Genomic DNA, 57,671 nt, shown 5'->3' on the forward strand with positions numbered 1-57,671 from the left:
CCCAATATCTGCACGCTTAGCATCCGCAATAATGAAACATGTACTTGGTATAATTTTAAATATTTTTTCTAATTGCAACCAACCTTTTGGTCCTTGTGCTTCAAAAAATGCAATATTGATTTTATAGGCTATTGCTAAATCATGAGTACATTCTATAATGTCCTTACAAAAATCAAAAAATGAGTTCTCCTGATCGAGATAAGATTTTGGAATTTTATGTCTATCTGGATCAAGTCCTACACATAACAATGATTTTTTTTTGTAAATCTGTTCAGATATAAATTCTTTGGACTTCATCATAATGGTGCCTTAATTTGCTGAAACTGCTTTTGTAGGAGAATAAATTAAATGCCGCAACTCCACTTTATTTTGAAGTTGTGTTATAATGTTCTCAAAAATTTCAGAATACTCTGGAGATATTGAGCTGCCCTGCCCGATGTCAAAAGCTTTGCGCATATTTACTCTTATAGGTAATTGACCCAACAAACAGGAATTTGTTTTATCAGCTAATCGCTTACCTGCACCTTCTCCGAAAATATAGTATTTCTTATTTGGTTGATCATCAGGTTCAAACCAGGACATATTTTCTATAACCCCTAAAATTGGAACTTTAATTTGATCCATTTCAAACATATTCGCCGCTTTAACAGCATCAATGTAGGCAACTTCTTGTGGCGTAGTTACCATAACCACTCCAGTTAACGGAATAGTTTGAACCAATGTAAGTTGTACATCTCCGGTACCAGGTGGCAAATCAATTATCAAATAATCCAATTCGGGCCATTCTGTATCATAAAAAAACTGCTTAATAATTGCCGCTAATCTCGGGCCCCGTAAAACAACTGCCTGATCTCCTTCAATGATATTCCCTAGAGAGACTACTGAAATACCACCAACACTTATAGGTATCATCTTGTGTTTTCCTCCAATCTCAACAACTTTAGGTTTCAAATCCTTTATTCCTAACATGGTTGGTATAGAAGGACCATACAAATCTGCATCCATCAATCCTACTTTAAAACCTGCTTGGTGCAATGAAACTGCCAAACAAACAGAAATCGTAGATTTTCCTACCCCCCCTTTACCGGAAGCTACTGCAATAAAATTACCGATTTGAGGAAGTGAAGTATTTGGTGTGTCTGAAATTGGGGCTTGATTAACAAAATGAGCATGAATTTGAATGTCATTTATACTTTCGGAAAGTCTCTGGTGAATATTGGAATACAATTCATCTTTATGTGCATATTGCGCTGATGGCAAGTAGATTTTGCAATGAAATTGATTTCCTTCCAATTTAATATCTCGGATCATACGCAACTGAATAATGTTCTTTCCTGAGATCGGCTCAATAATTAGCTGCAGTATATTAACAATTTGTTGTATTGATTCATTCATAATCTTGCAAAAATAAACCTAATTTAGTCGTTAGTAGCTTATTAAAAATTGATATTTTTGCGAATCCTTTCTATATGAGAATTATATATTATGGGCAAGACCCTTTACCAACTTTTATAAATCCAGTAATAACGGTTGGTACATTTGATGGACTACATACAGCTCATCTAAAAATTATTTCTAAACTAATTGAATCTGCTACATCAATACATGGGGAAAGTATATTAATTTCATTTCATCCTCATCCAAGATCCATCGTTGATGGAAAAGACCATAATATTCAACTGTTAACAACCCTTGAAGAACGTATTAAACTTTTAGAAGAAACTGACCTTGACTACTTTGTAATTGTACCCTTTGATTATAGCTTTTCAATGTTAATGCCTCAAGAATACATTGAACTATTTTTAATACGCAATTTTAAACCTAGTAAAATAATTGCGGGTTATGATCATCGATTTGGAAAAGATGGACGGGGAGATTGTGCATTATTAAAAGAATATGCAGACCAAGGGTATTTTCAATATGAAGAAATTGAAGCTCAAACTTCGAATATCTCTTTAATTAATTCTACGCAAATTAGAAACTCTCTTTTTGAATGCAAGATTGTAGAAGCAAATGAATTATTAGGATATCCATATATGTTTTCTGGCAATGTCGTTCCTGGAAATCAAATGGGACGTAAACTAGGCTTTCCTACAGCGAATATAGAAATTTTAAATAACTCAAAACTCATACCGCCAGATGGAATTTATGCTGCCTTATGTCTTGTAAGAGGATTGCATTATGAAGGAATGTTGTATATCGGTAAAAGCGAAACTACAAATACCCATTTTAAACGCACTATTGAAATTCATCTTTTTGATTTTGTTCAAGAGATATACGGTGAACAAATTACTGTTTATATATTGGAATATATTCGAAATGACAAAAAATATGAATCCATTGAAAAATTGAAACTACAGATACAAAAAGATGAAATTAAAATTAAAAATGCAATACTAAAATATAAAATCCATAACAGGCCTTTATCAAAAGCTACCACTGCCATTGCAATTTTAAATTATAATGGTGTTCGTTTTTTGCAAGAGTATCTACCTTCAATTGTTCAATTTTGTCCAAAAGGAATGCTCATTTATATAATTGATAACAACTCCACGGATTCAAGTTGTATTTTTGTTGAACAACATTTTCCTGAAATACAATTAGTTCGATTAAGAAGAAATTATGGTTTTGCTTCCGGCTATAATAAAGGACTTGCACAAATTAATGCAGACTATTTTGTTTTATTAAATTCTGATGTCTTAGTAAAGCAGGATTGGATTTCAGCAATCATTGAAAAAATGCAAACAAATCCAGCTATTTTAGTAATGCAACCAAAAATATTATCCTTGAAAGAACCCCATAAATTTGAGTATGCAGGTGCTGCAGGAGGCTATCTGGATGTTCTTGGGTATCCATTTTGTAAAGGTCGGATTATTGACTATATAGAAGAAGATTTAAACCAATATGATGAAGAAGATGAAATCTTTTGGGCAAGTGGTGCTGCAATGGTAATTAAAGCTGCAGCTTTTAAGGCAATGGGAGGATTTGATCCAGATTATTTTGCCCATCAAGAAGAGATAGATCTATGTTGGCGTTTAAAGCGAATTGGAGGCAGTATACGCTATTTCCCAAATTCCGTTGTTTATCATTTAGGGGGCGGCACTTTAGATTATGACAACCCAAGGAAAACGTATTTAAATTTTAGAAACAATTTGTTTACGATATTTAAAAATAGTTCATGGTTGCAATTATTAACCATTTTGCCAGTGCGACTTGTGCTTGATTTTTTAATTTCAATAAGTTATTTATTTAAAGGAAAATTTATTGTTTTTTTTAGAATTATTCAAGCTTACATTATTTCAATTATTAATACGATTTATTTAGTGCATAAAAAACGACATACGGATCAATTAATTATGGCCTTACAGTATAAGCCATTTAAGAAAAAAGGTATCTTAAAAGCATCCATTTTTTTACAATACTACTTTTCTGGAAATAAATTATTTTCATCTATTCCGAAGCAATATTTTAAGAAATAAGTATGGTTCAAAAATTAAATATTGTTTTTGAAGATTCTAATATTATTGCGCTTAATAAACCTTCTGGACTATTAAGTATTCCCGATCGATTTGATCCAGAAAAACCAAATGCATATACGATCCTAAAATCTTTATATCCTGAGGTTTGGATAGTGCATCGTATCGATAAAGAGACTAGTGGCCTTCTTCTATTTGCAAAAAACGAGGTAGCTCACCATGATTTAAATATTCTTTTTGAAAGTCATACCATTGATAAAAACTACATCTGCTTTACAGAATCCGCTCCGTTAGAGGAGGAAGGCATTATAGACGCTCCGATTGCACATTCTCCGGCGCATACTAGCAAGATGATGATTCATCCAAAAGGGAAGTCTAGCCAAACCAAGTTTAAATTACTGGAACGATACCATGGACATAGCTGCGTTTTGGCAAAGCCATTAAGTGGACGAACGCATCAAATTCGAATCCATTTTGCTTATATGGGTTGCCCACTTATCTGTGATCCTTTATATGGAATTAGAACCGAAATAAGTATTGCAGATATAAAGAAAAGACCTGGATTATCAAAAGACCAAGAAATCAGACCCTTATTACAGCGCACTGCTTTGCATTCCTGGAAGCTTAACTTTATATTAAATGCGGTTTCTTATGAATTAGAGGCTGAATTGCCAAAAGACTTGAAAGCCCTCCAAAACCAATTAAGAAAATGGACTAAGAACTAATTTTCTTAATTCTGATTAAATCTTTATATTTGCTGACCAGATTGGAATTCCATTTTCATTCATTCCTATTTTCCTAATCAATTAATAAGTATATGCTAAGAATTGCTATTGCTGACGACCACGCTATGTTCGTAGATGGAATAGAATCTATTTTAAGAGATGAAAAGACTATAAAAGTCGTTGATAAGTGCTTCGATGGTAAATCTGTATTTGGTATGCTTCAAAAGCAACCCATAGACGTTTTACTATTGGATATAAATTTACCCGATATGAGTGGTATTGAAGTTGCAAAAAAGTTGAATGTTGAATTTCCTGATGTAAAAATCATAGCAGTGTCTATGTATAATGAAGAAAGCATCGTTTCAGAAATGCTAAATAATGGGGCTCAAGGGTATATTTTAAAAAATACAGGAAGAGCCGAACTTGTCCAAGCCATTGAAAATGTAGCTGCCGGGCAAACCTATTTTAGTAAAGATGTTACTGAAACTATTATGGGAGCTCTGCTAAAAAAACCAAGTCAAAAAAAATCATCCTCCTTTAATATTCCAGAAATTTCAAAACGAGAACTGGAAGTGTTGGCTTTGATAGTGAAAGAATTTACAACTCCAGAAATTGCTGAAAAATTATTTATTAGTCAAAAAACAGTAGAATCCCATAGAAGTAGTTTAAGCTCAAAATTGAATGTTAGAAATTCAGCTGGTTTGGTAAGGGCAGCATTAGAATTAAAATTAGTTAAAAAATAATAATTAAAAAAATGAAATCCATTAGGATCTTTCTATTTTTTTTTATTGTGACACATACTGTCTTCAATGTGCAAGCATTTAGTTTGGATACTGTTCCTCCCCCATCGGATTCATTTGAAGTTTCACTATTAGATCCAATGAGTCTAGAAGTTGAAATAGAATCTCATATTTCAAAACACGATTACCAGTCTGCTATAAGTTCAATTTTGACAGCAATTGAATATTTTAAGCATGAAAATGATCTTACAAAAGTTTATTATTATCGCTTTGCATTATCAAGATTGTATTTATATATTGGTTTAATTCAAAAGTCTATCAATACGCTTGAATTTTGTCATGTTTATTTCAAACAAGAGGAACGTGATTTGGATGTTGTCAGAAGCCAACATGCATTGGCTTATGCTTATAAGAAACTAGGAAACACGGATATGGCATTTTATTATTTAGGCCAATGTGAAAATAATAAAGCCGATAATTTTAATGAATTTTGTAAAAATGAGCACATCTTAGTGGATGCATCTTTATTCCTTAGCAGAATAGCTTCTCCTTCAAAAATAAATAATGTTTTTAAATATGCGAAGTCCATTAGTAATATGGACCTTCAAATTAAGGCGCTGGAGGTATTAGGCGATTACTACTTTCACTTTTCAAATTACAAACAAGCTGAAAAAGTATTTAAAAAAGCATTAGAAATTTCTGAACCTTTAAATTACTTTGATTATTGCAAGCAGTTTTCATTTAGGCTTTATGAATGCAACCATAATGTTGGCGATTATAAACAGTCATCTGAATATTTATTAAAATTTGTTCATTATAATGATACTTTGAATCAAATTAAAAATTCAGAGTGGCTCCTTAAATTAATTGGTAAATATGATCAGAAAGAATTTCAAACAGAAAAAATTGATTTAGAAAAAAACAAACGCTTATTTGAATTAAAATCTAGAAGATCAAATTTTACATTATATAGTTTATTATTTAGTATTGGGGCAATTTTATTGGCTGGCTATTTTGTAATTTTATTTTACCAGCAAAAATTGGAAACCAATAACATCATTCATGATCAAAGTGCCCAAATCAATAGCCAAAAAATCAAAGAGCTTGAAAACAATATTCAACTTCAGTCTATGCAATCTATGATAGATGGTCAAGAATCTGAAAGAGAACGTATTGCACAAGATCTCCACGATAGTCTGGGAGGTTTGTTATCTACTATCAAACTGCGTTTTGATAAATTGGTCCATGAACAAAAAATTACAGAACGTGAAGATTTCAATAAGTTGTATTATCTAATAGATATTGCATGCGATGAAGTTCGAAGTATTTCTAACGACCTAAAACCAGGTTCCCTTGAAAAACTCGGTTTGATTGAAGCTATAAGAGATTTATTAAACCGATATAAACTGGACCACGGTCCTAATATCATATTTCAATACTTCGGATTTGAAAAACCAGGTACTATTGAATCAAATACTGCTTTAAATATTTATAGAGTGATTCAAGAATTAGTAAATAACTCAATTAAACATGCAAATTGCAAAGAAATCTTTGTTCAAATACGGAAGTCTGCTTATGAAATGACTATTTCTGTGGAAGATGATGGAAATGGTTTTGACCCCGAAACTGTAAAAAAAGGAATGGGTCTTGAAAACATAAGAAGCCGCATTAATTATTTAAAAGGTGAATTCAATATAGAATCGTCTGATAATCAAGGAACTCTATTTTTAGTTCAAATTCCAGTCCGATAAGCTTCAAAAATTTAATCAGGGTTTACCCTGACCTTAATCAGGGTAAACCCTGATTTTTAAAATTCAGGGTTTACCCTGATGTGCAGCATTTCAAATCATCTGATCTTTGTATCGAAGGAAACATTAAAACGTTAATGATTCTATAAGCTTGATTTGAATATTGAAAATGGAATCCAGAAAGAAAGACTATCGATCTTACAATTCTTAGGTTTGGTTATATTTTAAAACATGGGACTTACAGGGTTGGTTTAACGAAACCCTTTCTTCGCGCTTCGAGGTAATTCTTCACAGTTTGCTTTGATTTTATAAAAAATTGTGACGATAGTCTTTTCTGGATTGTATTAATTTACGCTATGTATTGTTAAATTATAAAGTTTTGATTTAGAATTTTCGGACTTGTACACCAAAGGCTTTTGAACGTTTGTTCCAAAGCCTTTTTTTATAATTTAGCTACAGCAATTTCCCATTCTTTAGTACATACTTCTAATCTGAGTTTATTTTCGTTGTATTTTTTTATTAAGGATTCATGCTCAGGCTTAAGAAAAAAATCAGAATTACTCATCATTTCCTCAGTTTTTAAAATATTTTCCTCCAATTTCAAAATTTCCTTCTCCAGATTTTGGCTTAAACGTTGTAATTTTTTACGTTCATTATAATCTAATTCAACAATAGCGTCGTGACTTTGCGATTTCTGAGTATTTTTCAAATCATAAATAGTAGCTGATTCCGTTTTCTCGAGATAATATTCAATATCACCTTCAAATATTTTTATACCATGATCTTCAAATAAGATAGTCTTATCGGCAAGTCCTTTTAAAAAATCCCGGTCATGTGATACCAATAAAATAGTACCACTATAATGTAATAAAGCTTCTTTCAAGCGTTCTTTAGAAGGTAAATCCAAATGATGCGTTGGCTCATCTAAAATTAATAAATTATGCTCATTTACAATTAAGTTCGCTAAACGAATGCGCGCTTTCTCACCACCAGATAATACGGATATTTTCTTTTCAACATCTTCACCAGAAAAACCGAGTCCTCCTAGTACTTTCCGCACCATACTTCGCATTTCAGCAATAGAAGCAGATTCAACAGCTTCTAATGCCGTTTGATTTTCCAAAAATACTTCTCCATGTTCTTGCGCATAATATCCTATTTTAATCTGATGTCCTAATTCTATGGTGCCTTCACTAGGTGCTAATTGACCACAGATCATTTTAACCAAGGTGCTTTTACCATTTCCGTTAGCTCCTATAAAACTTATCTTAGAACCTCGTTCTACAAAAAGATTCACATCTTTTAGCACTCTTTTATGACCAAAACTCTTACCGGCATGTTGTATTTCCAATACTTTATTTCCACCTTGGTGAGATGGTTTAAATCGAAGTTTAATAGTAGATTGTTCCTCTTCTGGTAAATCCTTTACATCCATTCTACCAAGTTCTGTTATTAGAGATTGTGCAAAGGATGCTTTACTTGCTTTATAACGAAATTTTTCAATTAAATTTTCCTTGTGTTGGATGATTCTTTGTTGAGCATTATATTCATTTAACTCAATGGCCTTTCGCTCCGCTCGATATATTTTGTAGGTGCTATAATTTCCTTTAAAATCATATATTTTGCCACGATCAATTTCAATAATTCGTTTTGCTATATTATCCAGAAACATTAAGTCATGCGATATCAATATCACAGTTCCTTCGTATTCTTTCAAATATTTTTCAAGCCATCTTAGGGAAACAATATCCAAGTGATTATTAGGCTCATCCAGTAATAAAGTATCTGGCTTCGAAATCAAGAGCTTAGCAAGCTCTACTCTCATTCTCCAACCACCACTAAATTCAGATAATCGTCTATTAAAGTCTTCTTCTTTAAATCCAAGTCCAATTAAAATTTTCTCAATCTTACCATCTAATTTATCTATTTCCAAAAACTCTAAACGGATTCTTATTTCTTCCATTTGATGAACTATATCTAAAATTTCATCATCACTTCCTTCACCAAGAATCAGTCGTTGTTCTAATTCATCATAATTTTCTTGCATTTTTTGAGCTTCTTCCAAAGATTTCCGAACCTCCTCAAAAACGGAGTTGCCTTGATCAGGTGGCAATTCTTGTTTTAATAAACCTAAAGTGTTTTGACCTTGAATATCAATGATACCCTGATCAGGTTTTAGTTCTTTTTGTATTAACTTAAATAAGGTAGATTTACCAGAACCATTTCGACCCGCAATTGCCAATTTCTCGCCATCTGAAATGGTAAATGAAATTTGATCGAATAAAACACGCTCGCCAAAAAATAAACTTACATTTTGAAATCTAATCACAATACCTTATTTAATTCAATAATTCATCTCCTCCAAGCTCTCCAATGGCACTGTAATGATATCCTTTTTGGTCAAGAATTTCTTTCCACAAAGATTCTGAATTTGATTTAAAAATAAAATTTGGGTCCATATCACCAATGATCCAAGAAGGATCCTTCATTTCTTCCTCCAATTGTCCAGTACTCCATCCACTATATCCAATATAAAATCGAATATTATGAGGTTGAATTAATTTACAATCAATTAATATTCTTAGTTTTTCATAATTGCCACTCCAAAAAACACCATCACTAATTTTAATTGAATCTTCTAATAATTCTCCGGTGTTATGAATAAAATACATTGATTCCATATCTACAGGACCACCATAATGAACATTCCCTTCAAAATCCCCAAAGTCTGTTGTGATTTCTGATAATTTTAAATTGGTTTTCCGATTTAGTATAAAACCAACAGTTCCTTCATTAATATGATGATCTGCCAATAAAACCACAGCTCTTTTAAAATGAGGATCTGTCATAAATGGCTCCGCTATTAATACTTTTCCAGTCTCAATCTTTAAAACATCCATCGCTCTAATTAATTTATAAACTGGAAACCGGTATTTCGCGGTTAATTCGCTTTAGAAAGCCACTTAAAACCGTTCCATTTCCACCTACTTCATAAAAGTTATGAAAGCCATCTAATATCATATGTTGAATGGTTTGAGTCCATTTTACGGGCGCTGTCAATTGTTTTATTAAATTTTCCTTTATAATCCGAGAATCTGTTTGACATTGAGCATCCACATTTTGATAAATAGGACACTTCGCTTCACTAAAATTAGTTTTTTCAATTGCCCTTTCTAATTCTTGTCGAGCTGGCTCCATTAAATTTGAATGAAAGGCACCACCTACAGATAATACAATAAACCGCTTTGCCCCAGCTTCTATCATTTTCGTTTCTGCCAATTCAATTCCTTTTAAACTTCCTGAAATTACTAACTGACCTGGACAATTGTAGTTCGCAGGGACAACCACTTCTTTGGTAATTTGCATGCAGATTTCTTCAATTTTAGTATCATCCAAACCCACAATTGCAGCCATTGTACCTGGATTTTGTTCACAGGCATGTTGCATCGCATGTGCTCTGATATTTACCAATTCTAAAGCGGATTCAAAAGACAATACGTTAGAAGCTACCAACGCTGAAAATTCTCCCAAAGAATGTCCTGCCACAGCACCAAATTGAATTGCCGAACCTAATACCTTCGCTTTAATCACAGAATGCAAAAAAACGGAAGGCTGTGTAATTTTAGTAGCTTTTAAATCTTCATCACTTCCTTCAAACATGATTTCAGTAATATTAAAGCCTAATATTGAATTTGCTTGATCAAACAAGCTCCGGGCTTGTGTATTTGTTTCATATAAGTCTTTCCCCATTCCTTTAAATTGACTAGCCTGTCCGGGAAATATAAATGCGGTTGTTTGCATAAACGCTATATTGAATCTGATTGAATTAAATTTAAAAACTCAGTTCGTGTTTCTACTTTTCTAAAAATACCAGTAAACGCTGAAGTTTTTGTTATGGAGTTTTGTTTTTGAACCCCTCTCATCATCATACACATGTGTCTCGCTTCAATAACAATTGCAGCTCCTAAAGGATTTAGAGTTTCTTGGATACAATCTAAAATCTCATGGGTTAATCGTTCTTGGACTTGTAATCTTCTTGAAAAAATATCGACTACCCTTGGAATTTTACTTAAACCGACGATATAGCCATTCGGAATGTATGCAATATGTGCTTTTCCAAAAAACGGCAATAAATGATGTTCACATAAACTATAAAGCTCAATGTCCTTAACGATAACCATTTCACTATAATCTTCCTTAAAAATCGCCGATTTTAAAGTTTCCTGTGCATTTTGGTGATAGCCTTGGGTGAAAAACTCAAACGCTTTCGCTGCCCGTTCAGGCGTTTTAGACAGACCTTCTCGGTTTGGTTCTTTCTCAACACTTTCTAAAAGGCTTCTATAATAATCTATTAATTTGGTGTTTTTAAGTTCTTGCACAATTTGTCTTTTATGATTACGTAAACGGTCAAAAATCAGATAAGTTCTGTCAAATCTAAATTCCTTTTCATTTTGTCCATGGAAAAGCACATCAAATCGAAAAATATAAAAAATCAAGCTATACAAAGCTATTTTTGATGAATATTTAATGAGTTTTAATCATACTTTAATCGAAAGAGGTAAAACGACCCAATATTGGACACAATCTGTCTTTTGGTTTGTATTTATATGTTTGGGGATATATATTTACCCTCCACATCTTAATTTTTGGAATTCGATTCTATGCTCTGCTGGAAATGCTCTATTCTATTTTATTTCCATAAATATCAATTTATACGTCTTATTGCCTAAATTCATGTTAAGGCAATCCATTTTAAGCTATCTCGCTTTATTAATAGCATTGGCACTTCTTTTAACGCCATTCATGACAATGTTCAATATTTGGATGTTATCCTATGAGCTAAAACCAAATCCTAATTCCTTAAGTTCTCCATATCATAACTTTATTAATCTAATAATACTAACGGCCCTTTCATCCTTAATACGAATACCGCTTGATTGGCTAAAAATGCAAGCAGAGAAAAACGAATTAGTCACCCGAAATATTGAAACGGAGTTGCAATCTTTAAAAAATCAAATCAATCCACATTTTTTATTTAATACACTCAATAATCTATATGCACTGACTTTGAAAAAATCTGATTTAGCTCCAGAAGTGGTTTTGAAATTATCAGACATGATGCGTTATATGCTATACGAATGTAATGAGAAGGAAGTTTCAATGGAAAAAGAATTTCGATATATACAAAATTATATTGAATTAGAAAAACTGAGACATGCTACAAATTCAGGTATCAAACTTAATATAGATGAAGCTTTATATTCAAAATATATAGCTCCACTTTTATTAATTCCATTTATTGAAAATAGTTACAAACATGGATTTCATAACCGACTTGACAAAGCATATATTCATATAAATGCGAGCTTAGAAAATGAATATCTGGTATTTTCAGTAGTCAATTCAAAAGCAACTGTTTTGCCAAGTCAATTAAATCAGAAAAAGCAAGGAGGTGTTGGGCTTTCGAATGTAAGAAAAAGACTTGATTTAATTTATCCTTCGAATCATACACTTATAATTGATGATATGCCTGATTCGTATTCAGTACTTTTAAAACTTAAACTTAATAAATTAGAAAAATGATCAAGACTTTAATTATTGATGATGAACCCTTAGCCGTAGAAATTTTAGAAACTTATGTAAAGCAAATTAGCGGTTTAGAGTTAATTGGAACGTGCCACAATGCAATGGACGCAAACGCAATATTAAATACGCAAGAAGTTGATTTAATATTAATAGATATTCAAATGCCCCAAATGTCAGGAATTGAGCTAATCAAGAGTCTACGGCATCCACCAAAAGTAATTTTTACAACAGCCTATCCAGAATTTGCAATTCAAGGTTTCGAATTAGATGCTATTGATTATCTCTTAAAACCAATTGACTTCAATCGCTTCTTAAAAGCTGTAAATAAAGTATTCCAAGGAGCATTCAATACAGATAAATCAAAAGAGACTTTTAATTCAACACAGGATTTTATATTTGTAAAGGCTGACAAAAAATTAATTAAATTAAATTACGAAGATATTTTATTCATTGAGGGTTTAAAAGACTATGTAATCATATATACAGATCAAACCAGGATTGTTACACTTCAGACTATGAAATCGCTTGAGGACAAATTACCGGAGCACTTTTTCGTGCGGGTACACCGGTCCTATATAGTCAATGTGCATAAAATTAATTCAATTCATTCGGATGATATAGAAATCATTTTGAAAAATCAAAGTAAACTAATACCAATTGGAAATAACTATTCTGAAAATATTAATAAGATAATAAGTGCAAAACGTATTTAGATTTTAGGATTAATATTTAGTATCTCTTAGATTCCATTCATGATCTAATCAAATAGGTAGCTTGCGGCTACTTAATAAAGACACAAATATTTCAATTCATCACTCGCTTAAATTACAGTTGTGACTCAATTATTTGTATTTTGAATAGTACCTGTATACAATAACCAGAGCATATATAGATTTAAATTATTAAAAGCTTTCTCTACTAATTTGAATGTACTTCTATAAAATAAACAAGCCCCTTGTGGGGGCTTATTTATTCTAACAATTTTAGATTAAAACTGGTTATATAAAAAACAGGGATTATCTTAAAATTTCTACTTTTTTAGTGATTGGACCTAAACTTGTTTCTGCACGAAGCAAATATAAACCATTTACCAGATTTTGTAAATTTAATATTTCATGTTTTTGATCAGAACTCTCAATTTCTTTTACCAAAGAGCCGTCAAGTGTAAATAAACGAATTGAAAGTAGTTGGCTCCTACCATTTAAATGAATATTTAACAAATCACTGGTTGGATTCGGATAAACCAATAATGAACTCGGATCGAAAACTGCAGGATCTGTTGATTTTTTACGTATATTGATATAGGCTACTTGATCTGGCAACTGAACATATTTTCCATTTTCATCCAGTACCAATATATTTTGAAAATAAAATGGAACTTTAAGATACTGATCCCCTTTTCTAAAGCCTCCTAGGTCATCTTCAACGATAAAGGACAAAACTTCTGTACCACCTTTTCCGCTTACTTTTTTTCCATTAGAGCGAATAAATCCGGATTCAATGCGTCCATCCCAAGGCTTTTGATACATGTGCATCAAAGCTGAATTTCGTGTAACCCAACCTTGCTCGTAAAAATTAATACCTAAACTTTGTTCGTCGACTACATCCGTGTTATAGTCCAGTTCGTAAGCATAACCAGAAAGGTTAATTGCAGGATTTGCTGCATCTCCTAACTGAATTTCAATTAAAGCTACATCTCCTGAATCAGCATTAGGTGTTAATATATTTAATAAAAAAGGAAAATCGCCTCGATCGTACACTTGTTTTGGTACTAAAGAGTGTTGTTTTCTATAGAAATTACTAATATAACTGGTATCAGCGCAATCAACCTTACCATTACCATCTGCGTCTGCATGCTTTAAATTAGTTAAGCTTCCAGGTAATGATCCATTCCAATCAGTTGCTTTTAATGATCTGAAGATTCCACTTGACTGATACATTCTAGCATCCCCTTTAGAGCCTAAATTGTAGCCAATTTGAAGTAAATCTTGCATAGTAACTTCTCCATCCAAATTTACATCTCCAGGCCAGACACAATCACCAACACATTGTTTATTACAATTTTTACTTTCGTCATAAATAGTAACATCACATTGTGCGTCTATACATTGACCAGTAGATGGGATACAATAGGTGACTGTAAAACTTTTAACCCCTGCAAAATTTAAGGGCGGATAATATACTAATTGATTATAACCTACTATAGTTGATGGACAATTTCTTGAATCTTTAACAATAATAGTATCATATCCAGGATAGAACTTTACACTATCTTCAGTAGAACTAAAATTATAAGCATCTATTGGAATATGATAACTAAATACTAGAGGAACATTCTTTGGTGTTGAAAACTTATATCGATCTCTTACATCTGGCTGCCAATTTCCTATGAATATTTTAACTTCACCATATTCGCATAATCCTTGTGGACATACCTTATAGGTAAAGCTTTGCACGCCTTCATACCCAGCTTCTGGAATATATTTGAAATCCCCAGCATTATTAATTTTTAAAAGTGTTCCTCTACTTGGATTTTGATCTAGAAGGAAGGAATACTTTTGGACTATATCATTATCTCCAACATTAAATTCTACTACAGAATCTTTAGGTGTAAAGACAATATCATCAACAGTAATTTTACTAGGTTCTTTTACATTATAAACTTCAACAAATACATACTTGAAAATACTGTTTCGAACAACTGCAAAAGTATCAAAACCGGTAAATGTGGAAACTGGTTTGTACAATACAGAATAATCCGTATTATATTCTAAAGTACCTTTTTTGGGGTTAATCGATGTCGAATATCCAGTCAGCGGTAAAGCAATAGATAAAGAAACAGCCTTAGGCGTCCCGATATATACGCTATCACTTACTAAATTTAAGGTATCTACAACATTAACAACAACATTGCCGTCTTCACACGTATTAAAAGTATCACAAACCTTATAGCTAATGTATGCTAATCCTGTAAAATTAGGGGATGGTTTAAATCGGAGCGTCGTATCGTTTGGACTGGTAACTTGCAAATTATTAGCTGCAGTTACCGCATTAATTTTCAAATAAGTATAAGATCCAATGGAAGAACTATCATTCAATAAAGGATAAAAATTCTGAAAATCTGAATTTTTATTAACAGAATAAACATCTGCAACTAAACCAACATAGGAATTAGATGCTTCAAAAACAAAACTGATATACTTGATTTTTCCTTTAAAATCCTTATATTCATAAGTAGCTGTATCATTGCCTACAAAACCCGGACTTGGTATATAATCTACCTTAGGATCATATTTTGTTCCAAAAAGTACTAACTCACCGTTTTCTGTGCTATCAATAATCAGCTTATTAGTCTGATAATTATTGGCAAATGTTAAATTTAAGGAAGTATTTTTTAGTAACTTAAAGACAAGATAAGGACCTTGAACTTCTTGTGCTTTTAGGGTAAAAGCAAAAAGCAGAAAAACCAGAATTGTGTAAGTCCTGTTTTTAATCATAATTGTTACCAGCAACACAAAAGTATAAAAGAATCTGATATTTCAATGCATTATATACAAAAATAATTAATTCATATCAGAAAGAAATTTAATATATTAGATAATTCTTTATAATATAATACTATACATATTATATATATTAATAATATATTAAAATAAATTGAATGTTTTTAATGAATTATCACCCAGAATACTTTCTATAGACATAAATTGACTTAAAAGTTTCTCCAGAAACATCATCTCCATAGTACATATTAAATAAACCCCTTTAGTTCACTTAAACCAGTAATAGTCAATTTTCAAGCATAAAATTCTAAACAAATCTTAATAATTTGCAACAATGTTTAAAAACAGTAACTTTAAGCCACTATGACAGAATCCAAATTTTATCATTTTTTAAAGGCTCTTAGTCTAAAAGAACTCCGTCGATTTCGAAAATACCTGGAATCCCCTTATTTTAACTCTCATGAAAAAATACTGGAGCTTTTTGAATATTTTGAAACTCATTTATTAGCATCAAATAATGATGAAATTGTGAAGGAAAAGGTATGGGAAACACTTTATCCTCATTTAGATTTTGATTATGATAAACTGAGAAAACTTCAACATCAGTTAATGGAACTAGGTGAAGATTTTCTGGCACAACAAATTTATGATGAAAGTCCTGTGCATAGAGTAAATTATCTATTGCAAATGTTACATCGAAAGGAATTAGATATTTTTATAAATAGTGCAATTAATTCAGGAATGACCTTATTGAAAAGGGAACCTAACAGGCCAGGAACTTATTATTATGATTTATATTCAATAGAAAAATACCGCTATATTCTAGAAAATATGGAGTCGGCTAGAGTTCAAAAAGTAAATATTCAAAAGTTAAACATTGTAGATATTGACGCCCATTTAAATCACTTCTATTTCGCTGAAAAATTAAAATATTATTGCTTACTTTTAAGCTGGAGTAGAATGACACACGTAAATAAAGACGTCATTTTAATTCCTGAAATCATTGGCGAAATATCTAAAAATAGCTATCTTGAAATACCTGCCATCACTATTTATTACCAGATCTATTTAACTTTTGTAGAGCCGGATATTGAAAGTCATTTTACAAACTTAAAAGAATTAATAAAAAAATATATTCATTTGTTTCCAGCTGAAGATGCCCGGGATATTATTAACTCAGCCATAAATTATACGATCCAAAAACAAAATCAGGGAAATCTAAAATTTAGTAAAGATAATTTTGAACTATGGAAAGATGCGCTTTCGAAAGAAATTGTATTGACCAATGGAGAATTATCACCCTGGGCGTTTAAAAATATTGTAACCCTTGCTTTGAGACTCAATGAATTTGATTGGACAGAAAGTTTTATATTTAATTATGGATCCAAAATAAGTAAAGAATATCGAGAAAATGCTATCCATTATAACAAAGCTTCATTGCATTTTTATAGAAAAGAATACCATTTGGCAATTCCTTTATTGCAAAAAGTACAGTTTGATGAGGTAAATTACGGCCTTGGAGCAAAATCATTGTTGTTGGCCACGTATTATGAATTAGATGAATTTGATGCACTACAATCTTTTTATGATAGTTTTAAAATATTTATTCAAAGAAATAAAAGCATTACAGACGAACGCAAGAATAGCTACTTGCAATTAATTCGCTTTACAAAAAGATTAACCGAAACAAGTAATGATAAGTCTAAATTCAAAAAAATAAAAGAAGAAATTCAAAACTCTCAAGCCATGAGTAAAAAGTGGTTGCTGGAAAAGGCAGATGAATTATTAGGTTAAAATAGATACCTGATTTAATTTCTGAATTTATTGGATTTTGAATAATTTTTGTTGTTTATTTTTGGACTTTGCAGCATACAAATCTTTAATATAGTTTTAAGTTTTACTCTTATTTAATAGAAAGAATAGTGGCTAGCTTGATCTCTATTTTTCCTCCAATGCTTTCTTAAAGGTCTTCAGACAACGCTCCCTTGCCCATTTATGGTCAACTATAGGTTTCTGATAGCTTTCGGATAAATACTCCGGAACCCATTTTTTAATATATACCCAATTCGAATCAAAACGTTCTTGTTGAGTTTGCGGATTAAATATTCTAAAGTATGGTGCGGCATCGGTGCCGCATCCTGCTGCCCATTGCCAGCCTCCGTTATTACTAGCTAAATCAAAATCCAATAATTTTTCTGCAAAATAGGCTTCACCCCAACGCCAATCTATCAATAAATGCTTGACAAGAAAACTAGCGGTAACCATGCGCAGGCGATTATGCATAAATCCGGTTGTATTGAGTTCACGCATACCAGCATCCACTAATGGATAACCAGTTTTTCCTTCACACCAATCGCTATAATTGGCTTCATTATTAACCCATTCAATTTTATTATATGCAGGTCTAAAACTAGAAAATTCAACATATGGAAAAGCTTGCAATATCATAGAATAAAAATCCCTCCACATCAACTCTGTAAAATAGGTTTCATTGAGTTGTGATGCAGCCCTTGCTTTTTCTCGAATGCTAATAGTACCAAATCGAAAATGAATACCTAGTTTTGAAGTACCTGCTAAATATGGGTAGTCTCTATTTAAAGTATAGTTTTGAATAATCGATTTTGCAACTATTTTGGATGGAATTGCGATTTCACTTTTATCAAAACCTAAGAAATCTAAAGAGACTAATGGAGAAGATTTAGACTTCCAAAAATTTGTAAAATCAGAGGTATTAAACGAAGTTAAATATGGAGAAAATTGAATGGAATTGTTGTCTGTCATTAACGTTGTTATTAATTTTCGTTTATATGCAGTGAATACTGAATAATAAGTTCCATCTTCCTTACAAACTTCCTCTTTTTCAAACAATACATGGTCTTTGAAACTACTAAATTGAATCTGCTCTTTGAGGCATAAATTTCTGATGGCAGCGTCTCGCTTAATGGCATAGGACTCATAATCAGTATTTACAAATACTTGTCTAATTTTATATGCTTGAAATAATTTAATCCATACATTCTCAACGGTATCGTAAAACACTAAAAGGTCAGATCCATATTGTTGAATTTCGGATTTAAGGTGGCCTACATGGTTATGTATAAATTCAACTCTGGCATCTTTTTTATTACTAAGTTTAGTTAAAATTTCAGGATCAAATATAAAAATAGGGATCACTGGAAGTCCACATTTCAACGCTTCATGCAATCCCTTATTATCTTCTAAGCGGAGATCTCTACGAAACCAAAAAACTGCATATTCCATTTGGCTTCAACAAGATTTTACATAAAACGTTCAAAATATATGTTAATCTATTCCAGATGCCATAAATAGCTACTATTCATTTCTTACATTTGTCTAAATTCTATTAAGTATGAAGACTGGTGGTTATATACTCATTTTTTGCCTGTTCGGTATGATTGCATGTAAATCAGATAAAAAATTTAACAACGAACAAATAAGCAAATTAGAATCAAATTTTAATTCAAATCCTGTTGATTCAACCTATGATTTATTGATTTCTGCTTATTTGGAAATCATGCAAGAACATAAAGATGATGCGGGAGTCATTGAAGACATACTTGCAAAATGTGCCGCTGCCAGTACAAAAATGAATAATTGTAGGCAAACCGTAATTTTCTTAAATAATTTAATTAAAGATCATTACAAAAGAAAAGATACTCCAGATAATCTAGTGAATATGATCAGTTGTCTTAGAAACATTGGCAAAACGCAAGCTGCGGATATTCTTTCCCTTTGTTTTGGTCAAGCCTTTCCTAATGATGCTAGAAAAGTTGACTTATTATCGAAACTTCAAAAACAGGAAAGTCCAGAAGACTACCTGGTTAATCTAGCTAAATCCATTTTTCCTGATACTATGAATTCATATGACAAGCAAAGTGCATTTAATTATGTGGATGCATGCGAGGCATATGCTTTGGTTTTACCAGATAACCCACGTTCTCCAGAATTTTTATTTAGTGCTGCACAAACTTCTAAATTACTGCAGACATACGATAAGTGTATCAGTTTATTTGATTGGATAATCGAGAAATATCCAAGCCATCCAAAAGCAGAAAATTCAAGTTTTATGAAAGGATTTCTGTTTGATAATGACTTAAAGGACACCGCTACTGCAAGAAAATTTTATACCGAATTTGTGGAAAAGTATCCGAAATCTGAGTTTGTTGATGATGCTCAAATGTTGATGAGTAATCTTGGCAAATCTGAAGCAGAGATATTGGAAGAATTGCAGAAAAAAAATAAGTAAATCTTGGTTTTGATATTAATCTGATGTAACAAATTCATTTAGAATTCATCATTCTTAAGACTACATTGCCTTCTTTAAATTAGTTTTGAATGCCAAGATCGTTTAAATGGTTTCAACCAGCTCTTTTGAAAATCGATTTTAGATTGAACCAAGGTATCGAAAAACAGGGTATCCTCATTTATAATTCCACCCTTTATATGATCCAATAATTGGTCCTTAGAAACGGTTTTAACTACTTCATTTTCAAGATAGTAAAATAAGTTTCTATTAAAAAAATCAAGATTAAGAGTAGTTCCCATTGATTTTACAAAATGCACCGATTTATCAATGCTACATCCTCCGGGATTATTAATACCATCATCCACTATAAAAACTATAAATCGGTTATGTAATAATCCACCAGTTGCACGTAAGGCAATATTGTGGCTTGACCAAGTTTTGGCAAAATCCAAAATTTTTGAATATGTTTCCAATATATCTGCATCTTGAATTTTATCACTAGCTGCATATATCCATACTTTTGAATAATCTGGATATGAAATTAAATCCATCATACTTTGTTTTGATTTTGCAATATTAGCTCAGCTAAATCATACACCATAACATGATCTTGTTGATTTTTCTCCTTTATTCCATCTTGTAACATAGTAATACAAAACGGACAATTTGCAACCATGGTATTTGCACCTGTTTGAAGCGCTTCTTCTACCCTTTCCGCATTTACTCTTTTTACACCGGATTCTTCCTCCTTAAACATTTGGGCTCCTCCCGCACCGCAACATAAGCCATTTTCTTTGGACCGTTTCATTTCCAATATTTCAAATTCCAATGCATTTAGAATACTGCGAGGAGCTTCATAAACTCCATTAATTCGACCTAAGTAGCAGGAATCATGATATGTTATTGCCTTCTTATCATCAGGCTTAATAACAATTTTTTGAGTTGATATTAAATACTCTAAAAATTGCGAATAATGAATCACTTCATAATTCCCTCCAAGTTCAGGGTATTCATTTTTTAAGGTATTAAAACAATGTGGACAGGTACAAACAATTTTTTTAACTTGATACTGATTTAGGGTCTCTATATTTTGAATTGCCAACATTTGAAACAAAAATTCGTTTCCTGCTCGTCTTGCAGGATCCCCAGTACATTTTTCTTCATCGCCTAAAACTGCATAAGAGTAACCGATGTTATTCAATATTTCACAAAATGCTCGCGTAATTTTCTGAGCTCTTGCATCATAATTGCCTGCGCAACCAATCCAAAATAGTATTTCAGGATAAGTTCCGTTTGCTATAAGTTCATTGAGTATTGGTATTTTCATCCACTATTAATTTTGAATCCATTGCGTACGAGGTTCTGACATCGCCCAAACGGATTGATTATTTTCCAAACTATTAAACATAGGCAACCAAGCTTGTGGACCTCCACTATTCATTAATATATCGTAACGTCTTAATTCTAAAATAGGTTGCAATGGATTAATTAAAACAGGACATGCTTCTACACAAGCGTTACAAGAAGTACAGGCGTACAATTCTTCAGCACTAATTTGATCAAATAATGAAAAACCGTCAGTGACTTCCGTTGCTTGTGTTGAACTGTCAAATTTAAAAGCATTTGTCCTTACTATTAACTCTGCCCGGTCTCGAATATCCATAACAATTTTTCTCGGACTTAATTTTTTACCCGTAATATTTGCCGGACAAACGGAAGTACAACGACCACATTCTGTGCAAGAAAAAGATTGAAGTATTGTCGTCCATGGAAGATCATTAATATCTTTTGCTCCGAAACTTTCCAGCGTTTCTACGTTTTCCTTTAATGGTAATTCCAGCATACTTCGCACTTCATTTTCAATTGCAGGAATGTTAGACATTTGACCTCTTGGAGAAAGATCCGAATAGAAACTCGTAGGAAATGCAAGGAAAATGTGCAAGTGCTTAGAATATGGTAGATAGACTAAAAATCCTAAAACGACTAAATAATGACTCCACCAAAATAAACGCTCCATAAACTGTAACCAATCAAAAGGCAAGTTTCTAAGCCAAATCATAGTAGAATTGGCCGACAAATAAAAGGTACCCGTTGGATGATATGTTTCAGGTTTGATTAATTGAAGTACTTGCTCTGCCCCATTCATCATAAAAATACTAGTTACCAAAATGATCTCCCCAAGAAGAATCAAATTCGCATCCAGCGCTGGCCAACCATTTAAGTCAGAATTCTGAAATCGTTTAATTTTAATAACATTTCTTCTTATTAAAAAGACTAAAGTGGCTATTAAAGCCAAGACCGACAAGGCCTCAATAAAATTTATAATGAAAGCATAGAAGACTCCAATTTTGCCAGCAAACAAACGATGATAGCCCAAAAAACCATCTGCAAATATTTCAATAGCTTCTAATTGGGTAATAATAAAAGCAACATATATAAATAAATGAAAAACTCCAGCAACCGGGCGTGTAAACATTTTTCGCTGACCAAGAGCGAAAAGCAACATATTTTTAAGTCGCAAGCTAAATTGACCAATTTGACTTTGTCTTTTACCTAAAGTAATCGCTTGATAGATCGCTTTATACTTTTTATAAGCGAAGGAAAAAGCTAAAAAACTGATTATAATAAATGCTATTGTCTGAACCATATTAAAATAGTCAAAATCAATCCAATAAAATTAAAGACTTTTGTACTCAAATTAAGCTTAAAAGTATGATAATTCTAAATCAGGAGCAAATTAAACAAAAAATCAAAAGAATGGCTATGGAAATTTATGAGCGCCATGCTGATGAAAAAGTGATTTATTTGGCCGGTATCAACAACAAAGGATTTGAAATTGCAGAATTACTGGAGCGTGAAATAAGCTTATTAAGCCCATTAAGCTGCAATAAATTTAATATTAAATTAAATCCTGCAGCACCTACAGAAAATCCCATTGAATTAAATATAGACCCAAGTAAGTTGAAAGATAAAGTAATTATAATAACAGACGATGTTTCAAATACTGGAAGAACTATATTTTATTCATTTAAAGTTTTAATGGAAATTCAAGCTAAAAAGATAGAAGTAGCGGTTTTAATTGAAAGGACACATAAATGCTTTCCTATCCAGGTAGATTTGGTTGGAATGCGTTTAGCAACAACTATTAAAGAAAATATTGAAGTTGACTTGAATCAAAATGCACCCTGGGAAGTGCGCTTAAACTAATTTATAAGGACTTTCGTTAAGTTTTCTAATTGAATCATGCCACATTCATAACCAAGTTCGAAAAGTTGGTTAGCACCTTTGAGGTCATATTTAGAAAATTCGCAAATTTTATCAGTTTCTATAAGTAAATCGCATAGTTCCATTTGCAATTTTGAATTATTTTGAACAGCTAATTCCAAAACACGGGTTAAAACTTTTATACTTGAATTGATTTCATTTATATGTAATTCTTGAAGTGGCATCAAACTAACACCAATTATAAAATCACACTGACCTTTGATAATGCTGACAGGTAAATTCATTAGGATGCCTCCATCCATATAATATTCATTTTGAATATTTACCGGTTTGAATAAAACAGGAATACTGCAAGAAGCTAACACTGGTTGTATAATCTCGCCAGATTGGAATATAGCCAAACTTCCTTTAGAAATATTTGTAGCAACTACTTTTAGTGGGATATCTAATTCGGAAAATTGATTATGTCTAATGTTCAAATTTAGTATATACTCCAGATAATCCAATCCCATTAATCCTTTATTGGGCATACTTGGACGGATAAAACTAAACCATTTCGTACGAATTGCCAGTGCGAGCATTTTTTCAGGTTTTACGCCTGCAGCATAAAGGCTGCCAACTAAAGAACCTGCACTACATCCAGATATTATGGAAATAGGAATGTTTAACTCATCAATTGCTTGTAACACTCCAATATGAAAGATCCCCCTAGCCCCTCCGCCAGATAAACATAAACCAATTCGCATTAAATTAAATCTTCACAAATCTCAAAATACTCGATTGGTCACCAATTAATTTAATAAAATAAATTCCACTTGGAAAAGGACATAGGATTCTATTTTTAAAAGCATCCTTAACAAGAATATTTCCCCGAAGATCCAGTATTTCAAACTTTGAGTAATTGATATCCGAATCAATTTGAATTTCATCACCCACTGGATTTGGAAAAATCGACGGAGCAGATGAATTCAAATCCTTGGATCCTACTAAGATTTTAATATCTGCTAAATAACGAGGAAATATCTGGTAACCTTCAAGAAATGGATTAACAGCATCAAACTGAGAACCCAAACCTATTAAATCAAATTTACCAAGTGGCGCAGAAGTTCCGTGTATATTGACATCATTATCGATGCGCATATCAAAAGTGTTTACACCATTCGTAATCTTAACAGTAAAGCCAAGAGGATTATTGGTCCAAAGAACTGGATCTACAAGTTCCATGCTCTTCATCTCAATTAATTGAGATTCCGTACTTTCGTTTAAAAAATTAACAAATGTTGGTTTAAATAATACATGATTAGAAGAAAATTTTACGATACTATCAGGAATCATTTGTGCCAAACCATTAAATTGATTAATGGTCCCTTTTACCTGAATATAGTCACCTTCTGTTACTGTATAATTTAAATTTCCTGAACTCAAGAAAATTGCAATACCATCATTTAATTCATCAATAATTGTGAATTGAAGACCTACTGGTCTAAGATTTACGCCATACACAGTTCCTTCCACTGTGTACTTTTTATTGAGTGAATCAATAACACCATTTATATTTGTAGAAGTAACAATTCCAATTTGAACATTCGGGTAATTTACATCCCGGTTTCTTACAGTCACAGTACCTGTCATCCCACTTGAAGCATGCACATCACATTGATAATTGTATACTCCAATTTGGTCAAAACGATAAATGTATGACCATTTTGCAGATGAGGGTGCACCATTTCCAAAATTAGAAGGATTAGAAGGGAATGTCACTTTAGATCCGTTAATATTATGAGTACCACCCAAGTTTACCCACTCTACTTGCTCTCCAGTATAGATTTCAAGGTTAACAGGGTTAAATACAAAATCCTGAACATTCACTGTGTATTCTGCACATTTCGATGAATTAGCTCCATTTGGAGAGGCGAAAATAAAATGATTATTTAACTCTATCCCAGTTGCTAAAGTTGATGGACGCCAATAAACATCAAGATTATTATCCGCTGAAACCCGGCAAAGTTCCAGACTGGCTCCATTTCCGTTTGTTAGTGCGCTCCAGGAACTATAATAATGTACGCTATCCACTGGGTTAAGGGTAGAATCAAGGAGGGTAATTACCTCGTCCGTATTCCTCAAGCCTCCACTCGTCCATTCTAAAGCTTGAAAGCCAAAAACGGAATCAAATTTTTGAGAATTAACACAAATGATAAAATAGGAATTTGGTGTTAAAATAGTATCTGGAAATGTAATTACAACAGCATCCTTAATGGCATAGTTTTTTAAATTTACGGGACTATTGCCTGCGTTATAAAACTCAATATATTCTAAATAATCCGTACCGCTTTCAGGTGGATTATACATAATCTCATTAATCACAATTTGAGCCTGTGTAAGGGTTGTGAAAAATAGCAATAATAATATTGGGTATATCTTTGACATAGGAGAAGAAATTTTATCAAAGTTAATATATTCCACGTTAACTATACGACCAAAATACAATTAAATATAAAAGCCATATCACAAGTTGATATGGCTTTTATTATATAAATAACTAGAATTCTTAGAAAAAATATCGAGCACCCAGGCGCAACTCCCAACGAGACGTTCCATTTAAAATGTCAAGACTCTTTTTTCCGCTTTCATTTCCCCCTCTATAAGTAAAGGTAGGTTTTGTTACTTTATTAGCATTATTTGGATCAGCTACCAGTTTTTCATAAGTATAGAGCTGATAATTATTAAAATCTGAGCCTGGCACTGTATACCGGACACCCCACTCTGAATTAATTAAATTTGCAAGATTAAAAATATCCGCACTTAACTGGAACGTATGCATTTTTCCATTAATGTTAATTCCTAAATCCTGTTTTATTGCAAGATCAAGGAAACTGGTGAAGGGCATAAAATTGCTATTCTTTTCAGCATAATTGCCTCGATTTTTGCTTAGATAATCATCTGACTCAATAAAATCATTCAATTTAGTCCATTGCTCATCAGCAGTAATGGTAGTTGTACCTGAAGTATAATCTACTAAGTTAATATCTGATTTCTCTTTTGGAATATAAATCAAGCTTCTATTTCTTGATGTACTACCTACCTCATTATTTATATTTTGTCCATTCGTACCTCCAATTACATAAGAAAATGGAGAGCCTGTTTTACCTTCATAAAAGATAGAAATGGTGGTAGCAAAATTCTTTTTCCCAAACCAATTTATTTTATAAGATAAATTAGAAATAAAACGATGCCCCATTGCATAATCTGCACGGCCATATGTAGGATTATTTCTACCATTAACACTAATTTGTCCTCTCCATTGTGATGAATTTTGAGAAGAAGTTCCATCCATTAATGAATTTGCATCACCATAAGAATAGGCAAGTAAGGCCGATAGACCAAATCCAAAATTTTTGGCTAAAGAAGCAGTCAAAGTGTATGCATCCCCTTCGTTTGTGTTATCTGCAACATACACTGAACTATAGGTAGCTTCAATTGACTTTCTTGGAAAGACTGTCCGATTATCTGTAGAACTAGACCAATTAAAACTTCCAGTTGTATCAGAATTTACTTGATAATAAACAACGTTATTAAGAATCTTTGTATAAATACCTTCTATTGTTAAATTGATATCAAAAGGTAATTTGGTGTCAAAACCTAAATTGGCTTTAAATACTTGTGGATACTTAAAGTCTTTTACAAAAAGATCATATTGTCCGGATGGAATTTTAAAACCAGGATTCGTATACTGGCCTCCAATAGTAGGGACAAACGTTACACCTCCAGGAACATTTGCTTCTGTAACTCTACCTAATGTTAAGCCATTATTTGTAAATATTGCACCAGGCCAAACAAAAGGAATCCGACTTGTAAAGACACCTACTCCTCCTCTTAAAATATGCCTATTCGAATTTTTTAGATCATAATGAAAACCAATTCTTGGAGAAATCAAGATCTGTCCATCAGGCGCTTGTCCGGCAACAATATTATTTGCAATATCATACTTAGCCTGGATTTTTGGCAAAGCTGTATTATTAAAAAAAGTATCGACTTTTGGATCTGACGTAATGAATGGTACATCCACCCGAACACCACCAGTCAATCTAAATCGATTTGTTACTTCCCAATCATCTTGTAAATAAACACCTAATTGCATGGCTTTGAATACACCTGCTGCTTGTGAGCCATCTCCAGTAATATCATCTACTAAAGAATATGCTCTCACATACGTTTTTGCCTTATCATTATTTAGAAAACCTGATAATGAATCATACGTATAGGTTCCATAATTTTGGCCAATAAATAAATTATAAATGTCATAAAATTCATTATGTGTCCCTATGGTAATAGTATGTGCACCATTGTATATTTTAAAATTATCAGTTATCGTAAAGATATTCTGGTCCAATTTATTTGCGGTTGAAAATTCTTCTGAACCAAGTCTTATGCTGTTATTTCCGCCATCATTAATTATCAAATAAGGAAAATCACCTCCAATAGGATCGCGATCATCTTTTACACTTGTAAAGCCTAAAATCAAATTATTAGAAAACTTATTTTTAAATCTTGAATTTAGCTCAATTGCGGTACTGTTCGTGATGGATGGAAAATAAATTCCACTATTACTAAAATTGATTCTATTGGTTGAGCCAGCAGTTCTATCGTATTGTTCTGCTTTTGTATAATTATGTCTAAACGTCACCCTATTGTTGTCATTTAAATTGTAATCTAATTTTACAAATAGTTTTAAACCATCTAGATTATCTGAAGTATTACCATAGTCACCTGGGTCATAGTTATACTTAGAAATTAGTGCTTGCCTAAAATTTTCAAGGTCCTGTGCTTTTGATTTACCAGCATACGTTACCACATCAAAAGGAGCTGGTGTTTCATCTTTTTGAATTTCTGCATTCGCAAAGAAAAATAGTTTATTTTTTAATATGGGCCCACCAAGTGAAAATCCGTAGGTTGATTCTGAATAAGGATTTAATTTGACTCGGTCCAATTTATAACGATCTGCATAGGTTTTGTTTGACTTGCCTGCAAGACTTTCATTTTGTGAGAAGTAATAGGCTGTGCCATGAAATTCATTGGTACCCGATTTGGTTACTGCATTTATTCCACCTCCTGCAAAACCACCATATGAAACATCATAAGGAGATAATACAACTTGAAGTTGATCTATAATATCAATTGAAAAAGGACTAATACCCGTGGACCCACCGTTTGTGCCAGAAGATGAAATACCATAAACATCATTATTCACAGCTCCATCAATATAAATTGCATTATACCTATTATTCATTCCACCAAAAGTGATACCATCAGAGTAACTAGATGCCTGAGGTGTTAATTTTAAAAAATCATCTATATCTCTGTTAATTGTAGGGATATTAGAAATTTTTTCAGCGGATATCTGGGTTCCAGTTCCGGATATTTCACCAATAGTGCCGACTTTTGCAATGATTTCGACTGCTGCTAAAGCGGTCGTTGACTCTTCTAAAGCAATATTAAGCTTTTTGTTTTCACCTAATTCAAGAAAAATATTTTCAAAATTTTTTTCACCAAATCCGACATAGGTAATCTTTATTGAGTACGGGCCACCAACTCTCATATTTGGTATATTAAACCTTCCATCATCTCTTGAATAGACTCCGTAACTAGTTCCGGAAGGCATGTGCACAGCATGAATGGAAGCCGCAATTAAAGGACTCCCTTTTGAATCAGAAATTTGACCAAAAAGTTGGGCTGTGGTTACACCTTGTGCATGAAGTTCTAAAATTGTAAAGACCAAAAATGCTATTAACATAGACATTTTGGTAAGTTTAGCATTTCGTTTCATAATAAGTTTGTTTAAAAAAGGGATTAATTATAGCAAAGATAAAAATAGATACCTACACCTATATTAAGTTATTATAAATAAATTATCAATATGTTATAATACTGTAAACCAATACTTTGTAATGGTTTATTTCTTCGGCAAGAAGTTTTCTGCAATCATACAACGCGCACTTCCACCTCCTACTTTTTCAATTGTTGGAATTTTAACAACTAACAGCTTCGTCCTGTCCCTAAGCAATTTTAATTGATTTTGGTCCAAAGAATTATAAGCGGTTTGAGACATTATTAAGTGCGGCTCTCCGGTTTTACTAATGACTTGTAACATATTACCAGCAAATTGTGCCATTTGAGTAAAATTGATCTCTATTAAGGCTTTAGCTGTTTTTTCAAACAATTTCAATAATTCTTCTCTTTTTTGAGATTCCACGGATTCTAAGCAACAAATTACAAAATCCTTTCCAATACTCATCATCACATTTGTATGATAAATTTCAAATCCATTTAGATCCGTAGCTTTAAAATGAAAGGCTTGGTAGTTGCTAAGAAGAGCAAATTTATCCATGACTCGTGGATCCGTTCTTGGACTTAAACAAGCATATGCAATTTTGTTCTCTCTGTCCAAAATCATACTTCCAGTACCTTCTAAAAATTGATTTTGGTCTTCAAACATTTCTAAACTATACCTTCTTTTTACTTGAAACTGTTTAGATAAATTATCAATAATATCTTCTCTGCGTTCCTTTCTCCGTATTTCAGAAAACATTGGGTAGGTATAAATTGTACCATCTTGGTGCAATGTGATCCAATTATTTGGAAATATAGAATCTGGTAATACGACATTCTCAGAATCATTAAAAACCTGAACATCAATACCACAATTATCAAGATCCTGAACCATTTGATCGAACTCAACAATTGCTAAATTTGTAATTTCTTCTTTTGATTGTGTTTCAAATTGACTTTGAAATTTATTACTTGAAGCCGTTTCTATATTAAATCCAAAGGATTTTGGACGGATCATGATGATTCGATTCGTAAGTTGATTAGCCATTATATTACTGTTTAAAATTTAATTTTGCAATGCTTCATGTTTCAAATTGTCACTTAAGTCCTTTCCTAAATATTGTCGAATCAAAAAATGAATCAGGTAAATAATCGGGGTTAAACCAATTGCCATACAAATCTTATAAATATAATTGACCGTACCAATTGCTAAAACTTGTGAAATAGGCCAATTTGCTCCAAAATAGAAAGCAATAAATAAAACGATGTAACTATCAAAAAACTGTGATACCAAGGTAGATCCTGTTGCTCTAAGCCAAATCCCTTTATCACCTGTCCAAAGTTTTAATCGGTAAAAGATAAAAGCATCTAAAATTTGACCTATTAGAAAAGCAATTATGGATGCCATGATAATACGCAATCCCTGGCCAAACACCAATGAAAATGCAGAATTATAGTTTGCTACTTCTTGTGAAAGTGCTTGCTTTTTAGATGGATCTTCTAAGAAATCAATATGGGAAGTAGGCCAAAAATCAGCTGGAACTAAATGAATTGCAATAAAAATCACGATAAATGAATAGGCTATCATTACAACTGCGAGATAAGACAGTCTTAATACCCCTTTTTTACCAAAATATTCATTAATTACGTCTGTCAATACAAAAACTACCGGCCATATTAAGACCCCAGCTGTCAATTGAAATGAAAGCTTATTTATTCCAAATAAATTTAGGGAAAGCAAAGAAAAACCTAAGGTCTTTTCAAGTGAAAAAATCTTAACTCCAATAAATTCAGCAATAATTGCATTTGTAATAAATATCACTGAAAGAATAATAAAAAGCCGAGTTACTTTACTTTTGTGCTGGTTTATCATTTAAGGCTAAACAAACAAGGCTGAATTAGGTTTAATAGCCAGTATAAAGTAGTTCATGAGTAAAATAGCGATAGATTTTAGAACCGGTTCCTTAAAAGTTAAAAAGGAAATCGTCGTTGGCATAGATTTAGGAACGACAAATTGTTTAATAGCATATTGTTTAAATGGAAAACCTGAAGTAATTCCACTAGAAAAGGATTTTGAAAAGTTGATGCCGTCTGTTTTATACTTTGATAATCAAGATCAGATTTTAATAGGCATTGAAGCTCGAGCTAAAATGGCCTCATTTCCAAATAAAACGGTCTACTCCATTAAGCGTTTAATGGGCAAAACGACAAACGAACTTAATAAAGTAAAATCTTATTTTGCTTTTCAAATTGATTCAGCAGGTGGAGATGATTTAGTACAAGTTAATATTGCTAATAAAACCTATACGCCCATTGAATTGTCTGCATTTCTTTTGAGAGAAATTAAATCCCGGGCTGAAAAATATTTAAATGTTGATATTTTCAAAGCTGTTATTACAGTCCCTGCATATTTTTCTGATAGCCAAAGACAGGCTACAAGGGATGCTGGTCAATTGGCCGGATTAGAAGTTTTAAGAATCATCAATGAACCAACTGCTGCAAGCATGGCATATGGCATTGGATTGGCACCAAATGAGATTAAAAATATTATGATTTACGATTTCGGAGGTGGTACTTTTGATGTGTCGATCCTAAGAATAGAAAATGGTGTTTTTGAAGTATTAGCAACTCATGGTAATAATTTTTTAGGAGGAGACGACATTGATATTGCAATTGCAAAGCATTGGATTTCAAAAGCAAATCTTAATCTATCTAAATCAGAATTCAATGAACTTAGAATCCTTGCTGAAAAAACAAAACGGTTTTTATGGGATCATGATTATACGGTTGTAAATTTTATGGATACTGAATTACAGCTCTCTCAAACAGAGATGAATTTAATTATTAATGAGCCTATAGAACTTACTATAACGAGCTGTTTACTTGCAATTAAAGACAGCAAACTAACCATTGATGAAATGGATGAGATCATATTGGTAGGAGGATCCTCCCGACTTGGCGCAATCAAAGAAAAATTGAAATCAATTTTCAAAAGGCCTATTAATGATTATTTGAATCCTGATGAGGTAGTTGCAATTGGAGCAGCTTTGCAAGCTGATGTGATTGCAGGAAACCGACAAGACATCCTTTTATTGGATGTTACACCCTTAGCTTTAGGTATTGAAACTATTGGAGGATTAATGGACACCATTATACCTCGGAATTCTAAAATTCCGTTACAACTTGCAAAAAATTATACAACTTCAATTGATGGACAAAAAAATCTGAAAATATCCATTTACCAAGGCGAACGAGAACTCGTAAAAGATAACATTAAATTAGCGGAATTTATTTTAAAGGATCTCTTGCCAATGCCTGCAGGTCTGCCTAAAATTGAAGTAAAATTTGCAATGAACGTTGAAGGTATTCTATCCATTACTGCAAAAGAATTAAGAAGTGGTATTTCTCAACAAATAGATGTAAAATCCCCACTCCAAATAGATCAAAATGAAGTTGTAAAGCGTTTAAAAGATTCTATTTCAAATGCAAATTCAGATATGGAATTGCGTTCCCTTATTGACAGCATAAATGAAGCCAACTATATTATTGTAAATGCTAAAAGATTTTTGAAACAAAACGAAGCAATGCTTTCAGCATCAGAAATGGAGTTAATTCAATATCATCTTACAATAATTGAAATTGCAATTGTAAAAAATGATAAACTTGAAATAAATCGAACGATTGAAGATTTTAATACAGCTACCGCGGATATAGCACATGAACTTATGAATATTCATTTAAAATCTTCTTTAGATGGAAATCAAATTGATAAATTGTAATTCATGAAAAAGAAAACCTTAAATTCATTACAAGATTTAACATTGGCATATTCAACCCATAGTTTAGCTGATGTTACCAAAGAAAGTGAAAGTAATGAAAATGACAATAAAGTTTTGCAAAAAGTCCGGGTAGAAAGGTATACTAAATTGAAAGGCGGAAAGTCCTTGAGCCGAATATTTGGTATTGATGAAAATGATAAGCAATTAAATGAACTGTGTAAATATATTAAGCAAAAATGTGGACTTGGCGGCGCTGTAAAAGATGGCGAAATATTAATTCAAGGAGATCAAGTAGATAAAATCATTAAAATCTTAATAGAGAAAGGATATAGAAATACAAAACGAAGTGGAGGCTGATGAGAATATTTACAATTGTTTTAAGGTACCTAACATTTAGTATGTTTATGATTCATATTGGATGTAATCCAATAGACAAAAATAATAAACATATAGTAGCTGAAACTATTGAGTTCAAGGAGCTAAATAATTCTAAGGAAGAAAGTTTTGAATATTTTAATCAGAGAAATCTAATAGAAGAATTTCCATTTGAGGCGAATGAGACTTATAGTTTTTATAGAGAATTCATTAAATTTAAAAACGGACTTCTAAATAATATTTTTTATCGAAATCTTCCTATTTGGGAGAGTATTGGCCCCAATAATATTGCAGGCAGGACATTATGTATTGCAATACACCCAACAGATAGTTCTGAATTATGGATGGGCAGTGCCAGTTCGGGCCTATGGAAATCAAATTCTGGAGGGCTCGGTATGAATGCATGGAAAAATATTCCAACCAGGTTTCCAGTCGCTTCCATTTCATCAATTGCAATTCAACAAACCCAGCCCAGTACGATGTATATAGGTACCGGTGAAGTGTATAATTATTTAGGATCAAATGGGGGCATTGCTACAAGAACATTAAGAGGATCTAATGGAATTGGGATTTTAAAATCGACAGATGGTGGTTTAAATTGGAAGATAAGTTTGGATTGGTTAAACAAAAAATCGACGGCAATATGGAAAATTATAATTCATCCTACAAATCCAAACATTGTTTTTGCTGCAACAAATTTAGGTGTGTATAGATCTGTAAACAATGGATTAAATTGGTCTGTCATACTGGATCTTCCATTAGTTATGGATTTGATAATAAATCCTCAGGAACCAAATATCTTATATGCTGGTGTAGGAGGAATTAATGGAAGCCATTATGGAGTTTACAAAACAATAAATCAAGGCACAACGTGGCAAAAAATTAATTCTCCAAATGATACTATGTATAATGGCCGAATCATGTTAGCCCTCTTTAAATCAAATCCCGATAAAGTTTATGCAGCATATTCAGATGCATTTAAAACGATTGGTTTGCTGCGTACTGTTGACGAATTTGATTCTACCAAGTATTATACCGTGACAAAAGATGTTTGTTCTTATCAAGGATGGTATGCTAAATGTTTACACATCAAAGATGATGATTCCTCAAAATTAATAATGGGTGGCGTGGACCTGTATTTGGATACGACAGGAACCGGAAATCAATTCTTTAATTTGATATTGAAAAAGATAAAGATCCATGCGGATATGCACGATATTATAAGCAATCCCCTGGATCCAAATAAAATATACATCGCAACAGATGGTGGGTTGTTTCGCTCAGATAATTTTGGCGAATCATTTTATCCCTGCAATGGTGGTTATATAAGTACGCAGTTTTACAACGGAAGTCTATCTCAAAATTCAAAAATGCTACTGGGTGGTTTACAAGATAATCGAACAGCAATCTATTCAGGAACCAATCAATGGAAGTCAATACATCTTGGAGATGGCACGTTTAGTGCTTTTCATCCAAAATATGACACTATACTTTATTTATCATCGCAATACCAAAATCTTTATAATAGTTTTGACCAGGGCAAGAGCTGGAAAGAATTGATTCCTCAAAATTTAAATGCCAGTTTTGTCTCCCCTTTTGTTATGCATCGCGATAACTTTTTGGATATTTATTCAGGAGGTGATAAACTTTTACATTCAGTAGATGGCGGCATTCAATGGGATACCACTAAATTAATAAATAAAAACGAAAAAATTACAAGTATTTTATTATCCAATGAAAATAACAATTTAATTTATTTTAGTACCATAAATACTACTTTTGTTGAAAGCAATTTATATGTTAGCTATAATGCTGGCAAAGAAATAGTTTCTATTGATAATGGAATACCAGAGCGCTTTATTCGCGATATTTATTTGAATTCAAAAAATAATAAGTCTATATTTATTGCTTTAGGAGGGACTGGGCAAAACGGAATTATGCAAAGCAAAGACGCCGGAAGCACTTGGACATATCCAGAAAATAATGGTTTACCGGATGTACCCTTTCATTGTATTCTGATTGACCCGAGGGATACTATGATTTTATATGCTGGCTGCGACCTTGGAATATTTGTAAGTTTTGATTATGCAAAAAATTGGCAAGCATTTAATCAACACCCATATGATGTAATTTCGGTTTATGACATTCAGTACTCTAAAATTGAATCCAAACTAATCATTTTCTCACATGGGCATGGTGCTTTTAAATGCGAATTGCCAGACCCCATAGTGGTTTCAAATAAAGAGCTTAACAATTCGATTGATATTAATTATTCAACCTTAAATAAGTATATTAGCCTAACAAATCCAAACCTTGTTATACCACATATCAGAGCCATTGATTTGCAGGGAAAACAACATATTTTGTGGAATCAACAGAATAAGTTTTATACACATGAATTAAAGTCTGGTATCTATTTAATTCAGATAGAGCCAAAAAGCAAATCAGCAAAAAAAATATTTATTATCAATTAGAATTGGATTCGAAGCATTCTTGGTTTATTTTGCAAATCATTTCTTAGTGTAACTGCACTAAATCCATATTCAATAAATATATTTTTGATTTCCATTTCATAATATTCATTAATTTCTAAAAATATGGAACCCTTATCGTTTAAACTTTTCATTGAGAACCTTGCTATTTCCCGATAAAAAATTAATGGATCATCACTTTCAGGAAACAATGCCTGCGTTGGCTCGAAATCCAGAACGGATTTAGAAACTAAATGCAATTCTGATTTATCAATATAAGGTGGATTTGAGACAATTAAATCATATTTCGATTTTAATTGACTTGCATGTTTCATAAAATCCAGGTATATTAATTTAATATTGATACCATAATAAGCTGAATTTTTATGTGCAATTCCAATGGCTTCATTTGAATAATCAATTGCCGTAAGATCCCAATCTGGTCTAAATTTTTTTAAACTTATTGCAATGCAGCCACTACCTGTCCCAATATCTAAAACTTTCAAAATGGTATCTTTTTTATAAATCTCAAGAATCCAAGCTACTAATTCTTCCGTCTCAGATCTTGGAATTAAAACATGAGAATTTACATAAAAATCCAATCCCATAAAGCAGGCTTGATTCAAAATATATTGTATTGGTTCATTAGATTTCAATCTAACAATTAAATTATTAAAGAAATCAGTATCATATAGTACACCTTTAACATCCGCCATTGAAGCTTTTTCTAATGGCAAATAAGCAATAATATAATTAGCTATATTATTGATTTCCATATCATTATGGTAACCACTTAATGCAATAGACAGCTTTTGGCACAATTCTTGTTTGTTCATCTATATATTATAAATATTTATAATATGTATAATCTTGATTTAAAACTTCTGATATGAATAATTCTCGTTTTCATTCAAAAAAATGCAACTTAAACAAGTGCAATAAGTTGACTCATTTTATAACATTAATTTTGATTATAAGTTATTCAAATTTAAAAACACAATCAAAAGACCCATTTCAAATTAATCAGCTTAGCCAATCGGAATCCGTACAAAGTAAAAATATTATCGGCACAGAAGTAAACAGTGTAAATGTAATATCAGAAGGAATCCGATATTACAAATTGAACAAAAAAAATATACTCAGTATTAAAAATCAATTTAATTCAATTGTTTCCATAAAGATTCCTACCAACACTGGAAAATCATTGCCTTTTGTATATACCGAATATGATTTCTTTACTTCGAATTTCGAAGTAGTACTTATAAAAAATACTGAACAAACACCCATGCCAGTTGACAAAGGCATACATTTAAAAGGGAAAATACTCAATGATGAAAATTCATTCTCTAGTTTAAGTGTTTATGAAAACGAACTTTATGGCACGGCGTATAGCAATAACGGAAATAAACTTAATATTTTACCCTTTGAAAATGGAAACACCTGTCTGGTCATTGATGAAGACAAAATATCCATAAATAAATATGCAACTGCATGCCATGCTGATGACTACCGCCATTATATTGAAAAAGAGGTCGAACTGCAATCTAGGTTATCTGATAATTGTAAAATTGTTTCTATTTCTGTTAATGTAGATTACGAACTATATTTAAAATTTAAAGGAAATATTCAATCTATTACAAATTATGTTACTGGGCTATTTAATAATGTTCATACTTTGTATAAAAGAGAAAATATATCAATCGCTTTGGCTCAAATAATTATACATTCAACAAAAGATGGCTTTACACATATTTCCGCCAATGAAGATTTAGATTATTTTAGAAAAAAATATCCAAATATTACTAAGACGGTAAAAATTTTGTTATCAGGATATTCCAAAAATAACTTAGCACCGCTTGGTGGCATATCCTATATCAATACACTTTGCAATTCAAGTTACGCTTATGCTTATGCAAATGTATTAGGAACTTATGTAAATGCCCCTGCTTATAGTTGGGATGTTTTTATGGTTACACATGAAATTGGTCATGTTTTAGGCTCAAGGCATACCCATGCTTGCGTATGGGGACCATCAAAAAATAAAGCGATTGACAATTGTGCGAAATTGGAAGGAAGCTGCTCAAATCCTGGTGTTCCCGTTAAAGGCACTATAATGAGCTATTGCTTTCAATCTGGCATGCCCGGAATTGATTTAAATTTAGGTTTTGGAACAGAACCAGGAAATTTAATAAGACAGCGTATTGCAAGTTCCAACTGTGTTACTTCGTATGTTCCAAATAACAAAACACAAATTTCCGGAAATTCAATAATTGAAGCAAATCTTGAATGTTCAGATGGGGTCTATACACATTACTATTTTGATAATAATACGATCGATGCCAAAGATGATATTCTTATCTTGTCAATAAACAAAAAAGGTAACAATATTGGCAATCTAAACACGAGATCTTTAACAATAAAGCTTCATACGTCTAAAGATTACGATATAAATAAAACAAGTCAAATAACTGCAAGCTATGTAGATCGCTCACAATCATTTTTTGTATCTAATAAATATTGGGAAATAAGTACAACACTACCTCCAGTTTCAAATGTCAGTATACTTTATTATTTTTCAAACTTAGAAATTGAAAGTTTAAAATCTCAAATTGGTTCGATTTCAACAAGTGATTTGAAGCTTTTTAATATTCTCTCTCCAGGCAATCCTGACCCATCGACAAATCATATGAATACACAAAAAGAAAATTTTGTAAGTTATGCATCGGCTTCAAAATTAGATTCTAATAAATATATTTACTCAAAATCAGATTCCAACACCATTGTCTTTGAATTAAGCAGTAAGCTTTTAGCAAATAGTAGTATTGGCATTTTTAATACTGTTCAAAATTTTGTTAATTTCTCAAAACTTAACGTCTCCAATAAATCTACACAAAATAATATACAATTTACAACCTTAAATGAAACAAATTGTGCATATTTCATTATTGAAAAATCAAAAGATCAATTAAAATTTGATTCCATTGGAAAAGTGCAGGCCAAAGGAAACTCGAAACTCGCTTCAAATTATACTTTTAATTATTCCGGAATGGAATATTCAGAAACTGTTTATAGAATAAAAGCGATAAATCAAAATAAACAAGTTGCACAATCCCCTATTTTTTCAAATTTGAATATATATAGCTACGATAACACTTTATCTGTTTATCCAAATCCAGTCAAAACAGGGGTGCTTTTTGTAGACTACAACAATCAATCAACAAATCTTGAAGTAACTATCAATATCTCGGATATTTATGGACGACTTCTCACTGTTTACAAGAAAACTGTTGTACCAGGTATAAACTATTTTTCAATCAATACCTCAGAATTAAAGGACGGACTCCATTACTTAAGTATTGTAAATAAATCGAATACACAGAAATTAGGCTTTACTGTTAGCAAATAAATGAATGACAAACCAAGAAATAATTATAAACTTTAAAAGTTATAACCGAGGTTTAGAACTTGACAATCTGCAACGCAAAACACTTGAGGCTGCACAACAGGCTACTCAACTCGCGTATGCTCCTTTTTCAAATTTCTTTGTTGGGGCGGCATTGTTATTGGAAAATGAGACCATTATACTTGGATGTAATCAGGAAAATGCTTCCTATCCATGTGGCATCTGCGCTGAACGAGCTGCTTTGTTTTCATACGGAAATTTAATTGAAAGCATTCCAATAAAAAAATTGGCAGTAAATGTTAGAAATCAAAAGAATCATCATCCGGTTGCACCGTGTGGACTTTGCAGACAAGTGATTTCAGAATTTGAACTTAAAAATAACCAGCCGATTGAAATCATATTGGGTGATTTAAATAATAACACTTATGTCTTTAAGTCCAGCTTAGATTTACTACCTCTGCAATTTCATTCTGGATTTCTAAAATAATTTATAAATTATTTTTTCTTGCATAAGAGATCGCGGTTACAAGATCTTCCATGGTATCAATTCCTATTGCATGGTCAGATACCAATTGAACTCCAATAGAATATCCATTTTGCAACCATCTCAATTGCTCAAGAGATTCAAATTGTTCTAAGCTTGACATTGGAAGACGAGATACTTCCAGTAAAACATCTCGCTTAAAAGAATATAAACCAATATGCCTTAACCATGAAAATTTAGAATTTAAATTCTGTTGTTCTCTTAAAAATGGAATTGGAGACCGACTGAAGTATAATGCCCTTTGGTTAAAATCAGTAACCACCTTAACTGTATTTGGATTTTCAATTAAATCATACGAAGACATTTCTATTGCCAAGGTAGCAATATCAAATTTATTAGTAGTCATTTGCTTAGCCAATAAATCGATACTTTTAGGATCAATAAAAGGTTCATCCCCTTGAATATTAATTGCATAATTAAATCCTGGGTGCAAACTTACATACTCGGCAATCCTATCTGTGCCACTCTGATGCTCCATTTTACTCATAAACACCTCAGCCCCAAATGAAATCGCATGATTTAAAATATCTTCATGATCTGTTACAATCACTATTTTATTTAGAATACTGGATTTAGAAACTTGCTCAAAAACTCTATGGAGTACTGATTTTCCTTCAATTTCTTTTAATAGCTTACCTGGCAATCGTTGAGATCCATATCTGGCTGGTATCAGTCCAATAAAATTATTTGTTTGAATCATTTAATATATTAAGAATAATTATAATATATTTGTAGTTAAATAATAGACATTTATGAGAATTAAATACTTCATACTCAGCTTTTTAATTGTTATATCTGACCAAATTAATGCACAGTCTGGTAAAATACATGCATGTCCAGATAGTTTACTAATTAACATTCAAAACAAAAATCAAGCCTTTTTCCTTCACAAAGTATCTAAAAATCAAACATTATTTAGTATTTCACAATTTTATAATATTTCTATTCTTGAGCTCCTTTCTGCAAATCAGGAACACGCTCACGGTACAATTAATGAATTTACAACTCTAAAAATTCCAGTTACACCGAATCAGATCACTGATAAAAAATTATTATCATCAAATAACCTGGTTCCAGTTTATTATATTGTAAATGCTAAGGATAATCTATTTAGCATTTGCAAGCGTTCTTTTGATTTTCCAATTGCAAGAATAAGACAACTAAATAAACTTGAAAACAATAGTTTAAAAGCTGGACAAGAGCTCCTCATTGGGTATTACCAAATACATTTGAATATTGATTCCGAGCACGTGTCCAATGCGCAAATGGAGCTAGATGAAACGATAACAGAAAAGTTTACACATACCTCCAGAGGCATTGCAATATGTGAATCTAAAGGTTTGGGCGAAGGCCGATTTTTTGCACTTCACAATACCGCCACTATGGAATCTTATATTGAAATTATGAATCCAATTTTAAATAGAAGTATACTTGCAAAAGTAATTGGCAGGATCCCTCCGATTTATGAAAAAGATGTTCAAGTTATTGTTTCTGCTGAAGTAGGTAGACAACTGAGCATATTTAATAAGCGATTCTTTGTGCAATTGAATTACAAATAAATAAGCTTTTAAATAGCCAATTAAGAATTCGGAACCTCCATATTTTGGATTGAAATTTCAATTCTAATTAGATTTAATATTCCCTACTAAATATACATTAACATAGTCTTAGATTTTTCAGAATTAAGACTCTTGAAAAATGCTTTAGCTTTACAGCAAAAATGTATGAAGTATTATAATAATATACTTGAAACTATTGGTAATACACCGCTTATAAAGCTCAATAAAGTCATTGATGATATCCCTGCATTGGTTTTAGCTAAAGTGGAAACATTTAATCCTGGACATTCTATAAAAGATCGGATGGCTGTTAAAATGGTAGAGGATGCTGAAAATTCTGGAAAAATCAAGCCAGGTGGCACCATCATTGAATGTACAAGCGGCAATACAGGTATGGGTCTTGCCTTAACAGCGTGTGTTAAAGGCTATAAATGCATATTTACCACCTCTGACAAGCAATCAAAAGAAAAAATTGATCTATTAAAAGCTCTGGGGGCTGAAGTCATCGTTTGCCCGACAAATGTAGAACCTACCGATCCTCGTTCCTACTACTCGGTAGCTGAAAAGCTAAGTAAAGAAATACCCAATTCATTTTGGTGCAATCAATATGATAATCCTTCAAACAGTATAGCACATTACGAAAGTACAGGACCAGAAATTTGGTCGCAAACGGATGGTAAAATAACACATCTTGTCGTTGGAGTCGGTACGGGAGGCACTATTTCAGGGGTAGCGAAGTACCTAAAAGAAAAAAATCCTTCAATTAAGATTTGGGGAATTGATACTTATGGTTCTGTATTCAAAAAATATAAAGAAACAGGCATCTTTGATGAAAAAGAGATTTACCCATATATTACTGAAGGAATCGGTGAAGATATTTTGCCTAAAAATGTAAATTTTGACTTAATTGACCTTTTTGAAAAAGTATCCGATAAAGATGGTGCATTAGCTGCAAGGCGATTGGCCCGTGAAGAAGGAATCTTACTTGGATATTCTGCAGGATCCGCAATGGCCGGATTACTACAATTAAAAAAGAAGCTTACAAAAGATGATGTGGTGGTTATCATATTTCATGATCATGGAAGTCGCTACATAGGCAAAATATATAATGATGATTGGATGCGCGAGCGAGGATTTCTCCAAACTGAATTATTAGTGTCAGACCTTGTTAAAGCCAAAACGGACAAAACATTTTATAGTATTTCACCCAATGAAACGATTCGAAATGTTCTTAGCCTTATGAAAAAACATGATATTTCACAGCTTCCGATCGTTGATAAAAATGAAATCATAGGTAGCATTTCAGAAAATATGGTATTAAATTTTATTATTGAAAATCCATTAAATAATCCTGAAAAAGCAGCGCATACGATCATGACGGAGGCGATGCCTATAGTATCCATGGAAACACCCTTAAGTATCTTAAATAAATATTTCTCAGAAAAAATTCCAGGTGTAGTTGTTAAAGACCAAGTAGGCAATTTTCATGTTTTAACAAAATATGATATTATAAGAGCCTTGTAAATCTTTTTGCAAATGCAAATACATGAGTATACTCAGAAAGTTGTGAATTAAATATTCCGGATTCATCAAAACGATCAATACGTACGGTTCCAGATGCGTGTAGAATTTGATAATTATCAATAGCAATTCCCACATGAATAATCATGTTGTCTTCATTTTTAAAAAATAATAAATCACCAGCTTCAATTTGACTTAAAAATATATCATCACCCGATTTACATTGTAAAGAAGCATCCCTTTCAATATTGAGGCCAACTAATCTATAAAACAATTGTGTTAATCCGGAACAATCAATTCCAAATCCAGTTTTACCACCCCAGAGATAAGGAGCATTTAAAAACGCTTCTTGCAAACAATGTAATGCCTTATCCAAATCCATTTTTTTCTCTGCTGTACCGGCTTCAATTTTGTCTACTGAAAGATCAAGAATGGATCCAAATGGTACTTTATAAATAGTATCTTCTCTTTTTATTATCGCGCTAAAAACATTAACTACCTCAAAATTAGTGGCAGAAAATTCCTTTTTAAAAAGCCATGATTTTGATTCAATCCAACCTGTATATGCATCCTGTAAACATTTAACAAAACTCCACGATTCAAAAGTATCTAATACTTCCAAAGACTCTCCATATAAAAGTTGACTTGTAAGCTCAGCTTTGTGTGAACGTTCCTTGCGAAGTTGAATAACGGGTGACCCTACTATTAATTTCATACTACAAAGGTAATCATAATATAAAAAACTATATCTTGCAAGCTTATGCGAAAATACTATGTTTAAAATATCAGTTCAGGTTTTTCTACTTTTAATGATATTCAATGTCATCCGTGCTCAAGATGTAAATTTTTCACAATTTAATACGGTAGCACCTTATTATAACCCAGCTTTTACCTCCACTTTTACTGGTAATTTTAGAGTAAGTTCAATCCATAGAAATCAATGGATTGGTCTCCAAGAAAGACCCATTAGCAGTTTTGGGGTATTGGGCGATATAAAATTTGATTTAGGTTTTCAGGATTTTAAAAATGACTATTTTGGAGCCGCTGTGTATTTTATTACAGATCGAGCAAAAATATTTGATTGGAACAATAATGAAATTTCGATTTTACTTTCATATCATAAATTATTAGAAAAATCTAGCGCTAATTATCTTTCCGTTGGAATAGGTTTTGGTATTACGCAAAGATCTATCAATTATGATAATATCTATTTTGAAGATCAATTTGATGGGATTACAAATTACAGTGGTACTTCAAGCGAATTATTGCCAGCAAACATCTATTCAAAACCTGAAATTAAATTTGGATTACAACACAATACTGCTTTAAATAGCAAACTTAGAATTCAATCAGGAGTAGCGCTTCATTACTTATTTAAACCAAACCTATCCTTGTATAATAATTTTGAAGACAAAGATTATACAGGTTCAAAAACAATTCTAGCAAATCATAAAATAACCGGTATTTTAAATTTAATATATAATGTAAATTCTTATACCGATATATATCCAAGGCTATTAATTACGAATCAAGGCCAACATTTTATGATTAATACAGGTTTATCCTTTAGAAGATCATTCTATACTTTAAACCAAACTGCTTTTCATTCAGGCGTGTCAACCCGTTTAGTAAAAAATTTAAACTCTATTGTTCCAGCAGATTTAGGTTTACAAGTCGGTTTTGAAATTAAAAATTTTATTATTGGGCTTCATTACGATTTTGGTATAAAAGATGCAATTCAATATAAATCACCAACCCATTCCATGGAGATAAGCTTTACATTAATCAGTAATTATGACTATGAGGGCTATATTTGCCCAAGTTTTTAGCAATAAAATTTATACTGGAAGGTAGCCGATTATTTCAAGGCCATAACCTTGAAGTGCTATTGTTTTTCTTGGATTATTAGAAATTATTTTCATTTTTCGAACACCAAGATCATGTAGTATTTGAGCACCAATTCCTATTTCACGTTGTTGTTGTTCGCTGCGCACATGTTCATTGTGAACATTGGATTCAATTCTAAAAAAAGGGTCTACTGTTCCTTCTTTTTGAGTTAACATCAATAGAATACCAAATTCTGTGTTTTTCAAAATTTGTAATGACTTTGCAACAATTGAATCCTGATCATTTACAATAATATCTATAAGCTCACAAAAAGTATCTGCATGTTGCACCCGAACATGCGCATAGTCCGCATTCGAAGATCCTCCTTTTACAAAAGCTACATGCATATCCCCAGTATTAATTTGACGGTATTGAATTAATTCAAATTCTATTCCGTCTATGATTCGATGCAACTTTTTCTCCACGAGTACTAATCGTTCACTACGCAATCGATACTCAATTAAATCATTAATTGAAATTATTTTAAGCCCTAATTTTTCTGCTCTTAAAATAAGCTGTGGCAAACGTGCCATGGAACCATCTTCATTCAATATTTCAATTAAAGCGCCGGCAGGTTTCATTCCCGCCAAACGAGCTAAATCAACTACAGCCTCCGTATGACCCGTTCTTTGTAAAACTCCACCTGATTTTGCCCTAAGTGGAAAAATATGCCCTGGCCTAGCAAAATCTTTTGAAACAAAATCAACATTTGCTAAAGCTTTGATAGTTAGGGCCCGATCATAAGTAGAAATACCCGTTGAACAACCATGACCTATTAAATCTACGGATACGGTAAATGCGGTTTCGTGAAGTGATGTATTATTTCTAACCATTAAAGGTAAATTCAGCTCATCCGCCCTATGCTCATCCAGAGGAGCACAAATTAGCCCTCTGCCTTCTGTAGCCATAAAATTTACTATTTCGGGACTAATTGTTTCTGCTGCACAAATAAAGTCACCTTCATTTTCGCGGTCTTCATTATCAACAACAATAATTACTTTACCTGATTTAAAATCCTGTATTCCTTCTTCTATTGTATTAAAATGTATCATTAAATTGAACTTCTTTTAGGTGGTTGCCAAGAACTTTTTTGCTTCCCAGTTAGATACAATATAAACCCATTTAATAAAGCAAGGTTCATTATGAAAAAGTATCTAAGGCCTCTTAATATTTTAATATGGATTCCAAGCTGGCTAAGCATAAGATCTAAGACTGGTAATCCAAGCATTACAAAACTAAAAACCATAAAAAACTCTAAGAATATATTCTGTTGTAATAGTCCTATAAAAAAGGAACTTAGCCAAACAATTAAAAGCAGGATAGGACCAATCCATCGAATTAATTTATGAGAAACAAACGCATACGCCAATTGCCAGGGTTGATTAAACATAAGATTATAAAAGATCGCCAAGTTCTGAAAATTTCCAATTGAAATTCTGGATTTTCTTTTAAATTCTTCAAAAATCTGATTCGGAATACCTTCATAACAAATTGCATTTTCATCTACTAAGCAAATTCCTCCTTTTATTAATGCATTCATAGAAATATAAAAATCATCAACAATTAAACTTGGTGGAATTTTTTCTAGATAAACAGATCTAATTGCAAAACAACCCCCGAAAGCTCCCATCATTTTACCCCAAACAAATCCTTCCATCCATTTGATATGCGTTTCCAAAGTCATATATTTGTTCTCAGAAAATGAAATTCCATCTTCCATAAGATTTCTTTGTACAATTCGAGAATCTACTAAGGCTACATTCGGTAAATAAAAATTAGTGCTTAATTGACGTATGGTATTTTTGTCCAACATTACATTCGCATCTGTAAATAGTATAATGTGGTCATTTGTTTTTGGATGCCTTTCAAATGCTACATCCATTAAATCATTAATCACATTTGTTTTTCCTCTTCTGATTGAAAATGGATAAAAATGAATTCTGGAATCCATTTTACAAAATTCCTCAATAATTTGGTTTGATTGGTCTAAAGATGCATCTGAACCTACATAAATCGCTAGTTTTTCTTTCGGGTAGTCAGAAGTTAAAACAGTGTCGAGTTTCTGGCCAATAATGGCCTCTTCATTGTATACAGAGGTAATACATGAAATAAAGGGTAATGTCTGATCACTTTTAAGATTTTCACTCTTCTTTCTAGATGAAAATTTATAAAGTAACAATAGATGAATAGGATATAATATATAGCTTTGAACGAGTAAGAAAAGCGAACTAAAAAAGAAAATTTTAAGTACCAGTATCATCCACTAAATCCATCTCTAAGAATGGGTGTGCGAATGTAATGCCTTTTTATATGCATGTACCAATTTGAGTGCTAATTTTGAACTATCAAAATGATTCAAAACAAAATTCCTTGCACTTTCACCTATACTTTGAAGTTTTGAATATTTTAAATGACATTGCTCTATACTATTAATAAAATCTTCTACCGTATTTGCAATAAAGACCTGTTCTTTATGCTTTGCTGGAATTCCCTCTAATCCAATAGATGTGGTTATCACTACCCTACCTAATGCCATGGCTTCTAAGATTTTAACACGGATACCAGACCCTGCAAAAATGGGCACAATTAATATAGGATACGCTAAGAGAAATTTCTTTGAATCCAAAACATTTTTGTGAAAAAACACACCTTTCAAATTAATTTCAGCCAAATCAGCTGAAGCATTTCTACCCGCAAAATGAAATTCTATAAATGGAAATTTTTTAATTAAAACTGGCCATACTTCATTTAAAAACCATCTAACCGCTTCACTATTCGGCATCCAATCCAAAGATCCAATAAAGGAAAGTGCAAGCGGCCTTGAATATGCATGATAATCTTCTTGATAATGCGACATTTCGAACCCTACCGGTGAAGCTACACAACCATTTTTATATCCTAATGACTTAAAATGAACTAAATCTCGTTCCGTTATAGCGACTAAAAAATCATAGTCATTTAAAGTATTGACTTCAAAATTTTTTAATTTATTACTTAAATATCTTAGATATAATTTCTTTGGCAAAAATTGAACTTGTTTTGCTATTCTTTGCCAGATTTCATGCTCAATATTATGTGCCCTTAAAACAATCATAGCATTAGAATACTTTTTAATTGTAGAAAGGAATGGAGCTAAATACAATGTTTCCAACTGAATTACATCAAAATTTTCAAGAATTAGAACTTCTTTTAATTTGTCATTAAAATCTTGCGAAATAAATCTTGAAATATGATAAGAGTCTGAACTAAATATATTTTTAAAAGCAGCATGCAATCTAATTCTGTTATCTACGTTCACTGAATATATTGCCTTGTAATAATTCAAATCTTCAGGGTACCCATGTTGCAAATCCACAAAATGCTTACTCGTGTTCATTGCTAAAAGACTTACTTCACAGCCAATTAATGTAAGGGCTTTACTCATTTGCAGAATTGCAATTGATTCGCCATCTTTAGCCGGGAACGGGAATTTTTTACAAAGCTGCAATATCTTCATAATAAGATTGAGATTCTGTTACGTTAAATCCCTAAAAAAAGTTCAAAATTAAGACTTAATGTAACTTCCTAATTTAAATTATTATATTTAACTGCAAAGGCAAGTTTTTTATTTCGCAAATACTTCAATTACCTTTGGAAATAAATTAGATGTTATTATATATAGAAATAAATAATATATAAATGATTGAATGTATAAATATTAAAAAGTCTTTCCAACAGTTGCAAGTACTTAAAAACATAAACCTCAAAGTACAAGAAGGACAATTAATTAGCATATTAGGCGCTTCCGGAGCAGGAAAAAGTACCTTACTCCATATTATTGGCACCCTTGATTCTGCCGACGAAGGGAATATCCTAATAAATGGTTTAAATCTGAAAAGCAAATCTGCAAATGAACTCGCTTTATTCAGAAATCAATTTATTGGTTTTATTTTCCAATTTCACCATTTGTTGCCTGAATTTTCAGCACTTGAGAATGTTTGTATTCCCGGATTAATAGCAAATCGGAAGGAAGCGGAGCTAAATTCAGCAGCAAAAAGTCTTTTAAGCAGACTTGGTTTGGAATCCAGATTAAGTCATAAGCCAGGTCAGCTATCTGGGGGTGAACAACAACGTGTTGCTTTAGCTAGGGCATTAATTAATAATCCTAAAATTTTATTAGCCGACGAACCCACTGGCAATCTAGATCAGGAAAATGCTGAACAAGTATTAAGTCTGATCTTGTCATTTAAAAAAGAAATGGGCATGACCACCATTATTGTCACACATGATCAGAAAATTGCATCCAAAACCGATATTTCCGTAACGATGCAAGACGGTATGATTTTAAATTCTCAAATCAACAATTCTTGACCTGAATTGTCTTAAGTATTACTAATAATAATTATTAAATGAAAATATTTAGCTTTTTATGCGTTCTGATATTTTTTTCCTGCCAGGAACGAAAGCTACCAATTCTTGGACTCCGGCATATTGAAAATGGAGATACTATTTATGTAAAAACACCTGATTTTTCATGTCAAAATCAATTTAATGAATTAATTGAAAGAAAACATTTAGAAGGTAAAATCCATATTTCCAATTTTTTCTTTACTTCGTGTGCAACTATTTGTCCTAAAACAATTCGCAGTATGATTAAAATTGGGAATCATTTTAAATCTAATAATGAGATTCATTATATAAATTTTAGCATTGATTATAGAAAAGACAGTGTTGGAAGGTTGAAAACATACTTCGACAAACTTCAAATTGATGTTCCTAACTTTCAACTTCTTCACATCTCAACTATGGAAGAAGTAAAGAGAATTTCTGAAAATTATATGAGTATTGCTGTTGAAGATCCAAGTGCACAAGGTGGATTTGATCATAGTGGTTGGATCTTATTAGCTGATAAAAATCAATATTTAAGATCGTATTGCTTGGGCACTGATGAAAAAGATGTAGATCGATTTATTAAAGATGTTCAAAAGCTACTAGATGAAGAATAATTTTATTCTGTTCTTATTCATTCTCTATATTTTTTCGACATGCAATTTATCTTCTGAAATATATAAGGAAGGAAAACTATCTTATGAAAATAAATGTGCTTCTTGTCATGGCATTCATGGTGAAGGTTTTGGTAAATTATATCCAAATTTAATGGATGTAAACTATATTACAAATCATAGAAATCAATTAAGTTGCTGGATTCTAAAAGGCATAGGACAGGAACCTTCAAATGCAAAAACCACAAGATTTTCAGATCAAATTATGCCAAAAAATCCGGACTTATCTGCTATTGAAATTTGCAATATTTTAAATTATTTAAATAAACAATATTGGTCTATGCCGGAATTCAAACTTTCAGAAATCGAAAAAAATATAGCTGCTTGTAAGTAGCTTAAAAATGATAAGATACAACAAGAGAAGGTAGTACCGGCAATTGATTCACCCTTCGGTTTTCAATGACATTAAAATAAAATATATTTTTTCGATCATAGGCATTTGTAACTGCAGCTACGATATCAAAATACCTTGTTTTGGAAATTACAATTTTCCTTTTTATGGAAAGATCTAATCGATGGTAATATGGAAGTCTACCACTATTTATCTTATCTGAATATATAACACCAATAGGAGCATTTTCAATACCAAAGGCGGTTTCTAATCCTTTCGGAATTTTATTATCTTCAAAGAAGCCTTGTATTTTTGTAAAGGCAAATCCAGAACCTAGATTCCACCGGAGTCCAGCTTCCCAAACTTTACCCGCACCAAATTGATAATCAATAACAATATTTGCATTATGTCTACGGTCAAAAAGTGCTGGAAATTTTTGAATCCCATCATCTCTATTAACATATCCTAGTGAATATCCCAACCATAAACTCCAGTTTACCCAACGAGATTTAAGCAATATATCCAATCCATAGGCCTCCCCTGTTTCCTGAGTATAATCAGATTCAGGCACAGACCGTTTATTTCTATTCAACTGATAAAGTGTTGTAAAGTCTTTAAAATAAGTCTCCACATTAATATCCGTATTTTCACTTAAATCATATTCAAAGCCAAAAATTGCATGGCTCGCCTTTATCAAACTTGGACTTGTGATAAAACCAACAAATAAATTTACGATATCCCGTTCACTTACGGAACTCATTAAATTTTGTGTAAACAAACCACCTGCAGCTTTTAATCGCAAATCATTTGAAACATTATACTTTACACCAAATCGTGGTTCAATAGAGGTTTTTCCTAGAGAAGCATAATATTGAAGTCTAATACTTGGATCAATTACCCAGTTTCCTAAAACTGTACGATACTTTAAATATCCAGCCAATTCTGTATTATTATCATTCTTAGTTATTGGTACTTTTAGAAAATTGGTAAAATTGAAATCCGTACTGTATGCATCAAACTCAACACCATACTTAAATTCTGAATGAGCTCCAAAATAAGTAAAATCAATATTCGTTTGTAATCCCTTAATTTCACTTGATCGGGGTTCAGAATTCAACTCATTAAGTTGAATCAAATATCTTGAATAAGCTATATTACCACCAATTATTAGGCTTGAATTTGTTGGTATTAATTTGAAGTTTGCACCACCACCAGAAGCATCCCAATCTAAATTTGCCAATCCTGTATAATTTACCTGATCATTAAAATTGAATCCAAACAAATTCAAAAAACTACCGTTACTTGCAATTGAAGAAATCTTCCCGTAAAAATCATGAAACTTGAAAGGCAAATTACTGGTTGAGGAATCAAATGCATATTTATAAAGCGTTTTTGAAGTTTGGTCAATAAACGAAGTTTTCCCTGTAAGTAAATAGGATGTTGACCCCCCTTTGTTTTCGTTAAATTTAGAAATAGGCCCTTCAATTAATGCTTTCGCTATAAAAGGACTAGCAGAAACTAAACCTGAAGTCCTGGTTTTATTTCCTTCTCTAGTCTTCATATCAATAATTGCCGAAATCCTACCTCCATATTCTGCTGGAAACCCACCTGTTAATACATCCACAGAACGAATGACCTCTGTTTCAAAGACAGAAAAAATACCAATGGAATGAAATGGGTTAAATATTGTCATTCCATCTAATAAAATTCTATTTTGAACTGGTGAACCACCTCGAATATAAATTTGACCTCCCTGATCACCTGTACTTACAACGCCCGGTATAATTTGCAGATATTGGGCAATATCAGCTTCACCCCCTGTTGAAGGTAAGGCCTTAATTTCTTTCGGGGTCACTGTTAATGTAGAAATTTTAACTTCAGTTCGAGCTTGTTGTTTCTTGCCAGATACACTCACTTCTCCTAATAATGTACTAGATTCTGATAAAAATATTTGCTTGTTAATAATCTGATTTCCCTTGATTGAAATTTCCACTTTAAAGGTATCAAATCCAATATATGAAGCGAATAATACATAGTCCCCTTTAGGTACTGCCGCGATATTAAAAAATCCGAGATTATCAGATAAGGCACCATATTTACTACCCTCTAAATATACAGACGTAAATCCAAGCGGTTCACCTGTATTTTTATTGTAGATATTTCCACGAATATCAGATTTTTGCGCAAAAACATTTATTACTGTAAATATGCACAAAAAGAGTGGTAATGATTTAAGCATCAGATTTCGTTTAGCCTGCAAAAGTACAATTTCATCAAGTATTAAAATCATATTTAACATCTTATACTAAACGATCTAATCTAAACTGTTGTTAATTGCTTAATGCCACCTAAAATCCATAAATCATTTCAGGGTATCCAGTATTACTTCGATTCTAGTGATAACTCACATAAAAGTTTGTATGATAGACTATTACGCTTATTTAAAGAGTTACTTTTAGCCTCTTCCGGAGATGTAAATTATACGCTTGATTGGCTTCAGGAACTGGACCGCAAGTTTGGAATCTTTAAATTAAACTATGGAATGTCAGATTTTTTTGAAGAGCTTAAGAAAAACGGTCTCCTTCAGGAAACGAATGCTATAAATTCTCAATATAGTCCATCTAGTAAATTAGAAATAGAAATTCGAAAAAATGCATTTGAATCACTCTTCGGGAAAATAAGAAAAAGTAGTTTAGGTAAACATAAAACAAAACAAACGGGAGCTGGAGATGAAAATTCAGAAAGCATTAGGCCATTTCAATATGGAGATAACTTTCAACAAATCAATACTCAGGAATCTATAAAAAATGCATTTATACGAAATGGTGCAGCGTTGTTTCAATTAAATGAGTCGGATTTAATTTCTCATGAGCGATTTCAACAAGCACAATGCAGTACCGTTTTGATGATAGATATATCTCATTCAATGATACTTTATGGGGAGGATAGAATTACACCTGCTAAAAAAGTAGCACTCGCTTTATCACATATGATCCAGAACTACTATCCAAAAGATAAATTGGACTTTGTAGTTTTTGGTGATGATGCCTGGCAAGTTGAATTAAAAGATTTACCCTATTTGGAAGTGGGACCCTATCATACAAATACAGTAGCTGGATTGAATTTAGCGATTGAAATTTTAAATAAACGAAAAACTGCAAATAAGCATATAATGATGATAACAGATGGAAAACCAAGCTGTATCAAACGAGGAAAAGAATACTATAAAAATTCATTTGGATTAGATCGAATCATCGTATCAAGAACATTAGCCTTAGCTCGTAAATGCAGAAAACAAAATATTGATGTGACTACATTTATGGTTACTACGGATCCTTATCTTGTAGAATTTGTAGAACAATTTTCAAAAGAAGCAAATGGAAAAGCACTGTACACGAATTTAGATGGTTTAGGTGAACATATTTTAATTAATTACGAAAGTAATAAACGAAAAAAAACGGGTAGATGAAAGCAAAGACATTAGGAGAACTTAAAAAATCAGGCTATCAATATCGAGGTATTCGAGAAGAATTGAGGTCCAATTTAATTCAAAAGCTAAAACGAAAAGAACCTATTTTCGACGGAATCTATGGATATGATCATACGGTAATTCCAGATGTTGAAAGGGCCATCCTGAGTGGGCATAATATTTTATTCCTAGGTTTAAGAGGTCAGGCTAAAACCAGAATGGCAAGACTTCTTTCAAAGCTTCTGGACGAACATATTCCAATCATTCAAGGAAGTGAAATAAATGACGATCCATTGCATCCAATAAGTAAGTATGCAATAGAACAAATTGCTTTACTAGGTGATCAATGTCCGATTGAGTGGATCGGTCAAGCTCAAAGATATGTTGAAAAATTAGCAACACCGGATGTTAGTATCGCCGATTTAATTGGTGATTTGGATCCCATTAAAGCAGCTCAAAAAAAGATTTCATACGACAATGAATTTGCAATACATTTTGGCTTGATTCCAAGGTCTAACAGATCCATTTTTGTAATCAATGAACTTTCAGATTTACAAGCAAGAATCCAAGTTGCCTTATTTAATATTTTGGAAGAAAATGATCTACAAATTCGGGGATTTAAAATAAAACTTCCATTGGACATCTTTTTTATGTTTACTGCGAATCCTGAAGATTATACGCAGCGAGGTACTATTATCACGCCATTGAAAGATCGAATTGAAAGTCAAATATTAACCCATTATCCGGATGATATTGAAACTGCATTGAAAATAAGTTTACAGGAAGCAAGTATGCCAACAAATACTGAGCACTCCATTTATATCCCAAATTTAATGCATCGAATCATAGAACAGATTTCCTTCACAGCCAGAGAAAGCGATTTGATTGATGATAAAAGTGGTATTTCAGCACGGCTCAGTATCGCCGCTATTGAATTACTACATAGTGCTATAGAACGCAGAATGATTCTAAATAATGAGAAAAAAGGGACCGCAAGGTTAGCTGATCTACTATCGATTGTACCAGCATTAACAGGAAAGATGGAATTAGTGTATGAAGGGGAACAAATGGGAGCTTATGATGTCGCCCTTAGTTTAATAAACGAATCTATTTTAAATCAGGTTGCTCCCAATTTCCCGCCAATTCAAAGCGGCACGAAGATGAAAACAGTAAACCCATATCAACAAATTAGTGATTGGTTTTCAAAAGGCAATCATATTGCTATCGGCATGGAGGATTCTGAGGCTCTTTATCAGAAGGTAATAACAAGCATCCCTGAAACAAAATCATTTTTAAAAACTATAGATAAAAAGGACCATAATTTAGGTATTGAATGTATTTTACATATTATATCAGGAGCGAATATAATTCAGAAGGAATGGCTAGACCAAAGGATCACCTTTAAAGACCAATTGACAAGTATGCTAAGTGATTTAGATTTATCTTCTAACTAATTTAAACGGCAAAAAACTCGTTTAATCGAATTTCCTTAGAATCTAGTCGTTTTATGGCCTGTATGCTTTTATATTAAATTATCTTTGCTTCTGAACTAGAATTTCCATCAGATAAATTTTAAATTGTGAATATATTAATCTTTTTATTAGTTAGTTATATATTATTGTGTTTTAGTCTGAGCTTAATATTTAGAAAATCAGGAATTGAGGTTTCTAAAGCTTGGATACCTGGAGTTAATTTTGGAGCCTGGTGCAAGCTTATTGGAAGAAACCCAAAGCATGCATGGTGGTTGTTATTTCCAATTGTAAATTTCTTCATTTTTGCTGCGATGTGTATTGATTTAGTTAAATCATTTGGCAAAATGAGCTTTATGGATTCTGTGCTGGCTGTAGTCTATCCTCCATTAGCTTTTTATTTAATTGGAAATAATGATAAAAACCAATTTATTGAACCAGGTTATCTAAAAGAAAAGGAATATTTTGATGCACTCCATAGTGCGCAAAAAAACAAGGATTGGACCAAAGTAAACAAACTCCAAGCAAGCAATAAATATGCTCGAGGTACATTCCGAGAATGGATAGAATCTATCATTTTTGCAGTTTTTGCTGCAGCTTTTATCAGAATGTTCTTAATAGAAGCCTATGTTATTCCAACCCCTTCGATGGAAGGCAGCCTGAAGGTTGGTGATTTTCTTTTTGTGAGTAAAGCACATTATGGTATTCGTACTCCAATGACCATTGCTATGATTCCATTGTTACATAACAGAATTCCAAAATTAGATATTGAGTCTTATTTTACAAAGCCATCATTACCTTATTTTAGACTTCCTGCAATAACAGAAGTCAAAAGAAATGACCCCTTTGTATTCAATTGGCCTGTAGGAGACAGCGTTTATGTTACTCCAACCAGAAGTTGGACAGCTTTCCAAGTTAAAACACAACCAGATGCTGCAAGAGAATGCCAAGGCTTACCTTTAGTGGTAAGACCATTAGATAAAAAAGACCATTATATTAAACGTTGTGTTGGAATCCCAGGCGACAGTTTACAACTTATTGATAGACAACTATATATTAATGGTAAACCCGCTCAAAACCCAGAGCATATGCAGTATTTATATCAGGTCAGTTCAACGACCACCTCATTAAATACTAAGAAATTAGAATCCTGGGGAATCAATACAAAAGATCCTTATTTTAAATCAGGCTACGTATTTTTAGATCTTGACCAATATAATAAAGTTAAAGCTATGGGTCAAGATGTTACGGTTAGTCCATTTAGTTATCCTGATAAAAACACTTTTCCGCATGACCCTGAGCATTTTCCGAATTGGAATTTTGATAATTTCGGCCCCATTTGGATTCCAAAAAAAGGTGTAACTGTTAATATTGGAATAGAGAATATTGCGCTTTTTAGTCGAATTATCTCAGTTTATGAAAATAACAAACTTGAGATAAACGATAAATCCATAATAATTAATGGTACACCTACAAGTCAATATACATTTAAACAAGATTATTATTGGGCAATGGGAGATAATAGACATAATTCAGAAGATTCGAGAGCTTGGGGGTTTGTACCTTTTGACCATGTTGTAGGAAAACCACTATTCATTTGGTTTAGTCTTAAAAATGGCAATTTTTCTGAAGGTATAAACTGGAAAAGAATTTTTACATCTACAAATAAATTATAGTTTGAAATTTCTAAATGTCTTATGGTGTGTTATACTATCTCAAGTTTTAATTGCACAATTACCGAATACTTCTTTATTCAGTTTGCAAATTGAAAATTCAAAGGATTCTAATTGGATTATTAGAAAAGTGGAATTCCTTTCAAACTTTAATCCAGCTTCGTATAATAACCAACCTTTTTTAGTAAATGAGGATTTAATGCTTGCAAGTATTAAATTAAAGACTTCCGATAATACAGAGATTTACAAATTTGATTTACAGAAAAAATCATACTCTAATCTTACTAAAAGTAGCGCTAGTGAATATTCTCCGAGATGTTCAAGCGCTCTTTTAAATTCGTTTACATGTGTTCAGGTTCCTCGCGATGATACCAGTAAACAAGATTTAATACAAATGAATTTGGAAACTGGAAATATTGATAAGTATATTTTTAAAAATAAAGGCAAAATAGGTTATTACAGACATATAAAAGATAAAGAATGGGCATGCTACCTTGTTGATCAACCGCATATTTTAGGAATTTGCAATGAAGATCGGTCAACGAAGAAAATATTTGCTTCTTCTATTGGCCGCTGCTTTGAAATTATGAATGGTCGTGAAATTATTTTTGTCCATAAAATAACGGATGAACTTTGGCAACTTAAATCTTATAATATCTTAACGGAAAAATCAAATCTTTTAGCGACGATGCCTAAAGGAACTGAAGACTTTGTTCTGGATGAATACAACCAAGTAATTTGTGCATCTGGAAGTAAATTATTGCGTTTGAATAGACCGCAAGGTTGGCACGTTTTGGTAGATTTATTGCCTTTAAATATTGATAAAATAACACGTCTTGCATTGTATAAAAATAGAATTATTTTGGTCAGTTTAAATTAATTATGATTCTAATTCAAGGCAAAATAGACTCATTCAACCCAAGTTTCCATTTTAAAAGAATTATTAGTCTAGTACCTTCCATTACCTGGCTCTTATATGATTACAAATTAGCATCAAACTTAATCGCGGTAACAAAATTTTGTGAAATTCCAGAACAATTCAATTCTACTAC

The 57,671-nt window shown here is 32.2% G+C and carries 48 protein-coding genes (2 of these 48 cut by a window edge); 25 read left to right on the forward strand and 23 right to left on the reverse strand.

What is annotated here, in order from left to right; all coding sequences use genetic code 11:
- Together pyrF and IPO86_10805 are read right to left on the reverse strand one after the other, a co-directional pair.
- Positions 1-300, reverse strand: partial view of an orotidine-5'-phosphate decarboxylase gene (pyrF, locus tag IPO86_10800; GenBank protein ID MBK9728597.1) — the beginning only. It extends 531 nt beyond the left edge of the window; only the first 300 of its 831 coding nucleotides appear in the window; it begins with the start codon at positions 298-300; the stop codon falls past the left edge of the window.
- Positions 301-309: 9 nt separating this feature from the next.
- A complete protein-coding gene (locus IPO86_10805) occupies positions 310-1,311 on the reverse strand; it encodes an Mrp/NBP35 family ATP-binding protein (GenBank protein ID MBK9728598.1) in 1,002 nt (333 codons plus the stop codon).
- A gap of 158 nt (positions 1,312-1,469) precedes the next feature.
- Here IPO86_10805 and ribF point away from each other — a divergent pair, with 158 nt between their 5' ends.
- The 4 genes from ribF (at position 1,470) to IPO86_10825 (ending at position 6,692) form a co-directional block, all read left to right on the forward strand.
- The gene (gene ribF, locus IPO86_10810; GenBank protein MBK9728599.1) at positions 1,470-3,479 is read left to right on the forward strand and encodes a riboflavin biosynthesis protein RibF; all 2,010 of its coding nucleotides are present in this window, start codon (positions 1,470-1,472) and stop codon (positions 3,477-3,479) included.
- A 2-nt stretch (positions 3,480-3,481) separates the two neighbouring features.
- Positions 3,482-4,201 carry an RNA pseudouridine synthase gene (locus tag IPO86_10815; GenBank protein MBK9728600.1) on the forward strand — a complete coding sequence of 240 codons (720 nt, stop codon included), beginning with the start codon at positions 3,482-3,484 and terminating at the stop codon, positions 4,199-4,201.
- Between the two features lie 92 nt (positions 4,202-4,293).
- A complete protein-coding gene (locus IPO86_10820; protein MBK9728601.1) occupies positions 4,294-4,944 on the forward strand; it encodes a response regulator transcription factor in 651 nt (216 codons plus the stop codon).
- 11 nt (positions 4,945-4,955) lie between these two features.
- Positions 4,956-6,692 (forward strand): ATP-binding protein, encoded by a 1,737-nt coding sequence (locus tag IPO86_10825; protein ID MBK9728602.1) that lies wholly within the window; start codon positions 4,956-4,958, stop codon positions 6,690-6,692.
- A gap of 439 nt (positions 6,693-7,131) precedes the next feature.
- On the opposite strand, the gene IPO86_10830 is transcribed toward IPO86_10825, so the two are convergent.
- The 4 genes from IPO86_10830 to folE are packed head-to-tail and all read right to left on the reverse strand — an operon-like array spanning position 7,132 to position 11,071.
- A complete protein-coding gene (locus IPO86_10830; protein ID MBK9728603.1) occupies positions 7,132-9,018 on the reverse strand; it encodes an ABC-F family ATP-binding cassette domain-containing protein in 1,887 nt (628 codons plus the stop codon).
- Between the two features lie 10 nt (positions 9,019-9,028).
- Positions 9,029-9,589: a YqgE/AlgH family protein gene (locus IPO86_10835; protein MBK9728604.1), complete on the reverse strand. Its 561-nt coding sequence runs from the start codon at positions 9,587-9,589 to the stop codon at positions 9,029-9,031.
- Positions 9,590-9,602: 13 nt separating this feature from the next.
- Positions 9,603-10,490, reverse strand: a complete 888-nt coding sequence (gene fabD, locus IPO86_10840) for an ACP S-malonyltransferase (GenBank protein MBK9728605.1) — start codon at positions 10,488-10,490, stop codon at positions 9,603-9,605.
- Between the two features lie 5 nt (positions 10,491-10,495).
- Positions 10,496-11,071: a GTP cyclohydrolase I FolE gene (gene folE / locus IPO86_10845; GenBank protein MBK9728606.1), complete on the reverse strand. Its 576-nt coding sequence runs from the start codon at positions 11,069-11,071 to the stop codon at positions 10,496-10,498.
- A 145-nt stretch (positions 11,072-11,216) separates the two neighbouring features.
- On the opposite strand from folE, the gene IPO86_10850 reads away from it, so the two are divergent.
- Both IPO86_10850 and IPO86_10855 read left to right on the forward strand, forming a co-directional pair.
- On the forward strand, positions 11,217-12,272 hold the full coding sequence (locus tag IPO86_10850) for a histidine kinase (GenBank protein MBK9728607.1): 1,056 nt from the start codon (positions 11,217-11,219) through the stop codon (positions 12,270-12,272).
- The gene (locus IPO86_10855; protein ID MBK9728608.1) at positions 12,269-12,988 is read left to right on the forward strand and encodes a response regulator transcription factor; all 720 of its coding nucleotides are present in this window, start codon (positions 12,269-12,271) and stop codon (positions 12,986-12,988) included. The genes IPO86_10850 and IPO86_10855 overlap by 4 nt, the downstream gene beginning before the upstream one ends.
- Positions 12,989-13,291: 303 nt before the next feature.
- Here IPO86_10855 and IPO86_10860 read toward each other — a convergent pair whose 3' ends face one another.
- Positions 13,292-15,772, reverse strand: coding sequence for a T9SS type A sorting domain-containing protein (locus tag IPO86_10860; GenBank protein ID MBK9728609.1), 2,481 nt, complete (start codon positions 15,770-15,772; stop codon positions 13,292-13,294).
- A 369-nt stretch (positions 15,773-16,141) separates the two neighbouring features.
- Here IPO86_10860 and IPO86_10865 point away from each other — a divergent pair, with 369 nt between their 5' ends.
- Entirely contained in the window at positions 16,142-17,572 is a 1,431-nt protein-coding gene (locus IPO86_10865; GenBank protein MBK9728610.1) for a hypothetical protein, read from the forward strand.
- A gap of 144 nt (positions 17,573-17,716) precedes the next feature.
- Here IPO86_10865 and IPO86_10870 read toward each other — a convergent pair whose 3' ends face one another.
- Positions 17,717-19,039: a deoxyribodipyrimidine photo-lyase gene (locus tag IPO86_10870; protein ID MBK9728611.1), complete on the reverse strand. Its 1,323-nt coding sequence runs from the start codon at positions 19,037-19,039 to the stop codon at positions 17,717-17,719.
- A gap of 109 nt (positions 19,040-19,148) precedes the next feature.
- On the opposite strand from IPO86_10870, the gene IPO86_10875 reads away from it, so the two are divergent.
- The gene (locus IPO86_10875) at positions 19,149-20,045 is read left to right on the forward strand and encodes a hypothetical protein (protein MBK9728612.1); all 897 of its coding nucleotides are present in this window, start codon (positions 19,149-19,151) and stop codon (positions 20,043-20,045) included.
- Between the two features lie 74 nt (positions 20,046-20,119).
- Here IPO86_10875 and IPO86_10880 read toward each other — a convergent pair whose 3' ends face one another.
- Genes IPO86_10880 through IPO86_10890 form a run of 3 tightly spaced genes read right to left on the reverse strand, consistent with a single transcriptional unit; the run spans position 20,120 to position 22,692 of the window.
- Complete coding sequence (locus IPO86_10880) at positions 20,120-20,599, reverse strand: hypothetical protein (GenBank protein ID MBK9728613.1); 480 nt, start codon at positions 20,597-20,599, stop codon at positions 20,120-20,122.
- The gene (locus IPO86_10885; GenBank protein ID MBK9728614.1) at positions 20,596-21,372 is read right to left on the reverse strand and encodes a (Fe-S)-binding protein; all 777 of its coding nucleotides are present in this window, start codon (positions 21,370-21,372) and stop codon (positions 20,596-20,598) included. The genes IPO86_10880 and IPO86_10885 overlap by 4 nt, the downstream gene beginning before the upstream one ends.
- A gap of 6 nt (positions 21,373-21,378) precedes the next feature.
- A complete protein-coding gene (locus IPO86_10890) occupies positions 21,379-22,692 on the reverse strand; it encodes a (Fe-S)-binding protein (GenBank protein ID MBK9728615.1) in 1,314 nt (437 codons plus the stop codon).
- 65 nt (positions 22,693-22,757) lie between these two features.
- On the opposite strand from IPO86_10890, the gene IPO86_10895 reads away from it, so the two are divergent.
- Entirely contained in the window at positions 22,758-23,252 is a 495-nt protein-coding gene (locus IPO86_10895; protein MBK9728616.1) for a phosphoribosyltransferase, read from the forward strand.
- On the opposite strand, the gene IPO86_10900 is transcribed toward IPO86_10895, so the two are convergent.
- The 5 genes from IPO86_10900 to IPO86_10920 form a co-directional block, all read right to left on the reverse strand.
- A complete protein-coding gene (locus tag IPO86_10900; GenBank protein MBK9728617.1) occupies positions 23,249-24,016 on the reverse strand; it encodes a patatin-like phospholipase family protein in 768 nt (255 codons plus the stop codon). The two genes, IPO86_10895 and IPO86_10900, sit on opposite strands and share 4 nt — an antisense overlap.
- Before the next feature lie 4 nt (positions 24,017-24,020).
- Complete coding sequence (locus tag IPO86_10905) at positions 24,021-25,697, reverse strand: lamin tail domain-containing protein (GenBank protein MBK9728618.1); 1,677 nt, start codon at positions 25,695-25,697, stop codon at positions 24,021-24,023.
- Between the two features lie 121 nt (positions 25,698-25,818).
- Positions 25,819-29,094, reverse strand: a complete 3,276-nt coding sequence (locus tag IPO86_10910) for a TonB-dependent receptor (GenBank protein MBK9728619.1) — start codon at positions 29,092-29,094, stop codon at positions 25,819-25,821.
- 126 nt (positions 29,095-29,220) lie between these two features.
- Positions 29,221-30,144, reverse strand: a complete 924-nt coding sequence (locus tag IPO86_10915) for an amidinotransferase (protein ID MBK9728620.1) — start codon at positions 30,142-30,144, stop codon at positions 29,221-29,223.
- An 18-nt stretch (positions 30,145-30,162) separates the two neighbouring features.
- Positions 30,163-30,969, reverse strand: coding sequence for a queuosine precursor transporter (locus tag IPO86_10920; protein ID MBK9728621.1), 807 nt, complete (start codon positions 30,967-30,969; stop codon positions 30,163-30,165).
- A 55-nt stretch (positions 30,970-31,024) separates the two neighbouring features.
- On the opposite strand from IPO86_10920, the gene IPO86_10925 reads away from it, so the two are divergent.
- The 3 genes from IPO86_10925 to IPO86_10935 are packed head-to-tail and all read left to right on the forward strand — an operon-like array spanning position 31,025 to position 35,724.
- Positions 31,025-32,875 (forward strand): Hsp70 family protein, encoded by a 1,851-nt coding sequence (locus tag IPO86_10925; GenBank protein ID MBK9728622.1) that lies wholly within the window; start codon positions 31,025-31,027, stop codon positions 32,873-32,875.
- A 3-nt stretch (positions 32,876-32,878) separates the two neighbouring features.
- Positions 32,879-33,232, forward strand: coding sequence for a translation initiation factor (locus IPO86_10930; protein ID MBK9728623.1), 354 nt, complete (start codon positions 32,879-32,881; stop codon positions 33,230-33,232).
- Positions 33,232-35,724, forward strand: a complete 2,493-nt coding sequence (locus tag IPO86_10935; protein MBK9728624.1) for a hypothetical protein — start codon at positions 33,232-33,234, stop codon at positions 35,722-35,724. Before IPO86_10930 ends, IPO86_10935 begins: the two co-directional genes overlap by 1 nt.
- On the opposite strand, the gene prmC is transcribed toward IPO86_10935, so the two are convergent.
- Complete coding sequence (gene prmC / locus IPO86_10940; GenBank protein MBK9728625.1) at positions 35,721-36,557, reverse strand: peptide chain release factor N(5)-glutamine methyltransferase; 837 nt, start codon at positions 36,555-36,557, stop codon at positions 35,721-35,723. The genes IPO86_10935 and prmC overlap by 4 nt on opposite strands.
- Positions 36,558-36,610: 53 nt before the next feature.
- Here prmC and IPO86_10945 point away from each other — a divergent pair, with 53 nt between their 5' ends.
- Complete coding sequence (locus tag IPO86_10945) at positions 36,611-39,127, forward strand: hypothetical protein (protein MBK9728626.1); 2,517 nt, start codon at positions 36,611-36,613, stop codon at positions 39,125-39,127.
- Between the two features lie 4 nt (positions 39,128-39,131).
- Positions 39,132-39,611, forward strand: a complete 480-nt coding sequence (locus IPO86_10950; GenBank protein ID MBK9728627.1) for a cytidine deaminase — start codon at positions 39,132-39,134, stop codon at positions 39,609-39,611.
- A 1-nt stretch (position 39,612) separates the two neighbouring features.
- On the opposite strand, the gene kdsB is transcribed toward IPO86_10950, so the two are convergent.
- Entirely contained in the window at positions 39,613-40,368 is a 756-nt protein-coding gene (kdsB, locus tag IPO86_10955) for a 3-deoxy-manno-octulosonate cytidylyltransferase (GenBank protein MBK9728628.1), read from the reverse strand.
- Positions 40,369-40,420: 52 nt separating this feature from the next.
- On the opposite strand from kdsB, the gene IPO86_10960 reads away from it, so the two are divergent.
- The gene (locus tag IPO86_10960; protein MBK9728629.1) at positions 40,421-41,227 is read left to right on the forward strand and encodes a LysM peptidoglycan-binding domain-containing protein; all 807 of its coding nucleotides are present in this window, start codon (positions 40,421-40,423) and stop codon (positions 41,225-41,227) included.
- Between the two features lie 165 nt (positions 41,228-41,392).
- Complete coding sequence (locus tag IPO86_10965; GenBank protein ID MBK9728630.1) at positions 41,393-42,751, forward strand: pyridoxal-phosphate dependent enzyme; 1,359 nt, start codon at positions 41,393-41,395, stop codon at positions 42,749-42,751.
- On the opposite strand, the gene IPO86_10970 is transcribed toward IPO86_10965, so the two are convergent.
- Positions 42,735-43,463: a C40 family peptidase gene (locus IPO86_10970; GenBank protein MBK9728631.1), complete on the reverse strand. Its 729-nt coding sequence runs from the start codon at positions 43,461-43,463 to the stop codon at positions 42,735-42,737. The genes IPO86_10965 and IPO86_10970 overlap by 17 nt on opposite strands.
- Positions 43,464-43,521: 58 nt before the next feature.
- On the opposite strand from IPO86_10970, the gene IPO86_10975 reads away from it, so the two are divergent.
- On the forward strand, positions 43,522-44,577 hold the full coding sequence (locus IPO86_10975) for a PorP/SprF family type IX secretion system membrane protein (protein ID MBK9728632.1): 1,056 nt from the start codon (positions 43,522-43,524) through the stop codon (positions 44,575-44,577).
- A gap of 9 nt (positions 44,578-44,586) precedes the next feature.
- On the opposite strand, the gene ribB is transcribed toward IPO86_10975, so the two are convergent.
- The 3 genes from ribB to IPO86_10990 are packed head-to-tail and all read right to left on the reverse strand — an operon-like array spanning position 44,587 to position 48,059.
- Complete coding sequence (gene ribB, locus IPO86_10980) at positions 44,587-45,687, reverse strand: 3,4-dihydroxy-2-butanone-4-phosphate synthase (protein ID MBK9728633.1); 1,101 nt, start codon at positions 45,685-45,687, stop codon at positions 44,587-44,589.
- Entirely contained in the window at positions 45,687-46,895 is a 1,209-nt protein-coding gene (locus IPO86_10985) for a glycosyltransferase (GenBank protein MBK9728634.1), read from the reverse strand. The genes ribB and IPO86_10985 overlap by 1 nt, the downstream gene beginning before the upstream one ends.
- Before the next feature lie 15 nt (positions 46,896-46,910).
- Positions 46,911-48,059 (reverse strand): glycosyltransferase, encoded by a 1,149-nt coding sequence (locus IPO86_10990; GenBank protein MBK9728635.1) that lies wholly within the window; start codon positions 48,057-48,059, stop codon positions 46,911-46,913.
- Between the two features lie 254 nt (positions 48,060-48,313).
- Here IPO86_10990 and IPO86_10995 point away from each other — a divergent pair, with 254 nt between their 5' ends.
- The 3 genes from IPO86_10995 to IPO86_11005 are packed head-to-tail and all read left to right on the forward strand — an operon-like array spanning position 48,314 to position 50,011.
- Positions 48,314-48,985: an ABC transporter ATP-binding protein gene (locus IPO86_10995; GenBank protein ID MBK9728636.1), complete on the forward strand. Its 672-nt coding sequence runs from the start codon at positions 48,314-48,316 to the stop codon at positions 48,983-48,985.
- Between the two features lie 38 nt (positions 48,986-49,023).
- Positions 49,024-49,620, forward strand: coding sequence for an SCO family protein (locus IPO86_11000; GenBank protein MBK9728637.1), 597 nt, complete (start codon positions 49,024-49,026; stop codon positions 49,618-49,620).
- Complete coding sequence (locus tag IPO86_11005; protein ID MBK9728638.1) at positions 49,610-50,011, forward strand: cytochrome c; 402 nt, start codon at positions 49,610-49,612, stop codon at positions 50,009-50,011. The genes IPO86_11000 and IPO86_11005 overlap by 11 nt, the downstream gene beginning before the upstream one ends.
- Position 50,012: 1 nt before the next feature.
- Here the strand turns inward: IPO86_11005 and IPO86_11010 are convergent, their stop codons facing one another.
- Positions 50,013-52,247 carry a TonB-dependent receptor gene (locus IPO86_11010; GenBank protein MBK9728639.1) on the reverse strand — a complete coding sequence of 745 codons (2,235 nt, stop codon included), beginning with the start codon at positions 52,245-52,247 and terminating at the stop codon, positions 50,013-50,015.
- A 135-nt stretch (positions 52,248-52,382) separates the two neighbouring features.
- Here IPO86_11010 and IPO86_11015 point away from each other — a divergent pair, with 135 nt between their 5' ends.
- From IPO86_11015 to IPO86_11035, 5 genes are all read left to right on the forward strand, one after another.
- Positions 52,383-53,477, forward strand: coding sequence for a hypothetical protein (locus tag IPO86_11015; GenBank protein ID MBK9728640.1), 1,095 nt, complete (start codon positions 52,383-52,385; stop codon positions 53,475-53,477).
- Positions 53,474-54,931: a magnesium chelatase gene (locus IPO86_11020; protein MBK9728641.1), complete on the forward strand. Its 1,458-nt coding sequence runs from the start codon at positions 53,474-53,476 to the stop codon at positions 54,929-54,931. The genes IPO86_11015 and IPO86_11020 overlap by 4 nt, the downstream gene beginning before the upstream one ends.
- Positions 54,932-55,062: 131 nt before the next feature.
- Positions 55,063-56,622: a signal peptidase I gene (gene lepB / locus IPO86_11025; protein ID MBK9728642.1), complete on the forward strand. Its 1,560-nt coding sequence runs from the start codon at positions 55,063-55,065 to the stop codon at positions 56,620-56,622.
- Position 56,623: 1 nt separating this feature from the next.
- Positions 56,624-57,499, forward strand: a complete 876-nt coding sequence (locus tag IPO86_11030; protein MBK9728643.1) for a hypothetical protein — start codon at positions 56,624-56,626, stop codon at positions 57,497-57,499.
- A 2-nt stretch (positions 57,500-57,501) separates the two neighbouring features.
- Positions 57,502-57,671, forward strand: partial view of an ABC transporter substrate-binding protein gene (locus IPO86_11035; GenBank protein MBK9728644.1) — the start only. It continues 619 nt past the right edge of the window; 170 of the gene's 789 nt are visible here — the first part of the coding sequence; the start codon lies at positions 57,502-57,504; the stop codon falls past the right edge of the window.

The organism is Saprospiraceae bacterium, from assembly GCA_016717265.1.
Taxonomy (GTDB): Bacteria; Bacteroidota; Bacteroidia; order Chitinophagales; family Saprospiraceae; genus Vicinibacter.

Excerpts from the sequence above, each read along its gene's own strand:
- IPO86_10805 (MBK9728598.1), bottom strand. The coding sequence starts at position 1,311 with ATGATCCGAGATATTAAATTGGAAGGAAATCAATTTCATTGCAAAATC.
- ribF (MBK9728599.1), top strand. The coding sequence starts at position 1,470 with ATGAGAATTATATATTATGGGCAAGACCCTTTACCAACTTTTATAAAT.
- IPO86_10815 (MBK9728600.1), top strand. The coding sequence starts at position 3,482 with ATGGTTCAAAAATTAAATATTGTTTTTGAAGATTCTAATATTATTGCG.
- IPO86_10820 (MBK9728601.1), top strand. The coding sequence starts at position 4,294 with ATGCTAAGAATTGCTATTGCTGACGACCACGCTATGTTCGTAGATGGA.
- IPO86_10825 (MBK9728602.1), top strand. The coding sequence starts at position 4,956 with ATGAAATCCATTAGGATCTTTCTATTTTTTTTTATTGTGACACATACT.
- IPO86_10835 (MBK9728604.1), bottom strand. The coding sequence starts at position 9,589 with ATGGATGTTTTAAAGATTGAGACTGGAAAAGTATTAATAGCGGAGCCA.
- fabD (MBK9728605.1), bottom strand. The coding sequence starts at position 10,490 with ATGCAAACAACCGCATTTATATTTCCCGGACAGGCTAGTCAATTTAAA.
- IPO86_10850 (MBK9728607.1), top strand. The coding sequence starts at position 11,217 with ATGAGTTTTAATCATACTTTAATCGAAAGAGGTAAAACGACCCAATAT.
- IPO86_10855 (MBK9728608.1), top strand. The coding sequence starts at position 12,269 with ATGATCAAGACTTTAATTATTGATGATGAACCCTTAGCCGTAGAAATT.
- IPO86_10860 (MBK9728609.1), bottom strand. The coding sequence starts at position 15,772 with ATGATTAAAAACAGGACTTACACAATTCTGGTTTTTCTGCTTTTTGCT.
- IPO86_10865 (MBK9728610.1), top strand. The coding sequence starts at position 16,142 with ATGACAGAATCCAAATTTTATCATTTTTTAAAGGCTCTTAGTCTAAAA.
- IPO86_10870 (MBK9728611.1), bottom strand. The coding sequence starts at position 19,039 with ATGGAATATGCAGTTTTTTGGTTTCGTAGAGATCTCCGCTTAGAAGAT.
- IPO86_10875 (MBK9728612.1), top strand. The coding sequence starts at position 19,149 with ATGAAGACTGGTGGTTATATACTCATTTTTTGCCTGTTCGGTATGATT.
- IPO86_10880 (MBK9728613.1), bottom strand. The coding sequence starts at position 20,599 with ATGATGGATTTAATTTCATATCCAGATTATTCAAAAGTATGGATATAT.
- IPO86_10885 (MBK9728614.1), bottom strand. The coding sequence starts at position 21,372 with ATGAAAATACCAATACTCAATGAACTTATAGCAAACGGAACTTATCCT.
- IPO86_10890 (MBK9728615.1), bottom strand. The coding sequence starts at position 22,692 with ATGGTTCAGACAATAGCATTTATTATAATCAGTTTTTTAGCTTTTTCC.
- IPO86_10895 (MBK9728616.1), top strand. The coding sequence starts at position 22,758 with ATGATAATTCTAAATCAGGAGCAAATTAAACAAAAAATCAAAAGAATG.
- IPO86_10900 (MBK9728617.1), bottom strand. The coding sequence starts at position 24,016 with ATGCGAATTGGTTTATGTTTATCTGGCGGAGGGGCTAGGGGGATCTTT.
- IPO86_10905 (MBK9728618.1), bottom strand. The coding sequence starts at position 25,697 with ATGTCAAAGATATACCCAATATTATTATTGCTATTTTTCACAACCCTT.
- IPO86_10910 (MBK9728619.1), bottom strand. The coding sequence starts at position 29,094 with ATGAAACGAAATGCTAAACTTACCAAAATGTCTATGTTAATAGCATTT.
- IPO86_10915 (MBK9728620.1), bottom strand. The coding sequence starts at position 30,144 with ATGGCTAATCAACTTACGAATCGAATCATCATGATCCGTCCAAAATCC.
- IPO86_10920 (MBK9728621.1), bottom strand. The coding sequence starts at position 30,969 with ATGATAAACCAGCACAAAAGTAAAGTAACTCGGCTTTTTATTATTCTT.
- IPO86_10925 (MBK9728622.1), top strand. The coding sequence starts at position 31,025 with ATGAGTAAAATAGCGATAGATTTTAGAACCGGTTCCTTAAAAGTTAAA.
- IPO86_10930 (MBK9728623.1), top strand. The coding sequence starts at position 32,879 with ATGAAAAAGAAAACCTTAAATTCATTACAAGATTTAACATTGGCATAT.
- IPO86_10935 (MBK9728624.1), top strand. The coding sequence starts at position 33,232 with ATGAGAATATTTACAATTGTTTTAAGGTACCTAACATTTAGTATGTTT.
- prmC (MBK9728625.1), bottom strand. The coding sequence starts at position 36,557 with ATGAACAAACAAGAATTGTGCCAAAAGCTGTCTATTGCATTAAGTGGT.
- IPO86_10945 (MBK9728626.1), top strand. The coding sequence starts at position 36,611 with ATGAATAATTCTCGTTTTCATTCAAAAAAATGCAACTTAAACAAGTGC.
- IPO86_10950 (MBK9728627.1), top strand. The coding sequence starts at position 39,132 with ATGACAAACCAAGAAATAATTATAAACTTTAAAAGTTATAACCGAGGT.
- kdsB (MBK9728628.1), bottom strand. The coding sequence starts at position 40,368 with ATGATTCAAACAAATAATTTTATTGGACTGATACCAGCCAGATATGGA.
- IPO86_10960 (MBK9728629.1), top strand. The coding sequence starts at position 40,421 with ATGAGAATTAAATACTTCATACTCAGCTTTTTAATTGTTATATCTGAC.
- IPO86_10965 (MBK9728630.1), top strand. The coding sequence starts at position 41,393 with ATGAAGTATTATAATAATATACTTGAAACTATTGGTAATACACCGCTT.
- IPO86_10970 (MBK9728631.1), bottom strand. The coding sequence starts at position 43,463 with ATGAAATTAATAGTAGGGTCACCCGTTATTCAACTTCGCAAGGAACGT.
- IPO86_10975 (MBK9728632.1), top strand. The coding sequence starts at position 43,522 with ATGTTTAAAATATCAGTTCAGGTTTTTCTACTTTTAATGATATTCAAT.
- ribB (MBK9728633.1), bottom strand. The coding sequence starts at position 45,687 with ATGATACATTTTAATACAATAGAAGAAGGAATACAGGATTTTAAATCA.
- IPO86_10985 (MBK9728634.1), bottom strand. The coding sequence starts at position 46,895 with ATGATACTGGTACTTAAAATTTTCTTTTTTAGTTCGCTTTTCTTACTC.
- IPO86_10990 (MBK9728635.1), bottom strand. The coding sequence starts at position 48,059 with ATGAGTAAAGCCCTTACATTAATTGGCTGTGAAGTAAGTCTTTTAGCA.
- IPO86_10995 (MBK9728636.1), top strand. The coding sequence starts at position 48,314 with ATGATTGAATGTATAAATATTAAAAAGTCTTTCCAACAGTTGCAAGTA.
- IPO86_11000 (MBK9728637.1), top strand. The coding sequence starts at position 49,024 with ATGAAAATATTTAGCTTTTTATGCGTTCTGATATTTTTTTCCTGCCAG.
- IPO86_11005 (MBK9728638.1), top strand. The coding sequence starts at position 49,610 with ATGAAGAATAATTTTATTCTGTTCTTATTCATTCTCTATATTTTTTCG.
- IPO86_11010 (MBK9728639.1), bottom strand. The coding sequence starts at position 52,247 with ATGCTTAAATCATTACCACTCTTTTTGTGCATATTTACAGTAATAAAT.
- IPO86_11020 (MBK9728641.1), top strand. The coding sequence starts at position 53,474 with ATGAAAGCAAAGACATTAGGAGAACTTAAAAAATCAGGCTATCAATAT.